Origin of the sequence: Faecalibacterium sp. AM43-5AT, from assembly GCF_003603345.1 — a bacterium.
In the GTDB taxonomy this organism is placed as follows: Bacteria; Bacillota; Clostridia; order Oscillospirales; family Ruminococcaceae; genus Faecalibacterium; species Faecalibacterium taiwanense.
Genome location: NZ_QVGZ01000010.1, coordinates 57,346 through 97,835, shown reverse-complemented (window position 1 = coordinate 97,835; position 40,490 = coordinate 57,346). Strand labels below are relative to the sequence as shown.

35 protein-coding genes, 2 tRNA genes and 1 pseudogene (1 of these 38 running past the window's edge) are annotated in these 40,490 nt (G+C 57.4%); 22 read left to right on the top strand and 16 right to left on the bottom strand.

Translation table 11 applies throughout. From position 1 onward, the window contains the following. Positions 1-178: 178 nt before the first annotated feature. The 3 genes and pseudogenes from DW937_RS15435 to DW937_RS11670 all read right to left on the bottom strand — a co-directional run bounded on the left by DW937_RS15435 (position 179) and on the right by DW937_RS11670 (position 2,956). A complete protein-coding gene (locus tag DW937_RS15435) occupies positions 179-304 on the bottom strand; it encodes a hypothetical protein (protein WP_279221265.1) in 126 nt (41 codons plus the stop codon). A gap of 46 nt (positions 305-350) precedes the next feature. Then, positions 351-542: pseudogene (locus tag DW937_RS11675) on the bottom strand (Sir2 silent information regulator family NAD-dependent deacetylase); the annotation flags it as partial. Positions 543-694: 152 nt separating this feature from the next. Continuing rightward, a complete protein-coding gene (locus DW937_RS11670) occupies positions 695-2,956 on the bottom strand; it encodes a glycogen/starch/alpha-glucan phosphorylase (protein ID WP_120121010.1) in 2,262 nt (753 codons plus the stop codon). A 129-nt stretch (positions 2,957-3,085) separates the two neighbouring features. Between DW937_RS11670 and DW937_RS11665 the strand changes: the two genes are divergently transcribed. Continuing rightward, positions 3,086-3,943, top strand: a complete 858-nt coding sequence (locus DW937_RS11665; RefSeq protein WP_120121008.1) for an AraC family transcriptional regulator — start codon at positions 3,086-3,088, stop codon at positions 3,941-3,943. A 60-nt stretch (positions 3,944-4,003) separates the two neighbouring features. Here the strand turns inward: DW937_RS11665 and DW937_RS11660 are convergent, their stop codons facing one another. Then, positions 4,004-5,029 carry a LacI family DNA-binding transcriptional regulator gene (locus DW937_RS11660; protein ID WP_120121007.1) on the bottom strand — a complete coding sequence of 342 codons (1,026 nt, stop codon included), beginning with the start codon at positions 5,027-5,029 and terminating at the stop codon, positions 4,004-4,006. A 284-nt stretch (positions 5,030-5,313) separates the two neighbouring features. Between DW937_RS11660 and DW937_RS11655 the strand changes: the two genes are divergently transcribed. From DW937_RS11655 to DW937_RS11635, 5 genes are all read left to right on the top strand, one after another. Continuing rightward, the gene (locus DW937_RS11655; protein WP_120121006.1) at positions 5,314-6,996 is read left to right on the top strand and encodes a PTS transporter subunit IIBC; all 1,683 of its coding nucleotides are present in this window, start codon (positions 5,314-5,316) and stop codon (positions 6,994-6,996) included. 6 nt (positions 6,997-7,002) lie between these two features. After that, entirely contained in the window at positions 7,003-7,821 is an 819-nt protein-coding gene (locus tag DW937_RS11650; RefSeq protein WP_120121005.1) for an endonuclease/exonuclease/phosphatase family protein, read from the top strand. Between the two features lie 16 nt (positions 7,822-7,837). Continuing rightward, entirely contained in the window at positions 7,838-9,340 is a 1,503-nt protein-coding gene (gene malQ / locus DW937_RS11645) for a 4-alpha-glucanotransferase (RefSeq protein WP_120121004.1), read from the top strand. A gap of 710 nt (positions 9,341-10,050) precedes the next feature. After that, positions 10,051-10,782: a GntR family transcriptional regulator gene (locus DW937_RS11640; protein WP_158576371.1), complete on the top strand. Its 732-nt coding sequence runs from the start codon at positions 10,051-10,053 to the stop codon at positions 10,780-10,782. A 279-nt stretch (positions 10,783-11,061) separates the two neighbouring features. Beyond that, complete coding sequence (locus DW937_RS11635) at positions 11,062-12,579, top strand: sodium/proline symporter (RefSeq protein WP_120121003.1); 1,518 nt, start codon at positions 11,062-11,064, stop codon at positions 12,577-12,579. A 135-nt stretch (positions 12,580-12,714) separates the two neighbouring features. On the opposite strand, the gene DW937_RS11630 is transcribed toward DW937_RS11635, so the two are convergent. The 3 genes from DW937_RS11630 to DW937_RS11620 all read right to left on the bottom strand — a co-directional run bounded on the left by DW937_RS11630 (position 12,715) and on the right by DW937_RS11620 (position 15,667). Continuing rightward, the gene (locus DW937_RS11630) at positions 12,715-13,377 is read right to left on the bottom strand and encodes a helix-turn-helix transcriptional regulator (protein WP_120020623.1); all 663 of its coding nucleotides are present in this window, start codon (positions 13,375-13,377) and stop codon (positions 12,715-12,717) included. Positions 13,378-13,527: 150 nt separating this feature from the next. Then, entirely contained in the window at positions 13,528-15,132 is a 1,605-nt protein-coding gene (gene pckA / locus DW937_RS11625) for a phosphoenolpyruvate carboxykinase (ATP) (RefSeq protein ID WP_005938221.1), read from the bottom strand. A gap of 121 nt (positions 15,133-15,253) precedes the next feature. Further along, entirely contained in the window at positions 15,254-15,667 is a 414-nt protein-coding gene (locus DW937_RS11620; protein WP_120121002.1) for a hypothetical protein, read from the bottom strand. Between DW937_RS11620 and DW937_RS11615 the strand changes: the two genes are divergently transcribed. From DW937_RS11615 to thrS, 11 genes are all read left to right on the top strand, one after another. After that, entirely contained in the window at positions 15,657-16,289 is a 633-nt protein-coding gene (locus DW937_RS11615; protein WP_097777089.1) for a hypothetical protein, read from the top strand. The two genes, DW937_RS11620 and DW937_RS11615, sit on opposite strands and share 11 nt — an antisense overlap. A gap of 88 nt (positions 16,290-16,377) precedes the next feature. Beyond that, a tRNA-Glu gene (locus DW937_RS11610) sits at positions 16,378-16,452 on the top strand. Between the two features lie 41 nt (positions 16,453-16,493). Further along, positions 16,494-16,570 (top strand) — tRNA-Asn (locus tag DW937_RS11605). A 319-nt stretch (positions 16,571-16,889) separates the two neighbouring features. After that, complete coding sequence (gene trpS / locus DW937_RS11600; protein ID WP_120121009.1) at positions 16,890-17,951, top strand: tryptophan--tRNA ligase; 1,062 nt, start codon at positions 16,890-16,892, stop codon at positions 17,949-17,951. A gap of 156 nt (positions 17,952-18,107) precedes the next feature. Continuing rightward, positions 18,108-18,869 carry an SDR family oxidoreductase gene (locus DW937_RS11595; protein ID WP_005938331.1) on the top strand — a complete coding sequence of 254 codons (762 nt, stop codon included), beginning with the start codon at positions 18,108-18,110 and terminating at the stop codon, positions 18,867-18,869. A gap of 319 nt (positions 18,870-19,188) precedes the next feature. Continuing rightward, the gene (locus DW937_RS11590; RefSeq protein WP_118528548.1) at positions 19,189-19,998 is read left to right on the top strand and encodes a gluconate 5-dehydrogenase; all 810 of its coding nucleotides are present in this window, start codon (positions 19,189-19,191) and stop codon (positions 19,996-19,998) included. Positions 19,999-20,101: 103 nt separating this feature from the next. Beyond that, positions 20,102-20,446 (top strand): cupin domain-containing protein, encoded by a 345-nt coding sequence (locus DW937_RS11585; RefSeq protein WP_005938337.1) that lies wholly within the window; start codon positions 20,102-20,104, stop codon positions 20,444-20,446. A gap of 47 nt (positions 20,447-20,493) precedes the next feature. After that, positions 20,494-21,129 (top strand): RpiB/LacA/LacB family sugar-phosphate isomerase, encoded by a 636-nt coding sequence (locus DW937_RS11580; RefSeq protein WP_005938339.1) that lies wholly within the window; start codon positions 20,494-20,496, stop codon positions 21,127-21,129. Between the two features lie 12 nt (positions 21,130-21,141). After that, entirely contained in the window at positions 21,142-21,549 is a 408-nt protein-coding gene (locus tag DW937_RS11575) for a DUF1622 domain-containing protein (protein WP_120020624.1), read from the top strand. Positions 21,550-21,870: 321 nt separating this feature from the next. Further along, a complete protein-coding gene (locus tag DW937_RS11570) occupies positions 21,871-23,616 on the top strand; it encodes an ammonium transporter (RefSeq protein WP_097781013.1) in 1,746 nt (581 codons plus the stop codon). Between the two features lie 464 nt (positions 23,617-24,080). Next, a complete protein-coding gene (gene thrS / locus DW937_RS11565) occupies positions 24,081-25,865 on the top strand; it encodes a threonine--tRNA ligase (protein ID WP_005938348.1) in 1,785 nt (594 codons plus the stop codon). A gap of 135 nt (positions 25,866-26,000) precedes the next feature. Here the strand turns inward: thrS and DW937_RS11560 are convergent, their stop codons facing one another. Beyond that, on the bottom strand, positions 26,001-26,522 hold the full coding sequence (locus tag DW937_RS11560; RefSeq protein ID WP_005938352.1) for a hypothetical protein: 522 nt from the start codon (positions 26,520-26,522) through the stop codon (positions 26,001-26,003). 543 nt (positions 26,523-27,065) lie between these two features. Between DW937_RS11560 and DW937_RS11555 the strand changes: the two genes are divergently transcribed. Then, positions 27,066-27,986: a sugar phosphate nucleotidyltransferase gene (locus DW937_RS11555; RefSeq protein ID WP_118528540.1), complete on the top strand. Its 921-nt coding sequence runs from the start codon at positions 27,066-27,068 to the stop codon at positions 27,984-27,986. 47 nt (positions 27,987-28,033) lie between these two features. Here the strand turns inward: DW937_RS11555 and DW937_RS11550 are convergent, their stop codons facing one another. From DW937_RS11550 to DW937_RS11530, 5 genes are all read right to left on the bottom strand, one after another. Then, a complete protein-coding gene (locus DW937_RS11550; protein ID WP_120121001.1) occupies positions 28,034-30,736 on the bottom strand; it encodes an EAL domain-containing protein in 2,703 nt (900 codons plus the stop codon). Between the two features lie 192 nt (positions 30,737-30,928). Beyond that, on the bottom strand, positions 30,929-32,032 hold the full coding sequence (locus DW937_RS11545) for a putative ABC transporter permease (protein ID WP_120121000.1): 1,104 nt from the start codon (positions 32,030-32,032) through the stop codon (positions 30,929-30,931). Between the two features lie 36 nt (positions 32,033-32,068). Next, positions 32,069-32,248 carry a DUF6472 family protein gene (locus DW937_RS11540; protein WP_097777082.1) on the bottom strand — a complete coding sequence of 60 codons (180 nt, stop codon included), beginning with the start codon at positions 32,246-32,248 and terminating at the stop codon, positions 32,069-32,071. Then, positions 32,241-33,017 carry a tRNA (guanosine(46)-N7)-methyltransferase TrmB gene (gene trmB, locus DW937_RS11535; RefSeq protein ID WP_120120999.1) on the bottom strand — a complete coding sequence of 259 codons (777 nt, stop codon included), beginning with the start codon at positions 33,015-33,017 and terminating at the stop codon, positions 32,241-32,243. Before trmB ends, DW937_RS11540 begins: the two co-directional genes overlap by 8 nt. Positions 33,018-33,231: 214 nt before the next feature. Beyond that, on the bottom strand, positions 33,232-34,419 hold the full coding sequence (locus DW937_RS11530) for an alanyl-tRNA editing protein (RefSeq protein WP_120120998.1): 1,188 nt from the start codon (positions 34,417-34,419) through the stop codon (positions 33,232-33,234). 23 nt (positions 34,420-34,442) lie between these two features. On the opposite strand from DW937_RS11530, the gene DW937_RS11525 reads away from it, so the two are divergent. From DW937_RS11525 to DW937_RS11510, 4 genes are all read left to right on the top strand, one after another. Continuing rightward, on the top strand, positions 34,443-34,763 hold the full coding sequence (locus DW937_RS11525; RefSeq protein WP_120120997.1) for a hypothetical protein: 321 nt from the start codon (positions 34,443-34,445) through the stop codon (positions 34,761-34,763). A 187-nt stretch (positions 34,764-34,950) separates the two neighbouring features. Beyond that, complete coding sequence (gene malQ, locus DW937_RS11520; RefSeq protein ID WP_120120996.1) at positions 34,951-36,492, top strand: 4-alpha-glucanotransferase; 1,542 nt, start codon at positions 34,951-34,953, stop codon at positions 36,490-36,492. 279 nt (positions 36,493-36,771) lie between these two features. Next, positions 36,772-37,560: a GGDEF domain-containing protein gene (locus DW937_RS11515; RefSeq protein WP_120120995.1), complete on the top strand. Its 789-nt coding sequence runs from the start codon at positions 36,772-36,774 to the stop codon at positions 37,558-37,560. Between the two features lie 59 nt (positions 37,561-37,619). Continuing rightward, positions 37,620-38,060 carry a hypothetical protein gene (locus DW937_RS11510; RefSeq protein WP_044953312.1) on the top strand — a complete coding sequence of 147 codons (441 nt, stop codon included), beginning with the start codon at positions 37,620-37,622 and terminating at the stop codon, positions 38,058-38,060. A 143-nt stretch (positions 38,061-38,203) separates the two neighbouring features. Here DW937_RS11510 and DW937_RS11505 read toward each other — a convergent pair whose 3' ends face one another. From DW937_RS11505 to DW937_RS11495, 3 genes are all read right to left on the bottom strand, one after another. Then, a complete protein-coding gene (locus DW937_RS11505) occupies positions 38,204-38,887 on the bottom strand; it encodes a 5'-methylthioadenosine/adenosylhomocysteine nucleosidase (protein WP_120120994.1) in 684 nt (227 codons plus the stop codon). A gap of 160 nt (positions 38,888-39,047) precedes the next feature. Then, the gene (gene ychF, locus DW937_RS11500; protein ID WP_097777075.1) at positions 39,048-40,181 is read right to left on the bottom strand and encodes a redox-regulated ATPase YchF; all 1,134 of its coding nucleotides are present in this window, start codon (positions 40,179-40,181) and stop codon (positions 39,048-39,050) included. Between the two features lie 181 nt (positions 40,182-40,362). Further along, on the bottom strand, positions 40,363-40,490 hold the 3' end of the coding sequence (locus DW937_RS11495) for a M18 family aminopeptidase (RefSeq protein ID WP_120120993.1). It continues 1,189 nt past the right edge of the window; only the last 128 of its 1,317 coding nucleotides appear in the window; its start codon lies off the right edge, out of view; its stop codon occupies positions 40,363-40,365.

Below are 40,490 nucleotides of genomic sequence, written 5' to 3'. Positions count from 1 at the left end.
CCCTGGAGGTGCACCAGATATTGAACGTCAAATCGTAAGATTTGGCGTTCTTTTTTGTTATGTAACCCCGAAAAATCGGGGCTTGCACGATCAACGCACGGTTTTTGCACGGTTGGTGTTTTCATAGGAATCCTCTGCATGGGCTGGAATTACTTTGAAATGCGTGGTAAATTTTGCATCAGGTCAGCAGAGCCAGACGGAGCTGCGCCTTTACTTCGGGGTCTGCATTCTTCAGAAGTTCCAGCAGAGCAGTCGTAGAGATGGTCGGTTCGCCTTCGGCGGGTAACTGCGCCAATATCTGCATGGATGCAGACAGACTGCCGCTGAACTTCCGGCGGGCAAACTGCCTAATTTTGGTTGATGCAGGCGTAGAATGCGTTTGGATTTTTGGCGGTCATCCGCCAGAATGGATATTTGATGATGACTGGGGTGTTGTAGCCAACGCCCAATTCCAGAAAGAGGATGCGCTGTCCCTCGTGACGGCGCAGAAATTCACTGTATCGCTCTGCCGCACGGTGCCATCCTTCGTCCTCTACAAAGGTAAGTAAAAGACGGGGTGCTGTGCATTTGTGCAGCACCCCGTCTTTTATTTGTGTTCATCTGCGCCCGGCTCATAGAGCAGCTCCAAATGCGGTGCCCATGGTTAGATAGATCTCGTCCTGCGGCAGAAGATCAATAAAATTGCGATAATAAACTATTCGCCCAGATGCCAGATGTCGCGGTCGTACTCGGCAATAGTGCGGTCGGAGGAGAACATGCCCGCTTTGGCAATATTCACCAGACACTTGCGCCGCCAGCCCTTCGGGTCGCAGGCGTAATCGCTGAGGGCCTGCCCCTTGCGCACAACGTAGGCATTGAAGTCCGGCAGGGTCTGGAACCAGTCTTTATGGATCAGCTCGTTGTGCAGGCGGGTCAGGTTTTCGGCGTGACCGGCGGCCAGCATCTCCGGGCCGGTGAGGAAGTTGATGGCGCGGCGGATGTTGGCATCGCCCTCCACCCACTGGGCGGGGTCGTAGTCGCCCACGGCGTAGCGGTGGATGACCTGATCGGAGGTCTGGCCGAAGATATAGATGTTCTCCTCGCCCACCTGCTGGCTGATCTCCACATTGGCACCGTCCATGGTGCCCAGCGTCAGCGCGCCGTTCAGCATGAACTTCATGTTGCCGGTGCCGGAAGCTTCCTTGGAGGCAAGGCTGATCTGCTCGGACAGGTCGCAGGCGGGGATGAGCTTTTCGGCGGCGGTAACGTTGTAGTTTTCCACGAACACCACCTGCAGCCACTTGGACACTTCCGGGTCTGCGGCAATGACCTTGGACAGGGTCAGCAGCGCATGGATGATGTCCTTTGCAATGATATAGGCAGGTGCCGCCTTGGCACCGAAGATGCTCACCAGCGGAGCAGCGGGCAGGTGCCCGGCCTTGATCTCGTAGTACTGATGGATGAGGTACAGCAGGTTCAGCTGCTGGCGCTTGTACTCGTGCAGGCGCTTGGACTGGATATCGAACACAGCATCGGTGTTCACGCTCACCTTTTGGGTGCGCAGCAGCCAGTCTGCCAGTGCTTCCTTGTTGGCCTTTTTCACAGCGGTCAGCTGCTCCAGCACAGCTTCGTCGTCAGCAAAAGCCAGCAGCTTTTCCAGCTCGGCGGCATCCTTGCGGAAGCCGGTGCCGATGTGCTGTTCCAGTGCGGCGGTCAGGCGGGGGTCGCATTCCAACAGCCAGCGGCGGAAGGTGATGCCGTTGGTTTTGTTGTTGAACTTTTCCGGGTACAGCTCGTAAAAGCCGTGCAGCTCGGAATTTTTCAAAATCTCGGTGTGCAGCGCCGCCACGCCGTTGGTGGAGTGGGTGAAGTGGATGTCCATGTGGGCCATGTGCACCCGGTCGTCCTTGTCAATGATGGCAAGGCTCTCGTCCTTGGTGCGGGTGCGGGCCAGTGCGTCCAGCTTTTCGATAATGGGCATCAGCTGGGGCACCACGGCATCCAGATAGGCGCGGGGCCACTTTTCCAGCGCTTCGGCCAGAATGGTGTGGTTGGTGTAGGCGCAGGTCTTTGTGACAATCTTTACGGCTTCCTCAAATTCGATGCCCTTTTCGCCCAGCAGCCGGATCAGCTCCGGGATGACCATGCTGGGGTGGGTGTCGTTGATCTGGATGGCGGCGTAGTCGGCCAGATCATGGTAATCGCAGCCCCGGGCGGCACACTCGGCCAGAATGAGCTGGGCACCGGCAGAGACCATCAGGTACTGTTGGTATACCCGCAGGCGGCGGCCTGCCTCATCGGAATCGTCCGGGTAGAGGAAGAGGGTCAGGTTCTTGTCGATGGCAGTTTTATCGAAGGCAATGCCGTCATGGACGATGCTCTCATCGATGGTGTCAAGGTCAAACAGGTTCAGGGTGTTGGTGCGGCCCTCGTAGCCGGTGACCGCCAGCTTGTACAGCCGGGCAGTGTACTCCTTGCCCGCCAGCTCCACCGGGTAGGTGATGTCGGTCTTTTCCGCCCAGCTGTGGGCGGTGAGCCACGGGTCAGGCTTTTCGTTCTGCACGCCGTCCTCAAAGGACTGATGGAACAGGCCGAAGTGATACCGCAGGCCCACGCCGTCGCCGGGCAGGTTCAGCGTTGCCAGAGAGTCGAGGAAGCAGGCAGCCAGACGGCCCAGACCGCCGTTGCCCAGAGAAGGTTCCGGCTCCACCTCTTCGATATCGGAAAGGCTCTTGCCGACGGCAGCCAGTGCATCGCGGGCTTCATCGTACAGTCCCAGATTGATGAGGTTGTTGGACAGCAGCTTGCCGATGAGAAATTCGGCGCTGATATAGTACAGCTTGCGGCCGGTGACCGGCTGCACACGGTCGGCGCTCTTCTGCCGGACGAGTTCCAGCAGCGCGAGATACAGCTCCTGATTCGTGCAGTCTGCCAGCGGCTTGCCCGTGAGATCCTGTAACGTTTCGGTAAAGCTCATAAATGCATCCTCCTTTGCTACGGAAAACAGGTTTGACATCTGTACTTCCAGATATACCACATAAAACAATCAAAATCTTGCCTAAAAAGCGCAGACTGTGGTACAATCCTATCATCGGGAGGTGAAACAATGCAAAATCAGGCATCTTTGCAGGAGACCAAGCAGCATGGTGCCGTGCGTTTTCCCTTCAATCTGTATCCCTGCACCATTCCGGGGGACTTTCCGCAGGTGGCGCTCCACTGGCAGGAGAGCATGGAGCTGGTCTTTGTCAAGCGGGGCACAGGACTGGTGCAGGTGGGCGCTGAGAGCTGCCCGGCCCGCATGGGGGACATCTTTATTTTTACGCCCGGCACTCTCCATGCCCTGCGGCAGGCCGAGGGGCAGTGCATGGAATACGAAAATATCATTTTTGAGCTGGAGCTTCTGGGTGGCGCAGAGGACCTTTGTGCCGAGAAATATCTGCTTCCGCTGCAAAGCGGGCGCTTGTCGCTGCCTGCGCGGCTGACCCCGAACGATTTGTGCTATCTGCAGGCCGCCGCCTGCCTGCGGGAGGTGGAGGATGCCAACCGCGCCAAGCTCCCCGGCTACGAGCTGCAGGTCAAGGGGGCATTGCTGCGGTTTCTTGCCCTGCTCCTTGCACAGGGCCGGCAGCGGCTTGCCGCCGAGACAGCCGACACCCAGCGGCTGAAAACGCTCCTGCAATGGCTTTCGGCCCATTATACCGAGGAACTCCGGGTCGCCGATGCCGCCGGGGTCTGCTCCTTCAGTGCCAGCCACTTCATGCGGTGGTTCCGGCAGATGACCGGGCAGAGCTTTGTGGCCTTTCTGAACGAGTACCGGCTCAACGCCGCCGCCGAAGCGCTGCAGGCCACGGATGAGACGGTTCTGACCATCGCTTCCCGGTGCGGGTTTGAGAACCTCTCCTATTTTAACCGGGCGTTCAAGGCGCACTTCGGCACGACACCCCGGGAGTACCGGAAAAAATAAGCAAAACGAGGCCGTTCTGCCTCTCTGGAAAAGAGAGGGAACGGCCTCGTTTTTTGCACATCAGATCTCCGGCGGCGGGCAGCAGCTCTCCCGTTGGATGAGCCGGTGCGGCACGATGATCTTGGTTGCCAGAAGATTCGGGTTTTCGATGTGGTTGATGGTCTGGCTGGCCGCTTCCATGCCCAGCTGGTAGGGGTTCACGTCCACGGTGGTCAGCTGTGGACTGGTGATGCGGGAGAACAGCGAGTTATTGAAGGACACGATGGAAAGGTCTTTCGGGACGCGCAGCCCCAGCTTGCCGCAGAACTGTTCCAGCACCACGGCAAGGATGTCGTCGCTGACCAGCATGGCGGTGGGGCGGTCCGGCGCGGTGAACAGGGCCTTCAGCGTTTCTTCGTAAGCATCGTTCAGGGCATCGATCTCCACGCAGTCCTCTTCGCGGGGGGTGATGCCATGCTTGAGCAGGGACATCTGGTAACCGCGTTTGCGCTCTGCCGAAAACAGCATGGCATTGCTGACACCAAAATAGGCAATGCGGCGGTGGCCCATCTCATAAAGGTAGTCGGCGGCTTCCTCTCCGGCAAGGGCGTTGTCGTTGTCGATATAGATGGTCTGGTTGGCGGACTGTGCTGCCTTGCCCACAATGACGTGGAGAAGCCCTTCGCTGCGCAGATAAGCCGCCACAGGACAGTCCTTTTTGGAATAGAGCAAAATAAACCCATCTGCCTGTGCGTTGGCCACCATGCTCTGGATGGCATCCAGCACCTCGGCATCGTCCTGCCCGGTGATGACCGTGTTCACATACCGCCGCTGATTGCAGAACTGCCCGATGCCGCGGATGATCTCCAGGTGGAATGCATTTTCGTAGACATCCCGCTGGGAGGAGGGCAGAATGATGCCGATGGTCTTGGAAAAAGCTTCTACCGGTTCGGCTTCAAAGTTCGGCTCATAGCCCAGCTGTGCCATGATGCGGCGCACCCGCTCCTTAGTGTCCCGGCTGATGGAAGGGCTGTCCTTGCAGGTGCGGGACACCGTGGAGGGGGAGACTCCCGCTGCTGCGGCGACATCCTTGATGGTAACTGCCATGATCTGTTCCTCCCTGATATAGTGGTTCTATTGTAAAGCCGTTTGCACGCAATGTCAATATTTGCGCAAAGAGTTGCGCAAATCGTGCAATGCGTCGCTCTGCGTACCTTCGACAATTTTCACAAATAATCCTTTGCTCGATTGTAGAAAACGTAGAAAGTTTATTTTTGACATAAAAACTCTTGTAAAAATTGCAGAGTTGGATTGTTCTTGTTGCGTAAAGTTACGCAAACCTAATGCAATGATTGCGCAAAACAATGCAAAAAAGAATAAGGAGGAACATCATGGCAACAACAAAAGCGGCTCCGGGCAAAAAGGGGCTCATCAACTTCGACTTTTTACAAAAGCTGGGCAAGGTGCTGATGACGGTCATCGCCGTCATGCCCGCTGCTGGTCTGATGATCAGTCTGGGCAAGCTGGTGCAGATGGGCGGCGGCGACATCGCAGCAGTCATGACCATTGGCACCACCATGGAGAACATCGGCTGGGCAGTCATCAACAACCTGCACATCCTGTTCGCCGTGGCCATCGGCGGCAGCTGGGCAAAGGAGCGTGCCGGCGGTGCCTTCGCGGCAGTGCTGGCATTTGCCCTCATCAATGTGATCACCGGCAACATCTTCGGCGTTACCAGCGCCATGCTGGCAGACCCCAATGCCGTGACCCACACCCTGTTCGGGCAGGAGATTGCCGTCAACGGCTACTTTACCTCCGTTCTGGGTGCTCCGGCCCTGAACATGGGCGTGTTTGTGGGTATCATTGCCGGCTTTGTGGGCGGTGTGGCTTACAATAAATACTATAACTTCCGCAAGCTGCCGGATGCACTGGCTTTCTTCAACGGCAAGCGCTTCGTGCCCATGGTGGTCATTGCCTACTCGGTGGTCATTTCCATCGTGCTGTCGCTGTTCTGGCCTGTCGTCCAGACCGGCATCAACAACTTCGGCATCTGGATCGCCAACTCTTCCGAGACCTCTCCCGTTCTGGCTCCGTTCATCTATGGCACGCTGGAGCGTCTGCTGCTGCCCTTCGGTCTGCACCACATGCTGACCATCCCCATGAACTACACCTCCTTCGGCGGCACCTACACCATCGCCACCGGCGTCAATGCAGGCAGTCAGGTATTTGGTCAGGACCCGCTGTGGCTGGCATGGGCCAACGACCTCATCAACTTCAAGAAGGCCGGTGACATGGCTGCTTACAACAACCTGCTGGCTACCGTTACCCCCGCCCGCTTCAAGGTAGGCCAGATGATCGGTGCTACCGGTCTGCTGCTGGGCATTGCACTGGCCATGTACCGCCGTGCGGATGCCGACAAGCGCGCAAACTATAAGTCCATGTTCATTTCCACCGCACTGGCCGTGTTCCTGACCGGTGTCACCGAGCCGCTGGAATTCATGTTCATGTTCTGCGCCATGCCGCTGTACATCGTGTACGCACTGTTGCAGGGCTGTGCTTTCGCCATGGCAGGCATCATCCATCTGCGCCTGCACTCCTTCGGCAATCTGGAATTCATCACCCGCATCCCCATGTCCCTGCAGGCCGGTCTGGGCGGCGATATCATCAACTTTGTGATCTGCGTGATCGCATTCTTTGCCATCGGCTACGTTGTGGCTTACTTCATAATCGGCAAGCTCAATCTGGCAACGCCGGGCCGTCTGGGCAACTACACCGATGACAACGCGGACGATTCCGCTGCCGACGCAAAGACCGAGAAGAAGGCCGACAAAAAGGCCGACAACGGTCAGGCCGAGCGCATCATCGCCCTGCTGGGCGGCCGTGAGAACATCGTGCTGGTGGATGCCTGCATGACCCGTCTGCGCGTTACCGTGAAAGACCCCGCCAAGGTGGCCGACCTTGCCGCATGGAAGGCTGAGGGTGCCCTGAGCCTGCTGGTGAAGGGCGACGGCATTCAGGCTGTGTACGGCCCCAAGGCAGACGTTCTGAAATCTGATATCAACGATATTCTGTAAAAAACTATGAAACTGCTGACTTTGAATACCCACAGCCTCATCGAGCCGGACTATGAGGCCAAGCGGGAGATCTTTGTAAAATTCATCGCAGCGGAGCAGCCGGAGGTGTTCGCCCTGCAGGAGGTGAACCAGACCGCCGCCGCTCCGCTGCTGGGGGACGCTCCGGCGGGGTACTATTCCTGCCCTGGCAATAGGGTGCCGCTGAAAGCGGACAACCACGCCGCAGCGGTGGCCCGGATGCTGGAAGAGCGGGGCGTGCACTACTACTGGAGCTGGCTCCCGGCAAAGGTCGGCTACGATATTTACGATGAGGGCGCGGCGGTGTTCAGCCGTGCGCCCATCACCGCCGCCGAAAACCTGCTGCTGAGCAAAACAAACGATTACAGCAACTGGAAGACCCGCCGCACACTGGGCATCTGTGCAGGAGATGTCTGGTATTATACGGTGCATCTGGGCTGGTGGAAGGACGAAGTGGAGCCGTTCGCTGCCCAGTGGGAAACGCTGTCGCGGGCGGCTGGCGCAAAAAAGACCGCCTTTCTGCTGGGCGACTTCAACAGCGAAGCGGATGTGCGGGGGGAGGGCTACGACCTTGTCCTCCGCAGCGGCTGGCAGGACACCTATCGTCTGGCGCAGGAGCGGGACGAGGGCTACACCGTTGTGCAGGCCATTGATGGCTGGAGGGATGCCCCGGACGCGGCGGCAAAAAAGCGCATCGACCAGATCTGGTGCTCCAAAGCGGTGCCCGTAAAAAGCAGCCGGGTCGTGTTCAACGGCCTGCGGGAGCCGCAGGTATCGGACCATGCAGGTATTTTGATCGAGTTATAAAGGAAGGTAAACGAAGATGCAGAGAAGTGCAGGCATTTTGCTGCCCATCAGCAGTCTGCCGTCCCCTTACGGCATCGGCTGCTTCTCGCAGGAGGCGTACGACTTTGTGGACTGGCTCAAGGAAGCCGGGCAGACCTACTGGCAGATCCTGCCGCTGGGTGTTACCAGCTACGGCGACAGCCCCTATCAGAGCTTTTCCGCCTTTGCGGGCAATCCGTATTTCATCAGTCTGGATGCACTGGTGGAGGAAGGGGTGCTGACGGCCGACGAGTGCAAAAAGGCAAACTTCGGCCGCAAGGCAGATGACATCAACTACAGCCGCCTGTACACCGAGCGCGGCCGTCTGCTGCGGCTGGCGTACTCCCGCAGCGACATCGGCCACAACGAAGCGTTTACAGCGTTCTGTGAGAAAAACAAGTGGTGGCTGGATGATTTTGCCCTGTTCATGGCGGTGAAGGACCGCTTTGAGGGCAAGCCGTGGATCGAGTGGGCCGAGGACATCCGTCTGCGCTGGCAGCCTGCCATGGACTACTACCGCCGGGAGCTGTATTTTGAGGTGGAGTACCACAAGTATCTCCAGTTCAAGTTCGATGAGCAGTGGCGCAGGCTGAAAGCCTACGCCAACAGCAAAGGCATCCGGATCATCGGCGATATCCCCATCTATGTGGCGCTGGATTCGGCGGATGCATGGGCAAACCCGGGGCTGTTCCAGCTGGACGGGGAAAATCTGCCCACGGCGGTGGCGGGCGTTCCTCCGGATGGATTTTCGCCCACCGGTCAGCTCTGGGGCAATCCGCTCTACCGCTGGGAAGCCCACCGCGAAACCGGCTATCAGTGGTGGATCACCCGCCTGTGGTACTGCTTTGAGCTGTACGACGTGGTGCGCATCGACCACTTCCGCGGCTTCGATGAGTATTTCTCCATCCCCTACGGCAGCGAGACCGCGGCAGAGGGCCACTGGGAGAAAGGCCCCGGCATCGAGCTGTTCCGTGCCGTGGAGCAGGCATTGGGCAAGCGGGAGATCATTGCGGAGGATCTTGGTTATATGAGCGAGACGGTGCGTCAGCTGGTGCGGGACAGCGGTTTCCCCGGCATGAAGGTGCTGGAATTTGCCTTTGACTCCCGCGACACCGGCAGTGCCAGCGACTATCTGCCCCACAACTACCCGGTGAACAGCGTGGCCTATACCGGCACCCATGACAACGAGACGCTGGTATCGTGGTACCAGACCGTCACCGATGCCGAGCGCGCCATGGTGCGGGACTACCTGTACGACTACGCCACCCCGGAAGAGCAGCTCTATAAAAGCATGATCGCACTGATCTTGCGCAGCGCAGCGGCGAGTTGCATCGTTCCCATGCAGGACTGGCTGGGGCTGGACAATTCTGCCCGCATCAATCAGCCCTCCACCGTGGGCCAGAACTGGCGCTGGCGGCTGAAAAAGACCCAGCTGACAAAGAAGCTTCAAAAGGAGATCTGCCTGCTGACCACCCGCTATGGCCGAAAAAACTGGGCGTGACAGGATAGTGTTCTGGACTTGATTTTGGAAAGTTTATTGCAGAATAATGGCAGAAGTAATACTTATTCAAAAATAAAATGACAAAGAGCAAATAAAAAAGTACAGAATATGGATCGGGACGCGTGACTTTTAATTTTGACAAAAATCAAGGAAGGACTTTGTATAACTTTACAAAACAAGAAAATACAGCGGCAAAAAGTTGTTGCGATTTTCGGATTGAAAGCAATAACGGAAAACGCTATACCTTAAGCATCAAAGGCAAAGACGCTTCGCGAGAGATCGCAAAGCGTCTTTTTGTATATCTAAAACCACTCGCCAGGCGGGTGGTTCGATAAAGATTATATCGGTGAGTAATAAAACTCAAACGAAGAATTTTGGAATAGTAGAAGCTATATTGTATGAGTACTAATTAAAGTTTGCGAGTTATGAAGCTCGTAGAGCGACTTAAAATCAATAAAAGCGCACTTTGCAAAATTTCAGAAGAACCTATCCGATAATTCGTTGGCAACTGACAATGTCTATCTTGTGCGTTTGACGCATGGTCAAGAATAGAGGGCTATGCCCGCATAGGAAAAACCACCAGCTCGGCTGGTGGATGTTTATTCTTTTTGACATGTGCCGCGGGATGCTTTATAATAAGAATGATTTCAGATGTCTGCGGGGCGGTGCGCCCTGCGGTAAAATTACGGCAAGCAAAAAAGGGAACTGCTATGAGAGAAGAAAAGGCCAGCGCATTGCCGCTGCTGCTGGACGTGCGCAGAATGGACGAAAATAACCGGGCTTACGCCTACCGTATGCTGCGCAAAAATATTATGACCTTGCAGCTGCAGCCGGGCTGTCAGCTGAGCGAGGCCGAACTGTGCGAGCAGCTGGCCATGAGCCGCACACCGGTACACGAAGCGCTGATGATGCTGAAAAGCGAGTGGCTTGTGGATGTTCTGCCGCAGCGCGGCAGCATTGTGTCCAAGATCAGCGTTCCATACCTGAACGAAGGCTTTGCCATGCGCCGCATTCTGGAACCGGCGCTGCTGCGCGGGCTGGCCGGAAAGCTGACAAGGGAACAGCTGAACGAATTTCAGGAACTGCTGAACCGGCAGAACGAAGACCTTTATCTGGATCGGGATGCAGCAGATGACTTCTTCATCTCGCTGGATAACGACTTCCACAGGCTTTTGTACCACGATTCCGGCTACGACCGCATCTGGGAGGCCATGCACAACGTTACTTCCCATATGGACCGTGTGCGGTATCTGGACTCGGCCCTTTGCCGGGGAAATATTGCCTCGGTGCAGAAAGAGCACGAGCAGATCTTTGGCTACCTGCGGGACGGCCTGCCGCTGGACGTGGATGTAGAAGCCCTGTTTGAGCATCACCTTGGCATGTACCGTGAGAATTTCCAGAAGATATTGGAACGGTTCCCGGATTTCTTTGTACGGACATAAACCAAAAAGAGCACCCGCTGCTGACCCTTACAAGGCCATGGCAGGGGGCGCTTTTTTGGTTCAATACGGATACGGTTTTACGCCGGGCTGCGGAGATCAATTTACGACGGCAGTGTTTCTGATGGATTTTGCACCAGAAATACTGCTTTTTCTGTTCAAAACCCGGAAAAACAGCAGTTTGTGTCCTTGAATTGCCCGAAAAACTTGCAGGAATGCAGGTTTTTGTGGTAATATTTAAGATATGTTCCCGTTGAGGGGAAGAAAGAGAGGGGTAATCAAATGATCAATATCTGCATCATTGCCACCATTGTGATCTATCTGGTGGGAATGCTGCTGGTTGGCTTTGTCTACAGCAAATCCAACGAGGACAGCAGCGATTTCTACCTCGGCGGCCGCACGATGGGCCCGCTGGTCACGGCTATGAGCGCCGAAGCCAGCGATATGTCCAGCTGGCTGCTGATGGGTATGCCGGGCCTTGCATATCTCACCGGCATCGCGTCGCCGGGCTGGACGGCCATCGGCCTTGCTGTGGGCACATGGCTCAACTGGCTCATCGTGGCCCGCCGCCTGCGCCGCTACTCGGCCAATCTGGATGCCATCACGGTGCCGCAGTTCCTTTCCCTGCGGTTCCATGACCAGCGCAACCTGCTCAACGCGCTGGGCGCGGTCATTATCATCGTGTTCTTCATCCCGTACACCGCTTCCGGCTTTGCCGCCTGCGGCAAGCTGTTCAACAGCCTGTTTGGCGTGGATTACATGGCGGCCATGATCCTGTCCGCTGTGGTCATTGTGGGCTACACCATCATGGGCGGCTTCCGCGCGGTGTCTACCACCGACCTGATCCAGTCCATCGTCATGAGCATGGCGCTGATCGCAGTGCTGATGTATGGTGTCAGCGTGGCAGGCGGCTGGGACGTGGTTCTGGACAACGCCCGCAGCCTGCCCGGCTACCTGACCATGGCTGCAAGCCACAATGCGGCAGACAACACCGCCACCTCCTACAGTCTGCTGGACATCGTATCCACGCTGGCATGGGGTCTGGGCTACTTCGGCATGCCCCACATCCTGCTGCGCTTCATGGCCATTGAGGACGAAAAGAAGCTGGTGCTCAGCCGCCGCATTGCAAGCGTGTGGGTGGTCATTGCCATGACCGCTTCCATCGTCATCGGCATGGTGGGTCTGGGCATGACCAAGGCGGGCGCGCTGGAGTTCCTGAGCGGCTCTTCCAGCGAGACCCTGATCGTGCGCGTGGCCAGCCTGATCGCCCAGCACGGCGTGCTGGCAGCCATTCTGGCAGGCCTGATCCTTGCCGGCATCCTTGCCGCTACCATGTCCACCGCCGACAGCCAGATGCTGGCAGCGGCCTCCAGCGTATCCCAGAACATCCTGCAGGAGTTCGGCCACATGAAGCTGACCGAGAAGCAGAGCCTGTTCGCTGCCCGCCTGACCATCATCTGCATCAGCGTGGTGGGCGTGGTGCTGGCCCGCGACCCCAACTCCAGCGTGTTCGGCATCGTCAGCTTTGCATGGGCTGGCTTTGGCGGCTCCTTTGGCGCAGTGGTGCTGTGCTCCCTGTTCTGGAAGCGCTGCAACTGGCAGGGCGCACTGGCCGGTATGCTCTCCGGCGGCCTGATGGTCTTTGTATGGAAGTACATCATCAGCCCGCTGGGCGGCGTGTTTGGCATCTACGAGCTACTGCCCGCCTTCCTGACTTCTCTGGTGGTGTGCGTGGTGGTCAGCCTGCTCACCCCGGCACCCTCGGCAGAGATCGAGGCAGAGTTCGACGCTGCAAAGTAAAAAACGATGGGGAATGCCCTCCGCTGTGCTCTGGGCATAGCAGCGAAAAATGATGGATCCTTATGCAAAAGAGCAAAGCCTGCGGGCTTTGCTCTTTTGCTTTTTCACGGATGGGGTCGGAGAGGGAAGTGACATTTAATTCAAAAGGATCAGCCATGCTTCGCAGCATGGAAGCAGAAATCCAAAACAGAAAAAGAACAGAAGATCCAGCACGAGCCGCATCAGACGGGTAAGAGGCGTGCCGAAAGACATGGCATGAATGATAAAAAGATTCACCTCACCCCAGCGCCGGTAGTAACCGGTTTGCTCAAAATTGTTCCAGAGCTCAAGAGATAGAAATTCAAATCCGGCAAACAATGGAAAAATGACCAGGGAGGATATCCAGCCGTCGGCCTGAAGCGAACCATCGCTGAGAGTCCGCCAGTGCACAGCTAATCTGCCTGGACAGGCAAAAATTCCCCACAGGGCAAGTGCAATGCTTAATGCAAGAAGAGCAGTACGCACAGAATGCCAGTCTACAGTGTGCTGGCGGCGCAGCATGGTGAAAAAATCTTCCAGAGGAACGGGAGGAGTGTCATCTTTTTGACGGGAGTCATGACAGTGCATCAGGTCAGCGAGGGTCAGGCCCAGCACATCGGCCAGCGGCTCCAGCGTGTTGATGTCTGGCAGCCCGATGCCGCGTTCCCAGCGGCTGACGGCTTTATCCGTAACGTGAAGCTGCTGAGCCAGTTCGGCCTGCGTCATGTTCCGCTCCCGGCGCACTTGTGCAAGGAATGCACCAAATTCTTTTGCATCCATTCTGCTCACATCCTTTTCCACAGGATAACACAGGAATGTGGAAAATACAACCGACGGAACGTTTACCTGCCGGTCTGCAGAACAAAAAGGACGTGCTCCCTTGCGGGAACACGTCCTTTTTTATCGCTTCAGTATCAGGCGGAAATCAGCTTACAGCTGGGGGCCGGCAGAGACCAGAGCCTTGCCGTGCTCGTTGCCCTCGTACTTCTTGAAGTTCTTGATGAAGCGGCTTGCCAGATCCTTGGCCTTCTCTTCCCACTGGGAAGCGTCAGCATAGGTGTCGCGAGGATCCAGAATGCCGGTGTCCACGCCGTTCAGCACGGTGGGAACCTCGAAGTCGAAGTAGGGGATCTTCTTGGTGGGCACATTGTTGATGTCGCCGTTCAGGATGGCATCGATGATGCCGCGGGTATCCTTAATGGAGATGCGCTTGCCGGTGCCGTTCCAGCCGGTGTTGACCAGATAAGCCTTGGCACCGCTCTTCTGCATCTTCTTGACCAGCTCCTCAGCATACTTGGTGGGGTGCAGCTCCAGGAAGGCCTGGCCGAAGCATGCAGAGAAGGTGGGGGTGGGCTCGGTGATGCCGCGCTCGGTGCCTGCCAGCTTTGCAGTGAAGCCGGACAGGAAGTAGTACTGGGTCTGCTCGGGGCTCAGGATGGAGACCGGGGGCAGAACGCCGAATGCGTCAGCAGACAGGAAGATGACGTTCTTTGCAGCGGGTGCAGAAGAAATGGGGCGGACGATGTTCTTGATGTGGTTGATGGGGTAGGACACACGGGTGTTCTCGGTAACGCTCTTATCAGCGAAATCGATGTGGCCCTCGGCATCCAGAGAGACGTTCTCCAGCAGAGCGTTGCGCTTGATGGCGTTGTAGATATCGGGCTCGGAGTCCTTATCCAGGTTGATGACCTTTGCGTAGCAGCCGCCCTCGAAGTTGAACACGCCGTTGTCGTCCCAGCCGTGCTCGTCATCGCCGATCAGCAGACGCTTGGGATCGGTGGACAGGGTGGTCTTGCCGGTGCCAGACAGACCGAAGAAGATAGCGGTGTTCTCGCCGTTCAGGTCGGTGTTGGCAGAGCAGTGCATGGAAGCCATGCCCTTCAGCGGCAGGAAGTAGTTCATCATGGAGAACATGCCCTTCTTCATCTCGCCGCCGTACCAGGTGTTCACGATGACCTGCTCCTTGCTGGTGATGTTGAACACAACAGCAGTCTCAGAGTTCAGGCCCAGCTCCTTGTAGTTCTCAACCTTGGCCTTGGATGCGTTGTAGACAACGAAGTCGGGCTCAAAGTTCTCCAGCTCCTCAGCGGTGGGCTTGATGAACATGTTGGTGACGAAGTGTGCCTGCCATGCAACTTCCATGACAAAGCGGATGGCCATGCGGGTATCCTTGTTGGCACCGCAGAATGCATCCACCACGTACAGGCGCTTGTTGGACAGCTCCTTCTGAGCGATGGCCTTCACAGCAGCCCATGCTTCCTGAGAAGCGGGGTGGTTGTCGTTCTTGTACTCGTCGGAAGTCCACCACACGGTGTCCTTGGAGTTCTCGTCCATAACGATGAACTTGTCCTTGGGAGAACGGCCGGTGTAGATGCCGGTCATAACGTTCACAGCACCCAGCTCGCTGACCTGGCCCTTTTCGTAGCCTTCCAGACCGGGCTTGGTCTCTTCCTCGAACAGCTGCTCGTAGGAGGGGTTGTACACGATCTCAGTCGTGCCGGTAATGCCATACTTGGTAAGATCCAACTTTGCCATATTCGCTATACCTCTACTTTCGTTTGATCCATACGTCCTGTATAGGGCACAGCGTTTCCCGGCGGGCCGGGCGCTGCGCAGAAGGCTTGCAGTTTGTAAATGCAAATTCTCCTGTTTACCATTATACATAAAAGCCTTGCAAAATCAATAAATAAACCGTACTATTTGCAGAAAAGAAACAAATTTCATTAAGAAATTTATCTGCCTGAAACAATTTCAGGAAACAAAAGCAGGGGGCGAGACCTGAAAAAATAAGGTGGAACAGCGGGAAAACAATTTTTTGATAAAATTTTGACGATCCGGGATGCATGGCGGGATGCATGAAAAAACCGAGCGCAAAAACGGCCCTTCCCACAAAACGGCGCGGCGGGGAAGAGCAAAACAGAATCCACAGCCCGATTTGTGCAAAATTTACGAGATTTTGACGATTTTCATGGCAAAGAAGTTTTGCCTGTGGTATACTGTGTCTGACAAAAGGACAGCCCCGCTTTTTCTGTGTGCTGCATATAAAAAGGAAAAAGATCATGAAGACCATTTACATCCTGCTCACCCGGTCGGGTACGCTGCTTTCAAACCTCGTTTACGCCGTTACCGGTGCAAATTATACCCACGCTTCGCTGGCTTTTGACGAAGACCTGAGCTGCCTGTACAGCTCTACCCGCAAAAACGGCTATACCATGTTCCCGGCAGGGCCCAGCAGGGAATACCTGAACCGGGGCGTGTTCCGTCTGCGGGAGAACGTGCCCTGCGCACTGTATGCGCTGGATGTGAGCGATGAAGCCTACACCCGTGCCCGCCGCCGTGCCGAGCACATGATGGCCCACGGCAGACTTTACCAGTTCAACGTTATCGGTCTTGCGCTCTGCGGGATGCATATCCGCTGGAAGCGCCGCCGGCACTATTTCTGCTCCCAGTTCGTCAGCGAGGTGCTGGAAAAGAGCGGTGCCATGGAGCTGCCCAAGCACAGCACCCTGATGCACCCGAACGACTACACCCGGCTGGAAGAGCTGCGGTGCGTATACAAGGGTACACTGGCCGGCCTGCCGCAGCGCCAGCAGATGGAATTTGACCAGAACGATACGGTGATCGGCGTATATCTGGGGCTGGCGCTGGGCCTGTTCCACACCGGCGCGGCCCGGGTGCGGGAGATTTTTTGAAAAAATTGAATTTTTGTGTTGACAAAGCAGGCGTGCTATGCTAAAATAGCCAAGTCGGGAGCGAACACCCGATGCAAAATGGACGTATGGCCCGTTGGTCAAGCGGTTAAGACAGAGGCCTCTCACGCCTTTAACATCGGTTCGATTCCGGTACGGGTCACCATTTTATAGTAGTAAAACGGTCATGTGCCGTTTTATATAGATGCCTCTTTAGCTCAGTCGGTTAGAGCACCTGACTGTTAATCAGGGTGTCGCCTGTTCGAGTCAGGCAAGAGGCGCCAGCAAAGCGATGGAAGTTTTCCATCGCTTTTTTCTTTTTCTCCGGTCGCTTTTGTTGACAGAAAATGCGAGGCGGGATATACTTAAAATAATAAGCGAAACAGGAGGAAACTCCTTCCGTCATTGCCTACGGCAATGCCACTGCTCCCCCTTTTGTCACTTGCGTGACATCTTCCCCCGGCCGGGGGAAGTCTTTCTCATTGAGGGAGGCTTTGGCAAAACCGGAAACTTGGCCGCACTGCCAAAGGCCCCATCTCCGAGGGGGCTGGCACGGCGTAAGCCGTGACTGGGGGAGTTTGCCCTTTGAAAAAGGAGAACATCATGAAAAAAATCATTCTGACCGGCGACCGCCCCACCGGCCGCCTGCATGTGGGCCATTATGTCGGTTCCCTGAAGGAGCGGGTGCGCCTGCAGAACTCCGGCGAGTACGATGAGATTTACGTTATGATCGCCGATGCACAGGCCCTGACCGATAACGCCGACAACCCGGAAAAGGTGCGCCAGAACATCCTGCAGGTGGCGCTGGATTATCTGGCCTGCGGCATCGACCCCGCCAAGACCCATATTTTCATCCAGTCCATGGTGCCGGAATTGACTGAGCTGAGCTTCTACTATATGAACCTCGTCACCGTGAGCCGCCTGCAGCGCAACCCCACCGTCAAGAGCGAGATCCATATGCGCAACTTTGAGACCAGCATCCCGGTGGGCTTCTTCTGCTACCCCATCAGTCAGGCGGCGGACATCACCGCTTTCCACGCCACCACCGTGCCTGCCGGTGAGGACCAGAAGCCCATGATCGAGCAGTGCTGCGAGATCGTGCGCAAATTCAACGCCGTTTACGGCGATACCCTGACCGAGCCGGAGATCGTGCTGCCCCAGAACGCCGCCTGCCTGCGTCTGCCCGGCACCGACGGCAAGGCCAAGATGAGCAAGAGCCTTGGCAACTGCATCTACCTGTCCGAGGAACCGGAGGACATCAAAAAGAAGGTCATGTCCATGTACACCGACCCCAACCACCTGCGTGTGCAGGACCCCGGCAAGGTGGAGGGCAACCCGGTGTTCATCTATCTGGACGCCTTCTGCCGTCCGGAGCACTTTGCAGAGTTCTGGCCGGAATACCAGAACCTCGACGAGGTGAAGGCGCACTACCAGCGCGGCGGTCTGGGCGACGTGAAGGTGAAAAAGTTCCTGAACAGCGTCATGCAGGCCGAGCTGGAGCCCATCCGCACCCGCCGCAAGGAGTGGGAGCAGCGCCTGCCCGAGGTGGTGGAGATCCTGAAGGAGGGCAGCGCCTACGCGGAAAAGACTGCCGCCGCCACGCTGGCCGAGGTGCGCAAGTCCATGCGCATCGATTACTTCGAGAACGACAACCTGTTGAAATAAAATCTATGAGAGTGTCCGGGATGCCGCAGGCGTTCCGGACACTCTTTTTATAGTTTACGAAAATTGCATAGAAAATGCGGTCAAACTGTGTTAAAATAGGGGCAATAAGTACAGAAAGCCCCCGCTCTGGGGGCGAGAGGAAAAAGGAAAATCACCATGCAAAAGACCATCTGGATCACTGGCGCAAGCTCCGGCATCGGGCAGGAGTTTGCACGCCGCTATGCAAAGCTGGGCTGCCGGCTCATCCTGACTGCCCGCCGCACCGACCGGCTGGAAGCGCTGGCCGCAAAACTGGGCACGCCCTGCCGCATCCTGCCTGCCGATCTTGCAAAGGAAGAGGACTGCCAGCGCCTTTTCAAGGAGCTGGAGGGGGAGACCATTGATATCTTTATCAACAACGCGGGCTTTGGCGTGTGCGGCAGCTATCTGGAGACCGACGACGCCCGGGAAGAGGAAATGATCCGGGTGAATGTGGAAGCCATGGCGCGGCTGTTCCGCTTTGCAGTGCGCAGGATGCACGCGGCAGGCGGCGGCACCATCCTGAACGTGGCATCCTCGGCGGGGCTGCTGCCCGGCGGGCCCTATATGGCGGGCTACTATGCCAGCAAGGCCTATGTGGTCAGCCTGACCCGGGGCGTTGCCCGGGAGCTGCAGGAGCTGCACAGCCCGGTCTACGTGTGTGCGCTCTGCCCGGGGCCGGTGGATACCGAGTTCAACGACCGGGCAGGGGTGGTGTTTGCCCTCAAGGGCATCACGCCGGAGTTCTGCGTACAGGAAGCCATGCACGGCATGATGCACCGCAGGATCATCATCGTGCCCTCGGCCTTTATGCGGGCATGCACCACGGCGCAGAAGCTGCTGCCTGCCTCCTTGCTGATGCCCATTGTGGCACGGCAGCAGAAAAAGAAGCTGGGATGATATTCTGGATGGCTTAATATGGCTCTTGTCAACAAGCCCAAATTTTTCCGCCGAAATTGTGCGCACTGCTAATGACTGAAACCGTGTATACAAGAAAAAACCGGTTTTTTGCAGCTTTGCACGACTTTTCACGAAAAAATTTCCCGGAAAATTAAAAATACAGCAAAAATGCAGAAGAAAATGCCTTGACAGAGCCCAAAAAGAATGTTACCCTGTATACAAGAAGGACGCTAAAATCGAGAGTTCGGCTTTTTGAGCGTCCTGCAGAGCAAAAACGGGGCTTCCCCGCAAAGGAACAATTTGATTGGAGGACTCTATTATGGCACAGTGCACTCCCAAATCTTTTGATCTGACCGGCAAGGTCGCGCTGATCACCGGCGCATCCTACGGCATTGGCATGGCAATTGCAAAGGCAATGGCAGCCAATGGCGCTACCATCGTGTTCAACGACATCAAGCAGGAGCTGGTGGATAAGGGCATCGCTGCTTACGCAGAAGCAGGCATCAAGGCTCACGGCTACGTCTGCGACGTGACCGATGAGGATGCCGTCAACGCCATGGTGGCAAAGATCACCGAGGAAGTTGGCCACATCAACATTCTGGTCAACAACGCCGGTATCATCAAGCGCATCCCCATGACCGAGATGAGCGCTGCACAGTTCCGTCAGGTCATCGATGTTGACCTGAACGCTCCCTTCATCGTGGCAAAGGCCATCATCCCCGACATGATCGCACAGGGCGGCGGCAAGATCATCAACATCTGCTCCATGATGAGCGAGCTGGGCCGTGAGACCGTCTCCGCCTACGCTGCAGCCAAGGGCGGCCTGAAGATGCTCACCAAGAACATCGCTTCCGAGTACGGCGCATACAACATCCAGTGCAACGGCATTGGACCCGGCTACATCGCTACTCCGCAGACCGCACCTCTGCGCGAGATCCAGCCCGACGGCAGCCGTCATCCCTTCGACCAGTTCATTGTTGCCAAGACCCCCGCAGGCCGCTGGGGCGAGGCAGAGGATCTGGGCGGACCTGCTGTCTTCCTGGCATCCGAGGCTTCTGACTTTGTCAATGGCCTGATCCTGTACGTCGATGGCGGCATTCTGGCTTACATCGGCAAGCAGCCCCAGTAATGGCTGAGGATCTCCCAAAGGACTGAGCACGGCGGCAGCCGGGCAGGCTTTGCCTGCTGGCTGCCGCTTTTTGTATTTGTATGGGAAAGGATGTTGTGTTATAATGGAAAAACAGCATAAAGACGCAGTATGGGTGCCCCATGCCGAGATCGAGCCGGAGGTATGCGGCAAGGGCGTAAAGCGCCGCATTCTGGCCTACAGCAAGGATGCGATGTGCGTGGAAAATACCTTTGAGACCGGCGGTGTGGGTGCCATGCACTGCCACCCGCACACGCAGGTCACCTACATCGTTTCCGGCCGCTACCGCTTTACCATCGGCGACGAGACCCGCGAGGTGGGCCCCGGCGACACCCTGCTCAAGCAGGACGGCGTGATGCACGGCTGTGTGTGTCTGGAAGGCGGCGTGATGCTGGACTTCTTTACCCCCATGCGCGAGGACTTTGTATAACACCTGCATCTGCAGGGAAGAAAAATAAGAAGGAGAATCATAAACCTATGAAAATTGCACTCATCAACGAGAACAGTCAGGCCGCAAAGAACGGCATCATTGAAACTGCCCTGAAAAAGGTAGTGGAACCCATGGGCCACGAGGTGGTCAACTACGGCATGTACGCTGCCGACGATGCTGCCCAGCTGACCTATGTGCAGTGCGGCATTCTGGCTGCCATCCTGCTGAACAGCGGCGCAGCCGATTACGTCATCACCGGCTGCGGCACCGGCGAGGGTGCCATGCTGGCCCTGAACAGCTTCCCCGGCGTGATCTGCGGACATGTGGAGGACCCTGTGGATGCCTACACCTTTGCCCACGTGAACGACGGCAACGCCGTTGCCATGCCGTTTGCCAAGGGCTTCGGCTGGGGCGGTGAGCTGAACCTTGAGTACTGCTTCGAGAAACTGTTCGGCTTCGGCCACGGTCAGGGCTACCCCAAGGAGCGCGTGGAGCCTGAGCAGCGCAACAAGAAGATCCTGGACGGCGTGCGTGCCGCTACCTTCAAGCCGCTGATCGAGTGCCTGAAGAGCATCGATCAGGACCTGCTGAAGGGCGCTGTGGCCGGTGCAAAGTTCAGCGAGCTGTTCTTCGCCTCCTGCAAGGACGAGGAGCTGGCAGCATACGTCAAGACGCTGCTGTAAGAGGATGCTGCTATGGGCTGGCTTTATCATCTGAACGCAGGCATTACCCATGGACTGGAAGGCTTTCTGGAGACCGCAGTGCCCATGATCGCGGGCCTTGCCGAAGTGATCGGTCTGTTCATCATCGTCACCAGTCTTATCAAGGCCACCTACCACTATGTGCAGGCGACCTTCTTCCATGACCACCATGATTTCCACCACGAGATGAGCAGCGGCCTGACCACGGCGCTGGAATTCCTGATGTCGGCGGAGATCGCAAAGACCTTCCTTTTGCAGAATCTGGAGTCGGTGGTGCCGTTGGCTGCTACCTTTGCACTGCGCGCCATGATGAGCTTGATGCTGCACTGGGAAATGCAGGGCGGACACCGCTCCGGCCGCAAAAAAGCGGAAAACGACACAGAAGCGGAAAAGAATGACTAGTGCGCAGCTGAAAACAAAGTTTTGCCAAACTTTTGCCGTGATAACTTTCTTTGCGTTGTGAAAAACGTAAAACCTTGACATGAGCCCTTGACACTTTTGCACAAAGGGACTATACTCTTGCCATCGAAAGCAAAGGCGCTGACGGAAGAGATTCCGCCAGCGCCTTTTGTGTTTTCGGGGATATTGCCGCTCGGGGGAAGATAGAGGGTCTCCTGAGTGCAAATGAAGCGTTCCTGCGTGCGATCGGCACGGGGAACACCGCACACGCCAAAAGGTTCTGGTGGCCTTGCGGCATCACATTCGTGGGAGGTATGAAAAGTTATGTTCAGCTCCATCAACACCTGTTGGACGCTCGTGGGAGCGTTCCTCGTCTACTTCATGCAGGCGGGCTTCGCCTTGTGCGAAGCCGGTTTCACCCGTGCCAAGAACACCGGTAATATTCTGATGAAGAATATGATGGACTTCTGCATCGGCACCCCGTGCTACTGGATCATCGGCTTTGGCCTGATGTTCGGCGGCACCGGCGCACTGATCGGCGGCTTCGACCCGTTCATTCAGGGCGATTACAGCCATCTGGGTCTGGATATCCCGCTGTGGGTCTACATCGTGTTCCAGACCGTGTTCTGCGCAACGGCTGCCACCATCGTTTCCGGCTCCATGGCCGAGCGCACCAACTTCAAGGCTTACTGCGTTTATTCTGCTGCGATCTCGCTGGTGGTCTACCCCATCTGCGGCCACTGGATGTGGGGCGGCGGCTGGCTGCAGAGCATGGGCTTCCATGACTTTGCAGGCTCTGCAGCAGTCCACAATGTGGGCGGTGTCATCGCTCTGCTGGGCGCATGGATGCTGGGTCCCCGCATCGGCAAGTACGACAAGAACGGCAAGCCTCACGCCATTCCCGGCCACAACCTGACCGCCGGTGCTCTGGGCGTGTTCATCCTGTGGTTCTGCTGGTTCGGCTTCAACGGCGGCTCTTCTCTGAGCCTTGCCACCGACGAGGCCATGACCATGACCGGTCTGGTCTGCTTCAACACCAACCTTGCTGCAGCCGTTGCCACCTGTGTGACCATGATCTTCACTTGGCTGCGTTACGGCAAGCCTGATGTCTCCATGACCCTGAACGGTTCTCTGGCCGGTCTGGTGGCGATCACTGCAGGCTGCGATACCGTTTCTCCGTTCGGCGCATTCTTCATCGGTTTTGTGGCCGGCTTGCTCGTTGTTCTGAGCGTTGAGTTCTTCGATAACATCGCCAAGGTGGATGACCCTGTTGGTGCAGTTTCCGTCCACTTTGCAAACGGCGTGTGGGGCACCATTGCGGTGGGCCTGTTCTCCACCGGTGCCAACACCGAGCACGCAGGTCTCTTCTACGGCGGCGGTCTGGCACAGCTGGGCACCCAGCTGCTGGGCCTCGTGACCGTTGACATCTACGTTGTCGTTGTGATGTTCATTATCTTCAAGCTCATCGATAAGTTCATCGGCCTGCGCGTTCCCGCAGAGGTGGAGATCGATGGTCTGGATATCCACGAGCATGGTCTGGCATCCGCTTACGCTGGTTTCTCCATCTCCGATGCAAACTCTGCTGCCATGGTGCCCAACGAGAACACCGACCTCGGCGAGGACGATGTGACCAAGGCCACCGACAAGCAGATCAGCGCTGCCGTTCCTGTGGTGCGCGAGCCTTCGCCCGTGATCCACGATGGCGTATACGACACCGGCATGCACAAGGTGTCCATCATTGCAAAGCTTTCCAAGTTCGATCAGCTCAAGACTGCCCTCAACGATCTGGGCGTTACCGGCATGACGGTTACTCAGGTGATGGGCTGCGGCATCCAGAAGGGCACTTCCGAGAAGTACCGCGGCGTGCCTGTGGATACCACCCTGCTGCCGAAGATCAAGGTGGAGGTGATCGTCTCCAAGATCAGCGTGGACGCTGTGGTGGAGGCCGCCAAGAAGGCACTGTACACCGGACACATCGGCGACGGCAAGATCTTTGTTTACAACGTGACCCGCGTGGTCAAGATCCGCACCGGCGAAGAGGACTTTGCCGCCCTGCAGGATGTGGAGTAAAGCTCCGATCCGAAATCTCTAATGGCAACCAGATCAAAATCCCCGCTTCTGCGCACAAAGAAGCGGGGATTTTGCGTAAAAGAGCAGCCCTGCGCTAAAAAATCTTTTTTCCTGCATCTATCCCTTGATTTTTTCGGCGGGACGTGCTACAATCAGCGTAGTTTCATCCTGTAAAAGCGATGATGCGGACAAACTGAGTTCCCGTCTCCATGATGCAGAGAGGGTTGCCCCGCAAGGGCGCTGCAAGCAGCCTGTCATGTGCCGGAGCTCTACCACCGCAGAGCGCAGAGGAGAACCTCTGCCGGGTGCGCCCGTTACAGCACAGCGAGTGGCGTGCAGAAAAGCACGCAATTCGGGTGGAACCGTGGAACGTTTCTGATTTTTTCAGGCGCTTCATCCCGTGAGTAAGTGTGCGGGATGAAGCGCTTTTTTGTTTTACTTTATCTGTCAAAGGAGCAAACATTATGAAGATCATCTATAAGGACGGTCATGTGGACGAGTGCCCGCAGGATCAGGAACTGCACGTTATCCGTCACACCGCAGCCCACATCATGGCGCAGGCCATCAAGCGCCTGTATCCGCAGGCTGACTTTGCTTTCGGCCCTGCCACCGAGAACGGCTTCTACTACGATGTCGATCTGGGCGACCAGAAGCTCAGCGACGAGGATCTGGCAAACATCGAAAAAGAGATGCGCAAGATCGTCAAGGAGAATTTGCCCATCAAGCCCTTCATCCTGCCCCGCGCCGAGGCCGTGAAGCTGATGGAAGAGCGCAAGGAGAACTACAAGATCGAGCACATGGCGGATCTGGCCGATGAGACCGAGTTCAGCTTCTTCCAGCAGGGCGAGTACGTGGATATGTGCATCGGACCCCACCTGACCTACACCAAGGCGCTGAAGGCCTTCAAGATCACCCAGCAGTCCGGCGCATACTGGAAGAACGACAAGGAAAACAAGATGCTCACCCGCATCAATGGCGTGGCCTTCCGCAATCAGGAAGAGCTGGATGCTTGGGAGAAGGAGCAGCAGGAGGCCCGTGAGCGCGATCACCGCAAGATCGGCAAGGAAATGGGCCTGTTCATGACCGACGATCTGGTTGGCCGCGGCCTGCCCATGTTCCTGCCCGCAGGCTACACCGTCTGGCAGGAGCTGGAGAACTATATCAAGGAGAAGGAGCGTGCACGCGGCTACCTGCACGTTATGACTCCCTGCATCGGCACTGTGAACCTGTATAAGACCTCCGGTCACTGGGATCACTACCGTGAGAACATGTTCCCCGCCATGGAGATGGAGGGCGAGAGCTATGTTCTGCGCCCGATGAACTGCCCCCACCACATGATGATCTACGCAAATCGTCCCCATTCTTACCGTGACCTGCCCATGCGCATCGGTGAGATCGCCCACGATTTCCGTTACGAGTCCTCCGGCACCCTGAAGGGCATCGAGCGCGGCCGTCACTTCTGCCAGAACGATGCTCACCTGTTCTGCACCCCGGAGCAGATCAAGAGCGAGGTCGCAAACGTGTGCGACCTGATCTTTGAGGTGTACAAGGACTTCAACATTACCGATTACCGCTGCGTGCTGAGCCTGCGTGATCCTGCCGATAAGAAGAAGTACCACGACGATGATGCCATGTGGAACCATGCAGAGCAGGCCCTGCGCGAAGTGCTGACCGAGCTGGGTATCCACTTCACCGAGGAGATCGGCGAGGCTGCCTTCTACGGCCCCAAGCTGGACGTGAACGTCAAGCCCGCCGTGGGTGCCGAGTACACCCTGTCCACCTGCCAGCTGGACTTCTGCCTGCCCGCAAAGTTCCACCTGACCTACGTGGACAAGGACGGCACCGAAAAGACCCCCGTGGTGCTGCACCGCGCCATCCTGGGCTCTCTGGACCGCTTCATGGCTTACCTGATCGAAGAGACCAAGGGCAAGTTCCCCACCTGGCTGGCTCCCACGCAGGTCAAGGTGCTGCCCGTCTCCGAAAAGACGCTGGACTACGCCGAGGGCGTGACCGAAAAGCTGGTGGAAGCCGGTGTCCGTGTTGTGCTGGACGACGACAACCAGAAGATCGGCTACAAGATCCGCGAGGCACAGCAGGTGGACCGTGTGCCTTATATGCTGGTTCTGGGTGCCAAGGAAGCCGAGGCAGGCAACATCTCGGTGCGTGACCGCAAGGGCGAGACCACCACGATGGAGCTGGATGCATTCATCGCAAAGGTGACTGCCGAGATCCGCAACCGCAGCCTGTAAGCAGACACTGCAAAACACAAAGCGCCGCTTTCCCGGCAGGGGAGAGCGGCGCTTTTTTGCTGCAGCGAAACGCCAAAGGCCGCTGCTCAAATGGAAACAGCGGCTTTTGGCGTTGGATGCTTGATAAAAAGGAAATCAGGCATTTTCCTTCTGGACGCTCTTGACGGCCAGAGCCTTGGCAGGCTTCATCAGCAGCACACACACGCCGTTGAAGAGAACGGAACCCACGATGAAGGTGATGAAGAACTGGGGCAGGTGGGTGGCCAGAGCGGTGGTGTCGATGCAGGCCACAGTCAGGTAGGCAAAGCCCACGTTGTTCAGCACCTTGGGTGCGTAGGGGTGCAGGATGATGAGGATGAACAGCACCACGGCCAGCGGGATGAGGAAGCCGAAGAAGCCGCCCAGCACCGGGGTCAGGGCCGTGATGGAAAGCAGAGCGATCACAGTGAGGATCAGGCCCACAAGACCACCCAGCTCAACGGTGACGAAGCGATCCTTCACATCGCCTTCCAGCGTGAACATCATGATATTGCTCAGAAAGATCAGCCAGCTGTACTCCAGGCCGGTCACATGGATGATGGCATTGGCGATCAGGATCCACACCAGCAGCATCAGGCGGAAATACAGCAGAAAGCGCTTGGTAACGGCTTCATTCATGATAAAATACCTCTTTCTTGGTCGTATTGGAAAGCTTTACTTTCACTAAAAGACGCTTTTTGACAGGTAAAACCTGCAATGATGTCGCCATTATACAATATTTACATGGCAAAAACAATACTTTTGCAAGAATAAATTGCATATTTTGGAAATTTTGACTTGCAGAAGGTCGGCAACCTCGCCCTCTCCGTCATTGCTTGCGCAATGCCACCTCTCCCAAAGTGAGAGGCCTTGGCAATCCACGCAAAGTATGCGGTTCCGCCAGAGGCTCCCCCTTTGAGGAAAGACTTCCCCCGGTCGGGACAGATTCTCCCCGGCCGGGGAGAAATGTCACCATAGGTGACAAAGAGGGGAACGGATGTCGTGCAGCGACAAAAGGGGGAATCTGGCGCGTTAGCGCCTGAGAGGGCGAGCACGGTAAAAATAAGCTGGAATAATGGCACAGCGGAGCCATTTCAAATTGTTTTTCTGTCCAAAATGGAGTATAATGAGACAATAAATATTCTGCCGCAGTTGCGGCCTGAACAGGGGGAGGAACCTTATATGAACAAACCGGTACTGGTGGTCATGGCGGCTGGCATGGGCAGCCGCTACGGCGGCATGAAGCAGATCGACCCGGTGGGGCCGAACGGTCAGGTGATCGTGGATTATTCCCTTTACGATGCCCGCCGCGCAGGCTTTGAGACGGTGATCTTTGTTATCAAGCATGAGATCGAGGATGCTTTCAAGGCAGCGATCGGCGAGCGTGTATCCAAGGCCATGAACGTGAAATATGCCTTCCAGCAGCTGGATGAGCTGCCCGCAGGCTTTGCCGTGCCGGAGGGCCGTGTCAAGCCCTGGGGCACCTGCCACGCCGTTCTGGCTGCAAAGGACCTCATCGACGGCCCGTTTGCAGTCATCAATGCCGATGATTATTACGGCCCGGAGGCCTTCCGGGTGATGTATGATTACCTGTCCACCCACGAGGACGGAAGCTATTACGATTACTGCATGGTAAGCTACCTGCTCCGGAACACTGTCTCCGAGAATGGCAGCGTGGCCCGCGGCGTATGCGTGACCGAACCCGACGGCACCCTGCACAGTGTGACCGAACGCACCCGCATTGAAACGTACGAAAACGGCGTACACTTCACCGAGGACGGCGGCGCAAGCTGGACCGACCTGCCCGGCGATACCCCGGTGAGTATGAACCTGTGGGGCTTTGGCAAAAGCTTTCTGGACGAAGCCGAGCAGCGCTTTGCGGGCTGGCTGACCGAAAATCTGCCTAAAAACCCGCTCAAGTGTGAGTATTTCCTGCCGCTGGTGGTCACGGAGCTGATCGAAGAGGGCAAGGCAAAAATTCAGGTGCTGCGCAGCACAGATAAATGGTACGGCGTTACCTACCGTGAGGACAAGCCGCTGGTGGTGGAAGCCATCGCCCGCAAAACGGCAGGGGGCCAGTACCCGGAGAATTTGTGGGCATAAACTAAAAAAGAGACGGCTGATCGTTCAAATCAGCCGTCTCTTTTTCTTTAGTCACTTATTTTGTCTGGGGGGGGGGTAAGAGCTGCATCCTCACAGGAGAAGATCCAGATGGTCTCATCAATGTGCGTTCCGCTCTTGGAATAGGGTGTCACCTTGACGCAGAAGGTGGTGCCGTCGGTCTTTTTATAGGTGCGCTCCACGATGTCACCGGTCAGGACCTTGCTGCGGATATAGTTGTAATCCAGCAGATCCGCCAGACTCTCGCGGCAGGCGGGCTGCACCTGCGTATCACGGTACTGCTGCAGAACGGCGAGGAAAGAGCCGCCGGAGGTGTCCAGAATTTTCTGGAAATAGTCCGGGACGATCACGCCGCGCATACGGTCGGTCTTCAGATCAACAACGAACACGCTCTGGTACTTGGGGGCAAGGACCCGCAGGAAATGCTCGGCATCCCGCTTTTCGGTCAGAGTCTGCTCCAGCTTCTCGTTCAGGCCCCGCAGCTGGCGCTCCTGGCCGTTGCGGGCGTAATAGGCCTGCTTGTCCTGCCGCATGGCAGCTTCGGCCTGATTCATGGCATCGTCCAGCCGGTGCAGGTCGTTGGTGTTCTGGATGCCCACCGAGATCTCGTACTCCTTCTCGCGCAGGAAAGCACGCATCCTGTCCACAGACACCCACACACTGTAGGGCGGCTGATTCGGGGTGAGGATCACGAATTCGTCACCGCCGATGCGGTAGATGCGGCTGGAAGCAAAGAACTTGCGGGCCGCATTGGAAATGCAGCAGAGCATGGCATCGCCGCTGCGGTGGCCCAGATGGTTATTGATCTCGTGCAGGCCCACCACGTCGATGTAGGTGCACACCATGGAGTCGTATTCGCTGGACTGCAGCGTCCGCAGATCGGTCTCAAAGAGGCTGCGGTTCAGCAGGCCGGTCAGGGTGTCGTGGCTGTAGGAGAAGTCCAGCTCCTCGCTGAGATGGTCGGCCTGTGCATCCTCACGCACCACCACGGTGGCCCAGGGGTTCTGGGCGCAGCAGTTGCGGCAGGGCAGAAATTCCATGGTGATCCACACGAACTGACCGGACACGTTTTTGCGGAAGCGGTAGGCCTCCGGCTGCTGGGTGCTGAAAACAGCGGAGCGCAGGGTCTCCAGATCGGTCTGGTCGGTGAACATCTCCGCGTCGTCCGGGTGGATCACCTTATTCGTCACCATGCGCTCACAGTAAGCGGCAAAGTCCTCCTCAGTGTCCGAACCCGCACCGGGCAGGCGCGGGTCCCGCTTGATGACCCGGTATTCGCCGGTGGAAAGGTTCAGCAGAGAAAGCTCCAGCACATTGTCCGCAAAGATCTGGTAGGCCTGCAGCGCCAGTGCGGTCTGCTCGCTGTTGGAGATGGGGACCCGGCGGTCACGGCGCATCAGGTCGCGGCGCATATCCCAGTAATCCTCGCTGTTGGGCTGGGCCAGCAGGGCCTCGGCGTTCTCCACCGGCATGGGCTTGTAGAAATAATAGCCCTGCGTATACAGGCAGTCGGCGGCCTGCAGCATGGAGACCTGCTCCGGCGTTTCCACGCCTTCGGCGATGATGGGCAGATTCAGGCGGTGGGCCATATCCACCACCGATTCCACGATCTGCACGCCCTTGCTGCGGTTTTGCTGGTTCATGTCGATGAGCTTCATGTCCAGCTTGATGGCATCCACGTTGGTGTCCTTGAGCATATTCAGCGAAGAATAGCCGCTGCCAAAGTCGTCCATCATCACAGAGAAACCTTTGCGGTGCAGGCCCTGGATGGTGTTTTCCATCAGAGAAGCGTTTTCGGCCAGCATGGTCTCGGTGATCTCGGCCAGCAGGAGCTTGGGCTCCAGCTGATACTTTTCCACAAGATTGGAGAAGATCTGCGGCACATCCAGATTGACGATATCCACCACAGAAACGTTCACAGATACAGGCACAAGATTGCTGCCGCTCTCCTGCCACTTGTGCAGGGTCTTGCAGACAGACTCCCAGATGTACTGATCCAGCTGGGTCACAAGGCCGGTGCTTTCCAGCAGGGGCATGAACTCGGCCGGGGGCACGCAGCCGCGGGTGGGATGGTTCCAGCGCACCAGTGCTTCCATGCCCACGATGGCGCGGGTCATGCTGTTGCACTTGGGCTGCAGAAAGAAGCAGAACTCGTGATTTTTCAGGGCGAGCTCCAGCTCGCTCAGCAGCTGACGCTGCTTCTTGAGACGGTTGAGCATGGCCGGAGTAAAGCGGTGCATCCCGCCTACGGCCGGGCTGGGGTCTACCGATGCGATCTGTGCATAGCTGCACAGGGTTTGTGCGTCAGCATCTGGATGCTCGGCCACAGGGCACACACCAAAAGACAAGAAAGAGGTAACGCCCTGCCTGTAGTCGTTCACGCAGGTCTGCAGATGGCTGATGATGGCCAGCTGCTGTTCTTTGTCATCCGGCAGGCAGAGCACAAAATCGTCGCTGCCGAGGTAGCCCACCGGAGAACCGGTCGCCTTGCTGTGCTCCAGCAGAAGGGCTGTAAGAGACAGCAGCAGGCTGTGCGCCTGCTGAGAACCGTACAGCTCGGTATACAGTTTAAAATGCTCGATATCGATGGCGGCAACACACCAGTTCTCGCCTTTGTGCTGCGCCAGAAACTCCTGCAGCTGCTGCAGGAAGTCGTCTTTGCGAGCGATCTGTGCAAGTGCATCGGGTTGCGGTGCGCCGACATTTTCATTCAACTTCAGTTCTTCGAACATGATAAATCCCTCGCTGTTGGATGTTTTCGACAAAATGTGGCATTCTATAAAACAGTATAGCACGATTTTAAACCTTTGAAAATAGATATTTAAAACTTTGCGGCAAAAAAGAACGGAACGCCGGACGGGTCCGGAAGGCGGGGCATAAAAAGACCGCTGCATTCCTGTGCAGCGGTCTTTTGGGCAGCGGTCTCAGGCATCCTTGCGGGTGTCGGAGCCGTTTTTCTTCGGTTCTTCTTCAGGGCTTTCCCGGCGGGCAAGACCAAGGCGCAGGGCCTTGAGGGTGGTCTTTTTTACGCCATGCTTCAGGCCGGGGAAGGCGCGCAGCATACGGCGCGGGCCAACGATGCGGGGGGTGCGCAGCAGCTGGGCCTGCATTTCATCGCTGCGGGCCTGCAGCTCCTCGGCCAGCTGTTCCAGACGCAGCAGCTCGGCAGCGCGCTCTATCGTGCCCTTGGCGGCCAGCTGTGCAGCCTTGGCGGCTTCGGCCGTGTTGAGCTTGGCGATCTCGGAAGCATGCTTTGCGGCCTCGCGGGCCTCAGCGGTCTTGGCACGGACGGCGGCCAGCGTTTCACGCAGGGCACGCTTTTCCGGTGCGGCTTCGCGGGCCTCGGCGGCGGCAAGCTTGAACTGCAGGCGCTGCTCGTCCAGCTTCTGGTCGGCGTTCAGGGTGGTGGTGCCCAGCAGCTGGGTCATGGCATCGCTGACGGCATGGATACTGTCGGCCAGCTGCTCCATGGCATCCAGCGTCTTGGCCAGACCGGAGGCGGCAAAGGCCGTAACGACTACGTCTGCCGCGTAGACTGCATAGAGCACACACATAACGACAAAGCCCACAAAGGGCGGGATCATATCCACAAGACCGGCGACGACCGGGTGGACGATGCGCATGACCACCAGCGTGCCCACGCCCCACAGCAGGCTGAATTCCAGACAGATGTAGCCGCCAATGTTGAAGGGAAAGTCGCTGTAGTCCCACCAGCGGGTGTGATAGAGCTTATACAGTGCCCAGCCGCCTACCAGTTCCAGCGCACTGGGCAGGATGACACCGCCGATGTACAGCAGCAGGACGCTGCCCTGCAGAGGGGTCAGGGCGAACAGCACGATGACCATGCCGAAGCCGTAAATGGGGCACACCGGGCCGTTGAGAAAGCCGCGGTTCACCAGCTGACCGGTGGTGGCGGCGGCAAAGATGACCTCCAGACACCAGCCGGTGCAGGAATAAATGAGAAAGAAGGCCAGCACATGATACAGCGAAAAGCCGCATACTGTGGTGGTCGTGAGAAAGTTGAGCATAAAACACCTCCTGTGAGAATCATGCTGCTGCGCAGGTCAGTTCTGTTTTTGTACGATCTTGTATTCATCGCCCGGCTCAAAGAACGGGCAGGCGGCCGTGCTGCGGGAAAGATAGCGGGCCATCTCGTCCTCGTCCAGACAGCCGCCCTGAGCACAGTACCAGCTGCCGTACTCGTCCTGCACATTGTTCAGGCAGATCTCGCAGGGGTCATTCATTGCCTTCGCCTTCCTGTGCAGCCTTGGCGGCAGCCTCGGCCTCGGCCGCTTCGCGGGCCTGACGCTTGAGAATCTTCGGCTCGATCCAAGTCACGCTGGCAGGGTCCGGGTCCTTGCGGGCGATCAGGGCCTTGATCTTGATGCCCATTTCGGTGAACATGCCCTCGTGTTCGGTGCGGATGTTCCACTCCGGCTCGTTCTCATGGAGGTCAAAGGTCATCCACTCGATGTCGTAGCCGGAAGCGGGGAAGTATTCCAGACTGTCGCGGAACAGATCATCGTCGTCGGTCTTGAAGTAGATCTCGCCGCCGTCCTTGAGGAACTCACGGTAGTTGATGAGCTGGCGCGGGTAGGTGAGGCGGTGCTTGTGGGAAGAGCCGTTCTTGCTCCACGGGTTGCAGAAGTTGATGTAGATGCGGCTGACCGTATCCTCGGCGGTAATGACCCCCTTGATGCGCTCGATGTCGGTGCTCATGATCTTCACGTTGTCGATGGGGCGGCCTGCAGCCTGATAGGCGGCTTCGATCTTGCGCTTGGCGAGGATGAGCACCTTATCGGTGATATCGATGCCCAGATAGTTGTTTTCCGGGTGGGCGCAGGCCAGCTGGGAGATGAAGCCGCCCTTGCCGCAGCCCAGTTCCAGCACAAAGGGCTGCTCCGGGCGGGCGTACTGGGCGTGCCACTTGCTGCCCCAGATCAGCGGCTCGTGCACATGGAAGTCGGCTGCCATCAGCTCGTCGTGGGCATAGGGTTTGAAACGCATTCTCATAGTTTGTTGTTCTCCTTAAAATTAACGTGGCTCGCCCTCTCAGGCGCTGACGCGCCAGCGCTCCCCTTTTTGGCTTCGCCATTTTCCCCCGTCCGGGGGAAATCGGTCCCAAAGGGGGAGCCCTTGGCAAAGCCGGAAGGTTTTCCGTACTGCCAAAGCCTCTCCCTTTGGGAGAGGTGGCTTTGCGAAGCAAAGACGGAGAGGGCGAGGATGCTTACAAATTCTGCTCCCGCAAAAACGCCTCCACCTGTTCCGGTGCGGCAGCGCAGCTGCCCTGACAGATGCCGGGCTTGCCGCCGCCGCGTCCGTTCAGGGCGGTGTTCAGGGCTTTGGTCAGGGCGCGCACATCGCCGTCTGCCTGCGCGATGCAGTAGCCGGTGCCCTTTTCGGTGGGGGTCAGGGCGGCGCAGAGACCGGTGGTGGCTTCGGTCAGGCGCACCGCCAGCCGGTGCAGGCCGTCCGGGTCAAGGCCGGGCACTGTGCGGATGGCATCCTCACCGGGGTTTGCCAGCTGGGCAAGTGCATCAAACAGCTGAGAACATACACCAAAGTGTGTAAACTTGAGCGCAGTATACTCATCGTAGACACGATGCACCGCCACAGCGGTCTGGTCGGCCTTGGCCGAGAGCAGCGCCCCGATCTCTGCCTGCCGCTGGCGCATAGCCTGTGCAGCAAGCAATGCCCGCTGGCCGCACACCACGCTCAGCCGCACGCCGCCCTTGTAGTTCTCGCTGGCCAGAATTTTGATCTGTCCCACCTGTCCGGTGGTGCGGGTGTGGGTGCCGCAGCAGGCGCAGACATCCGCACCGGGAATGGTCACGATGCGCACCTGCCCTTCGATCTCCTTTTTGGAGCGGTAGACAAGGGCGGCAAGCTCCTCCCGGGTGGGGTAGCTGACCAGCACCGGCACATCCTGCCACACGATGCGGTTGGCGGCAAGCTCGGCTGCCTGCAGGCCCTCGGCAGAAATGGGCACGCTGGTGTCCATGCGCACAGCCTCGGAACCGATGTGGAAGCCCACGTTCTCGGCCCCGAACATCTGGTGCAGGATGCCGGAAAGGATGTGCTCACCGGTGTGCTGCTGCATTTTGTCAAACCGCCATTCCCAGTCGATGCAGCCGGAAACGGCAGTGCCGGGAACAGCGCTTTCCGGCAGAGCGTCCACGCTGTGCCAGAGGACGCCGTCATGCTCGTGCACATCGGTCACATTCAGCGTGGCACCGTCCGGCAGGGTCAGGGTGCCCCGGTCGGCAGGCTGACCGCCGCCCTCCGGGTAGAACACCGTGCCGTCCAGCGCAATGCGCCCGCCGCCGGTCTTTTCGTCCGGCTCTGCGGCAAGGATGACGCTCTCGCACTGGGTGCGGAAAGCGTCCTGTTCAAAATATTTTTCAGTGCGCTGCATGGCGCGGGTACCTCCTGTTCAGGGTGCAGTTTGACGATTTAAAATGGCTGCCGCAGGCTCTGGACATATTCAGCGGAAAATTTATTTTTATTTTTGCAGAATTGGAACGACTGCGGTCGTTCCAATTCTGCTTTTTCACGCAAGGGGCCGTAAAGGCCAACAACAAAAGAGATTTTACTGCATCTGCCGGTTTCGGCCCTTCTGGTGAAAATGCGTTTGGAGCGGACCGCGTTTGCGCAGCAATGAAAGCCCCGGTGGGGCTTTTAAGCGGCGAGCGGTCTGCGTCAGCAGATGGAGGGGCCTTGCCCCGACAAGTTCCGCAGGCCGCGACAAACGCGAAATAAAAAATCTGGATTCCGCTGAACATAGCCAGAGCGAAAGCGGAGGCTATTTAAAATCGAAAAAGGGATACGCACCCAATTTAAAAATAAGTATACCACGTTTTTTGCCTGTGGAAAATAGTCTGCGGATATGTTATGATAAGAAACAACGATATTCCCATAAAATGTTAAAAATGAGGAAGGTAATAGCATGCGTGAAAGTGGAATCCTGATGCCGGTGTCCAGCCTGCCCGGCCCTTACGGTATTGGCTGCTTTGGCAAGGAAGCATTCAAGTTTGTGGATTTTCTGGCACAAGCGGGCCAGAAGATCTGGCAGATCCTGCCGCTCAGTCCCACCGGCTACGGTGACAGCCCCTATCAGAGCTGCTCGGCCTTTGCGGGCAACCCCTATTTTATCGACCTCGACGCTTTGAAGGAAGAAGGCCTGCTCACCGCCGCCCAGCTCAAGGCCGAAAAATGGGGCACAGACCCCAAAGAGGTGGACTACGGCACTTTGTATGTGAGCCGCTTTAAAGTCCTGCGCACCGCCTACGCCGCATGGCGCAAGCAGTGCGCTGGGCTGCACGGCTGCAGCTATTACTTCCCGGATGATTACTATGCCTTTACCCTCGCCAATGAGGAATGGCTGGACGACTACGCCCTGTACATGGCCCTGAAAGCGGCCAACGGCATGAAGAACTGGGTGGAGTGGGAGCGCCCCTACCGCCTGCGCGATAAGAAGGCCCTTGCTGCCTTTGCCGCCGAAAACGAGGAAGAAATCGGATTCTGGAAGTTCGTGCAGTACAAGTTTGCGGCCCAGTGGCAGGCGGTGAAGGCCTACGCCAACAAAAAGGACGTGCAGATTTTGGGCGACATCCCCATCTACGTCTCTGCCGACTCGGTGGATGCATGGGTGGGCGGCGCGCTGTTTGAGCTGGATGCCGACGGCGGATTTGCCCGTGTGGCGGGCTGCCCGCCGGATTACTTCTCTGCCGACGGTCAGCTGTGGGGCAACCCGCTGTACAACTGGGAATACCACAAAAAGACCGGCTACGCGTGGTGGGTGCGCCGGGTGCGCCACGCACTGGGCATCTACGACCTGCTGCGCATCGACCACTTCCGCGGCTTCGATACCTATTGGGCCATCCCGGCGGACAGCACCACCGCCCGCACCGGCAAGTGGGAGAACGGCCCCGGCATGGAGCTGTTCGATGCGCTGGAAGCTGCCCTTGGCAAGCTGCCCATCATTGCCGAGGATCTGGGCGAACTGTTCCCCAGCGTGCGAAAGCTGCTGGCCGACAGCACCTTCCCGGGCATGAAGGTGCTGCAGTTCGCCTTTGGCGGCGGGGACAGCGAGTATCTGCCCCACAACCACGTCAAGAACAGCGTGGTGTATCCCGGCACCCACGATAACACCACCCTGACCGACTGGTGGGAGAACGGCGCTTCCGAAAAGGAAAAGGCTGCCGCTGCCGCTTACCTGCACCTGACCGGCGTAAAGCCCACCGCAAAGGAGCTGGCGGCCATCCGGACCGATGATGTCCGCATCGCTCTGCTGCGCGCAGCGCTGGGGTCGGTGGCTGACCGGGCCATCATCCCCATGTACGACTGGCTGGGTCTGGGTGCGGAAGCACACCTGAATACCCCCGGCAAGCTGGGCGGAAACTGGGCATGGCGCGCCGCTGACGGCTTTGCCGCCAAGGCACTGGCCAAGACCATCCACGACGAGTGCAGTGTGTACTGCCGCGTATAAACAGAAGGCGAAGAGCGGCGGGAGCTTAGCAATTTGACGAAAATGTAAAAACTCCGGCAGAAAATTGTGCGTTTTGCTGGTAAAATCGGAAGCTGAATGGTATAATGTTGCTAAAGCGGCATTATGCCATTTTTCTTTACCTGATGCGTTCCCGGCATTTCCGGAAACAGGACGGGCGCGGGATGCATAATGCGGCAGATGGTTCCTGAACGTATGGGGAACAGGTGACTGCACGCGGGATACGGGAGCGCCGCGTGCGCAGATGATGGGGAAAATTACATGAAGAAAGAATGTACCGAGCAGGATCTACGGGAACTTGCGCGCTCAGCGCAGGCCGTATTTGAGGCAGTGACCCTGACCGAAGCACCGCTTTGTGACGGCTGGCAGGACGATGGCCTGCGGGTGGACTACGAGCTGCGCAATGGCCGTGTGGACTGTGTGCTGCACCGCAGAGTGGAAGCGGACGGCAAATGCTGGGAGCTGGAAATGTGCGCACCGCTGGCAGGCAATGTGCTGCCGGAAGAGCGCATGACACCCCGGGAGCGGGAACTGTGCCGCGAGGATATGAGCCACGATTTTCTTACCGGCGTGTACAACCGCCGCTATCTGGAAACGGTGTTTGCCCAAAAACTGGAACAGTGTGCAGCGCAGGGCCGCAAGGCGGCTGTGGCGCTGGTGAGCATCGACAACGGCCAGAAGCTGCGGGATACCTACGGCCAGCCTGTGATGGACCAGCTGCACTGCTTTGTGGGCAACCAGTGGAAAAAGAACTTTGATACCCCTGCGGCCCGCGTGGTCTGCCGCCTGACCGGCAGCATCTTTGCGGTGGGCTGTCTGGATGCCGACGGCAAGCAGCTGGCAGAGGAAATGCAGAACATGTATCGGCAGATGCCCCGGGAATGCATCACCACCACCGGCATGATGCGCCGGGTGCCCTTTACCCTGAGCTGCGGCGCAGCCGGGCTGGAGGAGGTCGCCGCAAAGAATTGGCAGGCGCTGTACGAGCTGTGCGATGCACGCCTGCGGGAGGCACAGAACGCCGGCGGCGATCAAATGCGTGCAGAATAAAACCAGTGTATAAAATCCCCCTTTTGGCGCAGACTAAGGCCAGAAGGGGGATTTTTTGTATGGAAAACCAGAAAAACGACAACCTGAATCTGCTGGAAGCCGTGGTGCAGAATACCGAGATGGGCAAGAACACCTTGGAACAGATCGTGCCGATGACCGACGATGTGCAGTTCAAGGCCGAGCTGCTGCGCCAGCGCAATGTGTACCACCAGCTCAATCAGGAAGCGCACACCGCCATCGAGGCCTGCGGCGGCACCGCGCAGGGGCAGAGCGCCATGGCAAAGCTGAACACAAAAATGGGCATCAGTATGAAGACCCTCACGGACAAGTCCACCCGCAATCTGGCCGAGATGCTCACACAGGGCAGCGGCATGGGGGTGGTGGACTGCGTAAAGGCCCAGAAGGATTACCCCAATGCCGCGCCCGGCGCAAAGCGCCTTGCCCAAAGACTGCAGGAGTTTCAGGAGGATAGCCGGGTAAAGCTGGAACAGTTCTTGTAAAAGAAAACCCTCTCAGGCTCACTTTGTTCGCCAGCTCTCCCGAAGGGCGAGCCATTGGCAAAACGGAAAACGTTTCCGGAATGTCAAAAGCTCCCCTTTCGGGGGAGCTGGCAATGCGAAGCATTGACTGAGAGGATTCTTTTTTACAGTGCTTCCACCATCGCTGCCACGATCTTGGTGGCGGTGGCTACATATTCCGCAATGCTGAACTTTTTCACCACCAGCACCTCGTGACCGTCCTCATCGGCGTTGTCGCTCATAGCGCGCAGGATGACGCAGGGCACACCGTTCTTGGCGGCGATCTGGCTCACAGCGGCACCCTCCATCTCCACGCAGTCGGGGGCGCATTTGGCTTCAATGGCAACCTTGGTTTCACTGTCGCCCACAAACAGGTCGCCGGTGGCGATCTTGCCCACCAGAGCCTTCACACCCGCTTTGGCGCAGGCTTTTTCGGCGGCAGCGATCAGCTCCGGGTCGCCGGTGTATTCCTTGAGGAACGGCGGGTTCTGGCAGATCATGTCCAGCTGTGCGTCGTGGTACAGCACGGTCTTGCCGATGACCACATCGCCAATGCCGATCTTCGATGTCATATTGCCTGCGATGCCGGAAAAGATGATCTTCTCCGCGCCGAATTTTGTGATGAGCACCTGCGTGGTGGCGGCGGCATTGGCCTTGCCCATGCCGGCACAGCACACCACCACCTGTTTGCCGGCCAGCGTGCCCTTGTGGTAATCCACGCCGCCGTAGGGCTCCACGGTGACATTCTCCAGCTTTGCACACAGCTGATCGACTTCATCGGGCATTGCGCCCATAATACCGAAAATCATAGGAAACCTCTTTTACGATTTTAAATGGCCGACGCGTGCGCTCTGGCCATAGATAGCAGAAATTTATTTTTAATTTTGTAAGTTCCAAAAGCCTGCGGGCTTTTGAAACTTACTTTTTCACGGGAAGGGGCGAAACCGGAAGTGACATCTTTGCCGAAAATCAGACGTTGAACAGGAACTCGATCACATCGCCATCGTTGACAACGTACTCCTTGCCCTCGGTGCGCTGCAGACCCTTGGCCTTGACGGCGGCGTAATCGAAGTTGTTGGCTTCCAGATCGCTGTAGCCAATGACGCTGGCACGGATGAAGCCGCGCTCGAAATCGCTGTGGATCTTGCCGGCAGCCTGCGGTGCTTTGGTGCCCTTGCGGATGGTCCATGCGCGGCACTCCTTCTTGCCGTCGGTCAGGAAGGAGATCAGGCCCAGCAGATCATAGCTGGCAGTGATGAGGTTGTCCAGACCACTGGCTTCAATGCCCATTTCAGCCAGAAAAGCCTTCTTTTCCTCGGGGGAATAGTCGGCGATATCCTCCTCGGTCTTGGCGCAGATGGGAATGTAGCGTGCGCCCTCTTCCTTGGCGCGTGCGGCCACCAGCGGGACATACTTGTTGTTTTCGATGCCCTCCATCAGGTCGTCCTCGCCCACGTTGCAGGCGTACAGCACCGGCTTTGCGCTCAGCAGGCCCATTTCATGCAGCACGGTCTGCTGCTCGGCATCGCCCTCGTCAAAATCAAAGCTGCGGGCAGGCTTGCCGGCGCTCAGGTGGTCGGCCAGCTGCTGCAGCCATGCGGCTTCGGCGGCAGCGCCCTTGTTGTTGCCGCTCTTGGCAGCCTTTGCCATGCGGCCTGCGCGGTTCTGCACCACCTCAAGGTCGGACAGGATCAGCTCGTAGTCGATGGCATCGATGTCAGCAATGGGGTCCACGGCCTCGGCCTTGGAAACATCCTCCACCACATGGATGATGTTGTCGTCGTCAAAGCAGCGCACTACATGCACAATGGCGTCGCACTCGCGGATGTGGCCCAGGAACTTGTTGCCAAGGCCTGCACCCTGGCTGGCACCCTTCACAAGGCCCGCGATATCCACGAACTCCACGATGGCAGGGGTCTTTTTATTGGTCTGCCAGATCTCGGCCAGCTTGTCCAGACGCTTGTCCGGCACGGCTACGATGCCGCTGTTCGGCTCGATGGTGCAGAAGGGATAGTTTGCGGCTTCTGCGTTCTTGGTGGAGGTGATGGCATTGAACAGAGTGGACTTGCCGACGTTCGGCAGGCCGACGATACCTAATTTCATTTTATTATACTCCTTGCGAAAAAGATTTTACGCTGCGGTAAAAAGCGATATTATAACAGAATAATTGTAGCACAATGGACGTTTTTTCTCAATACTTACTTAAGTGGAAACGAAAAGCCGCCCGTGGAAAAGCAGTGCTGCTTTTCCACGGGCGGTCCTTATGATTCAGGTTGTACGGGCCTTACTTGCAGATGGTAAGGGTGCCGGATGCGGTCTCTTCAAAGTGGCTGGCGTAGAATTCCTCCATCAGCCGGATGAGAGAAACGATGTCCCGGGCACCGGCGGTCTCGTAGCAGGAATGCATGGCCA

What these genes read in the sequence shown, in the direction of transcription:
- DW937_RS11555 (WP_118528540.1), top strand. Translation starts at nt 27,066, where the DNA reads ATGAACAAACCGGTACTGGTGGTCATGGCGGCTGGCATGGGCAGCCGC.
- DW937_RS11585 (WP_005938337.1), top strand. Translation starts at nt 20,102, where the DNA reads ATGGAAAAACAGCATAAAGACGCAGTATGGGTGCCCCATGCCGAGATC.
- DW937_RS11635 (WP_120121003.1), top strand. Translation starts at nt 11,062, where the DNA reads ATGATCAATATCTGCATCATTGCCACCATTGTGATCTATCTGGTGGGA.
- DW937_RS11615 (WP_097777089.1), top strand. Translation starts at nt 15,657, where the DNA reads ATGAAGACCATTTACATCCTGCTCACCCGGTCGGGTACGCTGCTTTCA.
- DW937_RS11655 (WP_120121006.1), top strand. Translation starts at nt 5,314, where the DNA reads ATGGCAACAACAAAAGCGGCTCCGGGCAAAAAGGGGCTCATCAACTTC.
- DW937_RS11630 (WP_120020623.1), bottom strand. Translation starts at nt 13,377, where the DNA reads ATGGATGCAAAAGAATTTGGTGCATTCCTTGCACAAGTGCGCCGGGAG.
- DW937_RS11670 (WP_120121010.1), bottom strand. Translation starts at nt 2,956, where the DNA reads ATGAGCTTTACCGAAACGTTACAGGATCTCACGGGCAAGCCGCTGGCA.
- DW937_RS11595 (WP_005938331.1), top strand. Translation starts at nt 18,108, where the DNA reads ATGCAAAAGACCATCTGGATCACTGGCGCAAGCTCCGGCATCGGGCAG.
- DW937_RS11665 (WP_120121008.1), top strand. Translation starts at nt 3,086, where the DNA reads ATGCAAAATCAGGCATCTTTGCAGGAGACCAAGCAGCATGGTGCCGTG.
- DW937_RS11580 (WP_005938339.1), top strand. Translation starts at nt 20,494, where the DNA reads ATGAAAATTGCACTCATCAACGAGAACAGTCAGGCCGCAAAGAACGGC.
- DW937_RS11640 (WP_158576371.1), top strand. Translation starts at nt 10,051, where the DNA reads ATGAGAGAAGAAAAGGCCAGCGCATTGCCGCTGCTGCTGGACGTGCGC.
- malQ (WP_120120996.1), top strand. Translation starts at nt 34,951, where the DNA reads ATGCGTGAAAGTGGAATCCTGATGCCGGTGTCCAGCCTGCCCGGCCCT.
- DW937_RS15435 (WP_279221265.1), bottom strand. Translation starts at nt 304, where the DNA reads ATGCAGATATTGGCGCAGTTACCCGCCGAAGGCGAACCGACCATCTCT.
- DW937_RS11515 (WP_120120995.1), top strand. Translation starts at nt 36,772, where the DNA reads ATGAAGAAAGAATGTACCGAGCAGGATCTACGGGAACTTGCGCGCTCA.
- DW937_RS11510 (WP_044953312.1), top strand. Translation starts at nt 37,620, where the DNA reads ATGGAAAACCAGAAAAACGACAACCTGAATCTGCTGGAAGCCGTGGTG.
- malQ (WP_120121004.1), top strand. Translation starts at nt 7,838, where the DNA reads ATGCAGAGAAGTGCAGGCATTTTGCTGCCCATCAGCAGTCTGCCGTCC.
- DW937_RS11550 (WP_120121001.1), bottom strand. Translation starts at nt 30,736, where the DNA reads ATGTTCGAAGAACTGAAGTTGAATGAAAATGTCGGCGCACCGCAACCC.
- DW937_RS11590 (WP_118528548.1), top strand. Translation starts at nt 19,189, where the DNA reads ATGGCACAGTGCACTCCCAAATCTTTTGATCTGACCGGCAAGGTCGCG.
- DW937_RS11540 (WP_097777082.1), bottom strand. Translation starts at nt 32,248, where the DNA reads ATGAATGACCCCTGCGAGATCTGCCTGAACAATGTGCAGGACGAGTAC.
- DW937_RS11560 (WP_005938352.1), bottom strand. Translation starts at nt 26,522, where the DNA reads ATGAATGAAGCCGTTACCAAGCGCTTTCTGCTGTATTTCCGCCTGATG.
- DW937_RS11570 (WP_097781013.1), top strand. Translation starts at nt 21,871, where the DNA reads ATGTTCAGCTCCATCAACACCTGTTGGACGCTCGTGGGAGCGTTCCTC.
- trpS (WP_120121009.1), top strand. Translation starts at nt 16,890, where the DNA reads ATGAAAAAAATCATTCTGACCGGCGACCGCCCCACCGGCCGCCTGCAT.
- DW937_RS11545 (WP_120121000.1), bottom strand. Translation starts at nt 32,032, where the DNA reads ATGCTCAACTTTCTCACGACCACCACAGTATGCGGCTTTTCGCTGTAT.
- ychF (WP_097777075.1), bottom strand. Translation starts at nt 40,181, where the DNA reads ATGAAATTAGGTATCGTCGGCCTGCCGAACGTCGGCAAGTCCACTCTG.
- DW937_RS11650 (WP_120121005.1), top strand. Translation starts at nt 7,003, where the DNA reads ATGAAACTGCTGACTTTGAATACCCACAGCCTCATCGAGCCGGACTAT.
- trmB (WP_120120999.1), bottom strand. Translation starts at nt 33,017, where the DNA reads ATGAGAATGCGTTTCAAACCCTATGCCCACGACGAGCTGATGGCAGCC.
- thrS (WP_005938348.1), top strand. Translation starts at nt 24,081, where the DNA reads ATGAAGATCATCTATAAGGACGGTCATGTGGACGAGTGCCCGCAGGAT.
- DW937_RS11660 (WP_120121007.1), bottom strand. Translation starts at nt 5,029, where the DNA reads ATGGCAGTTACCATCAAGGATGTCGCCGCAGCAGCGGGAGTCTCCCCC.
- DW937_RS11505 (WP_120120994.1), bottom strand. Translation starts at nt 38,887, where the DNA reads ATGATTTTCGGTATTATGGGCGCAATGCCCGATGAAGTCGATCAGCTG.
- DW937_RS11530 (WP_120120998.1), bottom strand. Translation starts at nt 34,419, where the DNA reads ATGCAGCGCACTGAAAAATATTTTGAACAGGACGCTTTCCGCACCCAG.
- DW937_RS11620 (WP_120121002.1), bottom strand. Translation starts at nt 15,667, where the DNA reads ATGGTCTTCATGATCTTTTTCCTTTTTATATGCAGCACACAGAAAAAG.
- DW937_RS11575 (WP_120020624.1), top strand. Translation starts at nt 21,142, where the DNA reads ATGGGCTGGCTTTATCATCTGAACGCAGGCATTACCCATGGACTGGAA.
- pckA (WP_005938221.1), bottom strand. Translation starts at nt 15,132, where the DNA reads ATGGCAAAGTTGGATCTTACCAAGTATGGCATTACCGGCACGACTGAG.